Origin of the sequence: Alkalihalobacterium sp. APHAB7 (assembly GCF_048323755.1) — a bacterium.
In the GTDB taxonomy this organism is placed as follows: Bacteria; Bacillota; Bacilli; order Bacillales; family Bacillaceae_F; genus Alkalihalobacterium.
This window is the reverse complement of the sequence record NZ_JBLWFS010000004.1, coordinates 230,686-288,356: the sequence shown is the minus strand read 5'-3', so window position 1 is coordinate 288,356 and position 57,671 is coordinate 230,686. Positions and strand designations below refer to the sequence as shown.

The window sequence follows — 57,671 nt, the reverse complement described above, 5'->3', positions numbered from 1 at the left end:
CTTATTACATTCTTTCCAATAACGATTGGCGCATTTGATGGTCTTCGCTCCACGAGTAAAGATCATATCGATTTATTACGAACAATGGGAGCTAACCGCTGGCAAACTTTTTTTAAAATTCAAGTTCCAACTGCTCTGCCCTATTTCTTCTCTGGCTTAAAAGTAGCTGTTACTTTAAGCGTTATTGGAGCGGCAATCGGTGAATGGTTAGGAGCCAATGCAGGTTTAGGCTATTTTAGCCGCAGGATGATGACGCAATTTGATGGCGCTGGCGTTTTTGCCCCGATTGTCTGGTTATCAATTCTTGGCATTACCTTATTTTTAATCGTTAAAGCACTCGAAACCTATTTACTAAAATGGAGGAAAAAATCATGAAAAAACTATCAATGTTTGTACTTTCTCTTGCAACCGCTTTAAGCCTAGCAGCGTGTGGTGCGGATCAACAACAAGAAGAAAATGATGAAGCAACAGAAGGAGATACAACAGGTACAGTTGAAACAGAAGAATTAACGAGTATTGATATTATGCTTGATTGGTATCCAAATGCTGTCCATTCTTATTTATACGCGGCATTAGAAGAAGGTTACTTTGAAGAGGAAGGATTAGATGTAAAGATTGTTTTCCCTGCTAACCCAACAGACCCTATAAATCTGGCTGCTTCTGGCGGGGTGACTCTAGGGATTACATACCAACCTGACGTCATTATGGCTCGTACAAAAGATGTTCCAGTCGTTTCAGTAGCTGCTATCGTTCGGTCCCCTTTAAACCATATGATGGTCATGGCTGACAGTGACATTGAGTCACCAGCAGATTTAGAAGGCAAAACAGTTGGTTACCCGGGGATTCCTGTTAATGAACCGATTTTAAAAACAATGGTCGAAGCTGATGGCGGTGATTACGACCAAGTAAACATAATGGATGTTGGATTTGAACTAGGTTCTTCGATTGTAAGTGAGCGTGTAGATGCTGTGATCGGTACTTATATTAACCATGAATACCCTGTGTTAAAGCATCAAGGTCATGACATCCGTTATTTCAATCCGATAGATTACGGTGTTCCTTCATATTATGAGTTAGTAATTGTAACCAATGAAGATCATTTAGAAGAAAAACGTGAAGAGATTGAAGCATTCTGGCGTGCAGCTGTAAAAGGTTATGAGAAAATGAAAAACAATCCTGCAGAAAGTTTAGATATTTTATTTGCAAATCAAGACCAAGCCAACTTCCCACTTATTCGCGAAGTTGAAGATCAAAGCTTAGAAATTCTTCTTTCTAAAATGGAAACTGAAAATGAAAGTTTCGGAAGTCAAACAGTAGAATCATGGCAAGAAGTCATTGACTGGTTATTATCTGCTGGACTTATCGAAGATGCCCCTGAAGTAACTACCATTTTTGAAAATATTACTGAATAACGATCCAAAAAGCTGCACTATCGATGTGCAGCTTTTTCATTGTTCAAATATCTTTTAACTAGACTGTTTTCGTATACTTTGTTGCTTTTGCACCGCTTTGAGTGAAGAGCCTTTAACTAAGAACGTCAGGCAGTCCTATAATCGTTCTCTCAACCAAGTGAATAATATTTTTCCACCCTCTTCTTCAGCTTCAAATATAAGAGAATATTTATCTAAATAGTATTCGTACATCCACAATCCTTCCATTTCATTTCGTTCACTAACATCAGGGCTCCCTAATACTTCTTTTAACTTTGCTGCATCTAGCTCATACCCTTCTGTAGAGAGCGCAATGGCTACTAAGCGGTCCGTCTCAGGATTTATAAAAAAGGTAGCGTCATCATAGCGAAAAAACTCTCCCCCTTCATAAAACCCTGTATCCATTGCATCCCCTCTACCAGATAATATAGTCTCTTTAGTAGTCCCTAGTTGGAACTCAATATGATCGAGTTGCCCTTCAAATCCTTTTTCAATCCAGTCACTATTAATCAATTGTTTATCGGCAGCTAAGACCTTACCTACTTCGCTGCTCATTTCAATTGTCTTCTCAATATCGTAACCTCCATTGCTATTAGAGAATTGATGATTTACAAAATCAACCGAAAAAATAATCACAATCAAAAACAAGGTCACAAGTGATAATTTAAATGTAATTTGCTTCATAATCCGTACTCCTCCAATCTTAAAAAGTGAAATAAGCGTTCATTAAATTCCTCTTATTTAGGCTTTATTAAGCCTAATTTTAAGAGGTTAACTACCTAACTTTTTTAAATTCAAGTAAATAACGTTCTATGAAATTTATAGCTTGTCCATCTAACTGTTTGTTTACATGTTTACCCTATCTAATTTAAAAATATGCATAATTTTCATATGGGTTTAACCAGAGAAGAAGTATGGTTTGTAAATTAACAAATTGTGATAGGCACGCAATTATGTATATAATAGGTTTGAAAATAATATAGTTTTTTGAAAGGATTGAAACATAGTGAGTTGGAATGCTGAAGCAACATCTTTATTAGAAGAATTATTAGCACCAGTACCTGTATTTGTAAGACCAATGGCCAAAAAAGGCATAGAAGCAAAGATTAATGAATTAGCAAATGGTGAAGAAGTAACGAAAGACCATGTCATTCGTGGTTATATTTTAGCTTCTCCTGGTCCAATGCAAAAACGTGCTGTAGCTTTATTAAAAAGCAAAGATATTGACTTAACTCCATATGAAGATTTATTAAACTAAAGTATATAATTTAACTAGGGAGAGCGACCTGCTTCTCCCTTTTGTTATAAAGTATCTTTCGCTCTGGTTCATTTATAAGTATATAATTCCTCATTCTAATCGGATTCCCTTCTTCTCATCCAAATTATTACCAGAAACTTTTTTTCTCTATGTTTTTTCTGCAAATTCCCTTACAATAATTAGTATGAATTTTCAAAATAAATATTAAAGGTTGGTTATAATGAAGCAATCTTCTTTTCATAAAGGATGGTTCATGCTCATCCTCATCGTTCTCAGTGTATTAGCTTGCCTTGGCTTTGGCCGTTTTTCATTTGGAGCAATTCTTCCATTTATGAAGGAGGGTTTAATGTTAGATTATCGGGAGACAGGGTTAATCGCTTCATCCATTTTTTTAGGCTATCTAGTTGCAGTCCTTCTTTCTGGTTTTTTTGTCATAAAATTCACAGCTAAAAAGGTCATTGTTGTTTCACTAATTGTCATTGCAATAGGTATGATGATTACAGCAAATGCTCCTTACTTTTTAATAGCCTACATTGGATGCTTTCTAACAGGGCTTGGGACTGGTGGATCCTACGTTCCATCATTAGGTCTTATCAGTCAATGGTTTTCACCTAAAAAAAGAGGAATGGCTATGGGGACAGCTATGGCTGGCTCAGGTATTGGAATGGTATTTAGCGGATTTGTAGTTCCTGCTTTAGTTGTTATCAATATAGATCAGGGCTGGCGCTTAAGCTGGTATTTACTTGCCTTTCTAGTCATTATCATAGCCCTTATTAATTGGATATTCTTAAAAAATAAACCTGAGGATGTCGGACTACACCCCATAGGAGCAACTGACAGTCGGTTATCACAAGTTCAACCATCTGAACCATCAGTTGCTAAACCTAAAAATGTATATCGCAACAAAACACTTTGGTTTATTGGATCGATCTACTTTTTATGGGGAGTAAGTTACTTAATTTTTTCAACATTCCTTGTAGACTACTTAATTACAGACGTACAATTTACGAGTCAACAGGCTGGAAACTTCTTTGCAGCAGCAGGGATCGCTAGCATCATTAGCGGATTTGTATGGGGAAGTATTTCAGATAAAGTTGGGAGAATGGTCGCATTAATGATTGTGTTTTTTACGCAATTCTTTATGTTAATGGGTCTTAGTTTTTCCACAGACAGCTTTTTCATTTTTATGCAAGTTATTATTTACGGTTCAACACTTTGGGGTGTCCCGACCATAATGAATGCAAGTGTAGGTGACTATATTGACGCCAAATACATTCCAGTCGCAATGGGCTTTGTAACGATATTTTTTAGTGCTGGACAGCTCGTTTCTCCAATAGTAACAGGTGTTCTAATCGATTATACTAATTCTTATTTGAGCGCTCACCTTTTATCAGCAATTACATGTTTTATTTGTGGGATTGGTTGCTACGTTCTATTTTATACAGAACGAAAAAAGGCTACTCTTTTAGAACTAGAATTATAATTTTAGATCTCTTTTTTACCTGACTTTAAATACGATTGAGCTACTGAACGAACAGAAGAATTCCATAACGAAATCGAGTGGCACATGGCTTCTTGAACGTTTTCAGCTCCCGCTTCCTCCCAGTAGCTCAACGTTGTTTCTCCGTGAATTTCATTTACAAACTTCTCCCAAAATTGCAGCACCTTCTCAACATCTTCACCTTCAACCGAAATCATATATGACTCTCCAATTTTCGTCATTAACATAAACGACATTAAACCTAGCATACTCTTTCCGTTGCATTGATGACTTTTCGTTTGAAAGTACATCTTGCTGGCAAAACGTTCATTTGCTGTTACAAGTTCTATAACTTTTCTTACGGTAAACCCTTTTGGAAAGACCAATTCTTTTTCAATCTTCATAATACTCCCTCCACATCCGTTATATTGAGAGCAATTATAATAATAAACCAACCGATCTAACTACAATTATGTTACATTTGATAACACGAAAAATGAGACATTCACAAATCTAATTACCTTATAGTAATACTTATGAAGTTTCCACTTTTACCTTTCTTCTAGAGGCAAACCTAGTGCCTTTCTAAATTTTTTCTCTTGGAATCCTAGAATTAACTTCCCATTAATCAATGTTGCTGGTGTACCTATAATCTTTTTTTCTTTTAATTGATCATAATATTCTTTTTCGACGGATACATTTCTTTCTTCATATTCGATCCCCCACTCTTGTAACGCCGTTTTAACCTTCTCGCAATAAGGACAACCTTTACTTGAATACACAATAACTTCCATTTACTACCCCTCCAGTTTTTAAATTGTTTATTTTTATAATCTAATTGGCCTAGAAAAAACTTCATGAGTAAGTAACATTATATTGAAATCCAGGACTTTAATATTGTCTTTTTTATGATATCATGGACAATTGCACGGAAAGTTAGGAAATCAAGAATTAAATCGCACAAATTATTAATCGTAAAAATATGGGTACCAGGTACCTTTAGTTCACTAAAGTACAAAGAGAGGCTGACCTAATGTCAGCCTCTTGATTTGCTAGCTTTCTGTAGTAACTTCTTTACCTTTTGTTTCCTTCTCTACTGTTTCAACATATAAAGAACGACTTGGGTAGGCAATAGATGCTCCTTCTTCTTCTAAAATCTCCATTATCTTTAAATTGATATCTTCTTTTACTTCTAAATACTCGCTCCAAATCGTTGTTTTCGTATAAAAATAAATAAACACATCTAAGCTGCTCTCATTAAATTTATCAAAACGAACCATGATCGTTTCAGGGTGAACCTCTTCATGATTTTCGATTAGTTCATTTATACGGTCGACACATTTACGCATCTGTTGTCTAGTTGTTTGATAAGTTAAACCTAGGTTAAACATAATTCTACGTTTACCCATGTTACTAAAGTTTTCTATTTCTTGATTAGCTAATGTTGAGTTTGGAACTATAATAACGGAATTAGCAAACGTACGAATTTTTGTACTTCTAAAGCCAATGTCTTCAACAACGCCTTCTACTGAAGGTGTCTTAACCCAATCCCCAAGTGAGAATGGTTTTTCTGTTATGATTACGACACCGCCAAAAAGGTTGCCTAATGTACTTTGGGCGGCTAGAGCAACAGCAAGTCCACCAATCCCTAAACCTGCAACTAAGTTGTTAATATTATGTCCCCACGCTTGGGCAACTAGACTTAGGATAACCGCAATAACGACAACTTGGACGACCTTAGAAAAGAACGGTATTAAAATATCATCAAACTCTACATCGAGCTTCTCTTTTAGTTTTTCAAACACTGCTGAACTCTTACTCGATAGCTTAACTAATCCTGAGCCAATAACTAAAATAACAATCGTATTAAAAATACGGTCCACTAATAACTCTGTTCCAATTGGAAGATCATGAGTTTTTATTCCAATATAGATCGGTAAAAAGATAAAAAACGTCCGAAGCGGCTTTTCAAACGCATTTAAAACCGAAATAAAAAATTCATTATTGGTTTTATTAATCAATTTTGAAAGTAAATAGATTACAAGCTTTGATAACCATCGATTGATAAAAACAAAGAAAACGACGATGATAATCGTTGTAATTTCTCGGTATTGCATAAAAAGTGCAATCAGTTGACTCATTAATTCAGGCAACGTATTATTCCCCCAATCAATCTTCCTTCACTTCAGTTCCCTGTGGTAAAACTATAGTAAAAATTGTACCAAAACCTGGCTTACTTTCAACTGTAATTGTGCCACCATGAAGTTCGACAATATGCTTAACAATAGCTAGACCTAAGCCACTGCCACCATTTTTAGATGTTCTCGATTTATCGACCCGATAAAACCTTTCCCAAATAAGAGGTAATTCATTTTCTGGAATACCTTGTCCGTTATCTTCAATTGAGATCTCGAGATGTTGCATCTGTTCATTTTTTTCAATACGTACTTGAATTTCACCATTTGGAGTATAACGAATACTATTTTCAATTAAATTTTTTACTACTTGTTTCATCTTTTCTTTATCAAAAAAAGCAGACCACTCGTTATTCTCTATTTCTAGCTTTAGTCTAATATTTTCCTGCTGGAGTTTCAAATCAAAATCTAGCTTTAAATCATGGAACCAAGAATATAAGTTTACAACATCCTTATGAAGTTGTATATTCCCCTCCTCGTATTTTGCCAACTCAAACAAATCATTTACGAGTACTTCCATGTTTTTAGCTTGCTTGTATATCATTTCTGCTTGCTTTTTACACAATGTATCACTTTCTTCACGGTCCTTTAACAGCGCAGCATACGCTTTAACATATGTTAGTGGGGTTCGTAAATCATGTGAAATATGAGATAGAAACTCTTTTCTTGTATTATTATAACGTTTTAATTGATTTGACATTTGTTGAATATCTTGAGCAAGCCTTCCAACTTCATCATTAGCAGTCGGTTGAATTTCATACTCAAAGTTTCCCTGAGCAATTTGATTTGTAGCTTTACCCATCATTTGTAACGGCTTTGTCAATACCCTTGTTAAATATAAGACAAATAAAAGTCCTATAATAAAAATAATGATACTCATAATAAACACAAGTTGAAGAATATTATTTTTTGTTGTTTCAAATTCTCTCATATCTTGGTCAATAAATAAATAACCTTTGACTCTTTCATTTACGTAGATAGGCTTCATCGACCATATGTGCTGAATAGGATGTTCTCGTATTGAAACATAATCTGTAATGGGTTGTTTGATATTTGGATGCAGGGCTGTTGTATTAATGATTTGTTCAATCCATAAATGGTACACCTCAATTAGATCCGAATCAATCGGCTGCGCCATTACTAAAGGATTTAAATCTTCATCAAAAAGAAGAAAGTTAACTGTATCTTCTTTTTCCATTTTTAATACATGTAATATCGTATCAATCACAAAGTGATTCTCAATACTTTCAGCATGAGCTACTAATCGGTGTTCTAACTGCTTCGTTAGGTGATCTCGATAAAATTCTTTGGACTGAATATAAAACGTAAAGCTCATTGTTAATATTGTCGCTAATAAGCTAATCACTAAGAGCATTGCTAGTTTTGAAGAGAGCTTCATTGGGTCCTCCAATCATCAGGAAAGGTCTTGAACGACTTGATAACCAATTCCCCATACCGTTTCAATTACTTTCTGTGTATATCCCGTTTTCTTTAACTTTTCACGAATGTTTTTTATGTGAGCATCAACATTTCTAGCATCACCATCAAAAGAAAAATCCCATTCCAATTCAACTAATTGCTCACGTGAATAGACTCTACCTGGATGACTGGCTAAGCGAAAAAATAATTGATATTCTTTTTTCGTTAACGGAACAACTCGTCCATTGTGGGATACTTGATATTTTTCTTGGTCAAATAGTAAATCATGAATCTCAAAGGTTTGTTCAGTATTTGTTGATCGTCTGATAACCGATTGAATTCTTGCAACCATTTCCCGTGGCTCGAATGGCTTAACGATGTAATCGTCTGCACCTATATTTAACCCTTTTACGATATCATCTGTATCGCCAAGTGCAGTTAATAAAATGATAGGAATTTCTTTCATTTTCTCCATTTGTTTCATTTCAGACAGTACGGAAATACCATCCATTATCGGCATCATTACATCAAGAAGAACAAGGTCTACACTTTGGGTTTCAAGGATTTTTAATGCTGCTTCCCCGTTTTCTGCTTCGACAGTTTCATAGTCAGTTTGTAAACATATACTAATTAATTCGCGCATATCGCTTTCATCATCTACAATAAGAATGATCTTTTTTTTCATTAATATCCCTCCAATTTTAATTTGTAACCAATGATTTATTTTTGACGTCTAATAATATAGATAAAGGCTGTTTTCGTAAACTTTGTTGCTATTGGATCGTTTTTTGAACATAAATTAGCCCTAATGGACCAATTCATTGGTCCATCTGGCTAATTTATGTTCAAAAGCTTCACGCTAAAGCGTGAAGAACCAAGCCTTTGCTTGGTTACGGTCCAATAGCTTAGAGCAACAATCCTTGAGAAAAAAGCCTAGTTAAAAGGATGTGAAGCGTATGGAACAAGAAGTCGAACAATATTTTAATGATGATATTTTACTTCAAGCAGCTACCGCCTATCAAATCCCTTTCACCTCTTTAATAAAATTAGGAAGCTTTGAAAACTACGTATTTCAAGGTATCAATTCTCACGGTAAAGAGGTCATCTTAAGATTAACCCATAGCAGTCATAGAACTGAAGAACAAGTTGAATCTGAGCTACACTGGTTATCCTACTTACATAAAAATGACGCTCCCGTTTGTGGCTGCTTACCTTCTATTAAAGGAAATTTTGTTGAAACCATCCAATCTGAAGATACTGCTTTTTTCGTAAGCTCATTTGAGAAAGCAATAGGTTGTCCGGTTAAAGTGACTGACTCCTTATTTGATAATACTTTATTTTATAAATGGGGGGAAACGATTGGCCGCTTCCACCGATTGACAGTCAACTATACGCGTCCTGATTTCATTACAAAACGCCCCGACTTAGTCGAAGAGTATAGCAAACAGTTTGCACCTTTTTTACCTAATAATCAGAAGGTGCTATCCAAGGTAAGTGAAGTCTTACAGGCGGTCAAAGGATTACCGAAGTCTCCGGCACGTTATGGGCTGATTCATTCTGATGTTCATTCAGGGAACTTCTTTTATGATGAAGCGACGGGCAAGATTACGGTTTTTGATTTTGATGATTGCTCCTACCACCACTTCATTAGTGATATCGCAATCCCATTATACTATTCTGCTTGGTTGAAATACGATAACCAACATGACAGAAATAGCTTTGGTCATGAATTTCTAATGCACTTTTTAAAAGGTTACCAAACCGAACGTTCTATTCATATAGAAAGTCTTAAGGAAATTTTATTATTTCTTAAATTAAGAGACTGTGAACTTTATGGTGTTTTTCATAAAAAATGGGATACAAATAACTTGAATGACCGTCAAAAAGGTCTATTGAATGAAATTTACCAACGAATAATGAACGATCAGCCCCTTATTCAACTAAATGTAAAGAGGATCATTCAATCCCTATAATTTGTACTTAACAATCATCTCTCAACTATATACTAAAAGTATGTAGAAAATATAAAGAGGTTGACAATTAAGTCAACCTCTTTGTTCTCCTTCGATATTTTCTAGCCTATCATGGACGACATACCCTACATCACCGCCACCTTGATCATCTTGCTGTGTATTTGCCTCATCTATTTCAAATAAGTCCTGAGCCCATTCGCTCCCCATTTCCAAAATCATATGAGATAGCGGTTTATTTTCAGAAGGTGTAACGTTCATTTTTTCAAAGAGATCTTGTCTCATCTCGTCTCCCCGTTTTGGCGTAAGTAAAAGTGCGCTCGTTGCACCGATCATTCCACCAACAAGAGTTCCAATAACAAAACCTGGTCCTAGATTACTTTTTTTACCCACGACACCAACTCCTTATGGCACTTTTGTTTATAAATTGTTATTACTTACCTTTTTTACTTACAGTTAACATACCCGTTTTTAATTTATATATGCCTTTTCAAAAGTGAATGAGAATAAAGTCATATCCACAATTTGGACTTTCTCTTTGAACTAATAGCTTCACATCGTTACAATGGAAGTATCATTTTAGAAAGGGCGTTGATGTAATGATTATAAGAGAAACTGAAGATGCATTTATTATGATTAAACAACATGACCACGCCTTTCTCTCAGGAAGAGTCGTTGAGCACTTCTCACCCGAATTGCTCCAATCCGACCAGTTCATTGAAGATGTAAGTTATGCTGCTTATGAGCATGACCGGAGCTGGATCGGTTTAGACGAAACTCCTATTTGGAATGATCAAGCTCAAGTACCTTACTCGTTTTCAGATTTCCCCCTTATTCCGAAGCTGGCTTTTTACAAGATTGGACTAGATGAAATAGAACAGGTCAATGCTTATGCAAGTTTATTATGTAGTCTCCATTATTGTTCGTTCTTTTCGAAGTCTACTGACGAACGTGCGGTTCAATTTCTGAATAATGAACGGAAGAGACAAATAAAAATCAAACAAGATATAACAAACCTTAATCATGAATTACTTTTAGAACATTTCCGCTTACTGCAACTTTCAGATGATCTATCGTTGTATATTTGTTTAAATGAACCTGGAGTCGAAAAAAACCGAGAACATCCATGGTTTGCTGACGGGTTCGGAAACTCAGAAATTTTTACAGCTAGTAATCATCCATTTTTAGCAAACTGGATCAACCATAATGAAATAAGCTTAAGTTCATTTCCATTTGATGAAGAATTTCATCTAACATTAAAGTACAAGACTGTATTAAAAAGTGCCATACAAGTCATGGGTATTGCAAAAGCATATGAGAATAGTTTATTAGAAGAGCATCGAGTATTCATTCGGAGATAATAAACAAAGTTGCACATAAATTTAAACATGAAAAGAGGATTAGTAATGGAAAACATAGCAGAAAAGTTAGCACAAACACAATTGGATGCCTATAACAGACAGAACCTCGAAGACTTCTTAACTGTTTATAGTGAAGATGTGGAAATTTATGAATTTCCTTCAACGTTAATATACAAGGGAATTGAAAAAATGAGAGAACGTTATGGCCAGTTATTTCAAGCCAACCCAAACCAACACGCTGCCCTTCTTTCACGAATGGTCAATAACAATATGGTCATTGATCATGAACATGTAACAGGTAGAGCAAATGGAGTTGATGTTCATGCCATCGCAATCTACGAAGTGGAAAACGACAAGATTACAAAAGTTTGGTTTATAAAATAATAGAACCAAGCAAAGCGCAAGCGTCCATTTAGCGACGTCTCGCTGTGCACTGGAGCTAGACATCTTTGAATTTTATACTTTCCTATCTCTAAAAAAACATCGTGAAAGAAGAACTTTCACGATGTTTTCTACTGCCTATTTTAATTGGATACCATAAATTTGCCCACCTCGAGAAGCAACGACTAATGTGTCATGGAAAACTGCCGGTGACGCTTCAATATTAGACCCCACATTAATTTTACTAATCAATTCACCTGTTGCGCCTTTTAGTAGATGCAGGTTCCCTACAGAATCAGCCTGTACAATATATGACGTTCCTGACTTACTATAAACATCAACGGGAGATGACCAAGCGTAATTTTCCATTTCCCAGCGCCAAACTTCTTTACCTGTTTGCTTATCTAGAGCAACCATGACACCACTATTCATCGTTTTATAACGGGCAACTGTAAAAATAACGAGGTCTTCAATATCCTTTTTCCCCATAATCGGCGTAGCTAATAAGCCGCCATTCACACCGTCCAGGAAAAATGCTGCATAGTCTTTCTGCCAAACTACCTCTCCTGAAATTCCATTTATTTTTCTAAGCATCGCTTTTCCGTTATGACCTTGTTTATCAACCTCTGTTCCTGTATATAAGTACGGAACTTCATCTTCAATTTCGAGGACAATCGTTGCATCAGTATCATCCGAACGACCTAATGCCCATACTGGTTTATTCTTTGTTAAGTCCATTGCTACAACACTACCGCCATTATCAGCAAAAAAAGCTAGATTTCTATATATGGCTAAAGAATTTTCAATTCCTTGATATTGATTTCCACTGACTTTATATCTTAGCTTTATCGTTTCTGGCTGAATTGAAATTTTTCCATTCTGCCTATCGAAATTCGTATGCAACTTCAAAGAATAGAACAAACCATTTTCTCCACCAACATAAAGCGTATCCGTCATACGGTTAACGACAGCAGAACTATCAAACGCTCCCCAGTTTCTATATGCAAATGGATCGATCCCAGGTATAAAGTGAAGTAATTCTCCATCTATTAAACTATAAATCGAAAATCCTATTTTCCCAGATTGAGGGATGCCGTGCCCAACATAAAGAAGAGGATAACCTCTAGGATCAACAGAAACACTTCCTTTAATTGGGTTACGAACATTTATCGGTTTTCTAGTTGGCTCCCCTGTTTCGAGGTCTAGAAAATAAACCTGACCATCTAAAGAGCCTTGAATGACTTCTACAAATCCTTCTCTTTCCTTAAACGGTTGCGATAAATTCATCACTTGTTTGACGTCATCTTCCCACTGGATCACTACAGGTTGGCCAGTCCAACCAGTACCGCCTCCCCAATTTGGACTTGAAGATGTTTGGAAGTTCCAACTAATATCTAAAAAAGATAGACCTTCACTGACATTGCCGAATGTTGGAGAATCTCTTAAATGATTCCCCCTAAATGTTAAGACACCTTTAATTTCTGAGTAAGTCTCTGGAAAAGTCATTGGCGTTGCTTCGTTATGAAATGTCGTCTTTTGATTGGGCCCCGATAGGTTATAACTAATATTATGGTGATCATAATGGGGTATATCCATTAATACTGGATATTCAAAAGGTTTCTTAAAACGGCTCTCTGAATATATTGCTTTTTCAAGATTCTCTTTTTCCTTCAAAGTATGGGCATTCATACGATGCGTTTCATCCATCAATGCCAGAGTCGCCTCACTTTTTTCATATGTAAGGAAATAGAAGAGAATACATGCTGATAAAACAATAGTGAAAACTGTAAGACTTGAAAAGATCAATTTTTTCATAAACATTTCCTCTACTATTCATTTGTTTTCTTTATTCTATCAGACTTTTATCACAGACTGTCATACTTATTTTTATCATTTTTTTACAGATTTAGACAACTCTAATTTGTAGTGTAGTAAGACCGTGATTTACTTTGGAAACTAGCTTTTTTTAGATTTTCTTTTTTTTCATGCTATATTTATTCAATTAACAAGGCTCTCTTTTCAAAGATTGTTGCTATTTGCTTTTGGATCGTTAGCCAAGCGGATGCTTGGTTCTCCACGCAAAGCGTGAAGGTTTTGAAAATAAAACAACCATTAACAAAAAACACATAAGTTCTCATTTGAGAGTCTCATGTGTTTCACCAGCATTTTTTCAGCTATTGTAAGTTATTATTAATTTTATCGAGTACACGTAAAAAGACATCCAAATCATCTTTCGGTATTCCTTCTGAAATTTGTTCAATCGTTTTTTGTGCTTGCTTGATGAGACCAATTTGCATCTTTTTCCCTTCAGAAGTTAGAAAGATCAGGTTGGTTCTTCCATCAACAGGGTGTTGCACTCGTTTAACTAATCCTCGCTTTACCAGGTTATTTATCAACCTTGATACACTCGGTTGATCTTTACCGGTTAATTTCGCAAGTTGTTGTTGTGTCATTCCATCTTCTTCCCATAAGCGGATCATAATCGACCACTGGTCATGTGTAACAGGATAATCGTTATCTTTAAAATTTTTATTTAATCGATTAATAACGAGTCGACCAGTGTTAGCAATTCTATATCCAATCGATTCTTGCAAAACGTACTTTCGATAGTCCATATTGATCCCCATTCATTCGCTCATTTAATACTTTGATCGTACAATAAGGGCACGTGTTGTTCAAGTTTTACTTCAACGATTTATTATAACAGTTCGACCACTTTATTTAGTAATTGTTGACCCGTTATTACGGCTTCACCGCCACCCTGAGCTAATGCTTCATTTCCACCGCCTTTACCATTCACTAATGGTAACGTCTGTCTAACTATGTTATTCATACTTAATTCACTATCATCTCCACGGCCAAATACGAATTGAAGCTTGTCTTCATTTTCTGCAACTAGGAACACATTAATATCATTTCTTTCAGAAATTAGAAGTCGAACTAGCTTTTGTAACTCTTGAATGGTGCGATTTTGAAAAACTCTCGTTAAAATAGGTATCCCATTTTGAAGGTTAGTCTTCTCCTGAAGTTCCCTAATCTCATACTGTAATAGTTGTTCACGGGTTTCCTCTAACGTTTTTTGAAGGTCTTTTTCATGGTCGAGTAAACGATTGACAGCGGATACCATGTCTTGTTCAGGTGTACTCAGCAACTGAGTTAACTGGCTAACGACTTTATGCTTCGCTCGAAACTGCCTCAATACGCGCTCTCCACACACAAACTGAACTCTAATCTTCTTTTTTTGACGTTCCCAATTTAAGATTTGGATCGCTCTCACTTCTCCTGTTGTTTTCGGATGGGTTCCACCACACCCGTTATAATCCAATTCAGGTATAATGACAAGGCGAATATCATTTTGAATGGTTGGTACTTTCCGTAATGGGTATTGCCTTAACTCCGATTCAGTTACCCATTTTGTTTCAACAGATCTATTTTCAAGAATGACTTGATTAGCTAGAGACTCCACTTCAATAACTTGTTCTTCTGTAAGTTGATCAATATCTAAATCAATCGTGACAAATTCTGTACCTAGATGAAAGCTTACGGTTGACATATTAAACAACTCTTCAAAACAAGCAGATAAAATATGTTGGCCCAAATGTTGCTGCATATGATCAAAACGACGCTGCCAGTTAATGACGCCGAAAACTTCATCACCATCTAAAGGCTTTTTTATGTAATGACGAACTGCCCCATCGATTTCTTCAACATTTATAACAGGTACATCATTTATCGTTCCGACATCATGTGGTTGTCCCCCGCCTGTAGGATAAAATGCAGTTTCAGTTAAGACGGCATATAAGTTTCCTGTCTCATCTTTTTGTTGCTTTATAAGCTGTGCTGTAAATGATTGAAAATACGCATCACGGTAATATAATCGTTCTACCAAACAAAACACTCCTTATGTACTCTCAGCTTGATACACTAAGTTCGATTGGTCCTTATTGTTATTATATATAGAAAACTAGCCGATTGGCGAGCCTTTAAGCGAAGACAGCGGTCTATTGTTACTTTTACTTAATGCCTCAAATTGTTTTACTACGTCGAATGTACTTCTTTGCTGGCAATTTATTGTTTCTTAACGTGCAAAAAAACAGTGTGACCGCATACGAACTACGGCCACACTACTTTGCTTATGACTTATTTGGTTTGTGTAGCAAATTTTGCTTTCGCTTCAATACGACGACGGTGCAGGATTGGCTCTGTATAACCACTTGGTTGCTCAATTCCTTTAAACACAAGCTCGCATGCTGCTTGGAATGCAACCGAGTTATCGAAATCAGGTGCCATTGGACGATACTCTGCATCTCCTGCATTTTGCTCATCCACAACTGCAGCCATACGCTTCATTGTTTCTAATACTTGTTCTTCTGTACAAATGCCGTGGTGAAGCCAGTTCGTCACGTGCTGACTTGAAATGCGTAATGTCGCACGGTCTTCCATTAATCCAACATTATTAATGTCAGGAACTTTCGAACAACCGACGCCGTGCTCTACCCAACGTACAACATAACCTAAAATACCTTGCGCATTATTATCAAGTTCTTTTTGAACTTCTTCAGCACTCCACTGTGGATTAGACTCTACAGGAATTTGTAAAATTTGATCCTGTAAATTTGTTATGCTATTTTTTAACTCATCTTGAATAGAAGTCACTTCAACTTGGTGGTAATGAAGTGCGTGTAATGTTGCAGCAGTCGGTGACGGTACCCATGCAGTATTAGCACCCGCTTTTAGTTGACCACCTTTTTGCGTTAACATTTCTGCCATTAGATCTGGCATTGCCCACATACCTTTACCAATTTGCGCACGTCCTTGTAAACCACACGCAAGACCGACATTTACATTTGACTTCTCATACGATTGTAACCACGTCGATGACTTCATATCGTTTTTACGAATCATTGGACCAGCTTCCATCGATGTATGCATTTCATCCCCTGTACGATCAAGGAAACCTGTATTAATAAAAACAACTCGTTCTTTTACTTCATTAATACAGTTTTTTAAGTTTAGAGATGTACGACGTTCTTCATCCATAACCCCAATTTTTAATGTATGTCGCTCAAGACCAAGTAAATCTTCTACACGGTTGAATAGTTTGTTAGAGAATGCAACTTCTTTAGAACCATGCATTTTTGGTTTAACGATATAAATTGAACCTTTGGTTGAATTAGCTACTTTACTATTTTTTATTAGATCATGCTTTGCTATTAAACTAGTAACCAAGCCATCTAAAATACCTTCTGGAACTTCTTGACCATTCGCATCAAGTACTGCGTTGTTTGTCATTAGATGACCTACGTTACGAACGAACATAAGCGAACGTCCACGCAATGTTAATGTGGCTCCAGAAAGAGCTGTATACGTACGATCTGAATTAAGCTCTCGAGTAACCGTTTGTTTTCCTTTTGCAAATGTGGCAGATAAGTTACCTTTCATTAGTCCTAACCAGTTACGATACACTTCAACTTTATCTTCTGCATCTACTGCAGCTACAGAGTCTTCACAATCCATAATCGTTGTAAGTGCCGATTCCATTAGGACATCTTTTACACCTGCTTGATCAGACTTACCAATTGGATGATCACGATCAATTTGGATTTCAAAGTGCAAACCATTATTCTTTAATAAAATAGTTGATGGATCTTCAGGATGTCCCTGATAACCTACTAACTTTGTCTGATCTTGAAGTTCAGATGTTTTTCCACCACTATGTAAAACAACTAATTTATTATTCTTAATTGAATAATTCTCAACATCTTTATGAGATGCATCTACTAATGGTGCTGATTGGTCAAGAAAGTCTTTAGCAAATGAAATAACTTTTTCACCACGAACTGGGTTATATCCCTTTCCTTTCTCAGCGCCATTTTCTTCAGAAATAACATCGGTTCCATATAGTGCATCATATAGGCTGCCCCAACGTGCATTTGCTGCATTTAATGCATATCTTGCATTATTAACTGGTACAACTAGTTGTGGCCCCGCTTGAAGAGCGATTTCATCATCAACGTTTTGCGTTGTAATCTCGAAATCTCCTACTTCAGTTTCAAGATAGCCGATCTCTAGTAAAAATGATTTATATGCATCAAACGAAAAGTCTTTATTTTCTTTATGCCATGTACTAATTGCTGATTGTAATTCCTCACGGCGTCCTAATAACTCCTTGTTTTCTGGAGCTAATTCAGTAATTAACGTTTCTAAATTTGACCAAAATTGCTCACTAGTAATCCCACTTCCTGGAAGCGCTTCAGAGTTAATAAAGTCATAAAGCACTGAAGCTACTTGAAGATTTCCTACTTTTAAATAGTCTTTCATATTTATTGCCTCCTTCATATGATCACATTGTACATTTAGTCCAACAGCTTTCAACTGTTATATAACATTATGAACTTATTATATAACATACAGACCAAAAAAGAAACAATTCTGAAAAAACTAAGCGAGAAATTTTAAAATGTAGGTTTTCATAAATGTACGTAAGAAAACGGGTGTTGGGGTGACTAGGCATTGCTCCAATACAGAAACATTGAGACACCCCAATATGGAAAAATAGCAACATCTAATGGCCTTTAGAACCTTATCTCCATTTATATGGTAATACTACATTCTAAAATTACCTTTAGGAGCTTGCGTTCATTATTAAAAACAAACACACTCGAAAACCCGTTTAAGCCCAACTCATCGACTACTGATTTTAAGCCTTCTTTTTAAGCGTTGTTACGACCTCGTACCTTCTACTTTAGAAGACTAATAATTCTAGTTATTCATTAAGAAAACCGTCTTTTGTTAAGACGGTTTTTCTTTGAGTTAATGGCTTTTTCTATTCTTTTTCTTTTAAAATTTGTTGTCGAAACTCTTTAATTGCCCTGCGGTATTCTTTTACTTGTTCCTTAGAAATCTCGTTATGACCGTACCTTACTTGTTCGTAGGTTGAAGTTATGACCTTTTTAATATCTTTATCTACGTCAATTGGATGAAACCATTCTTCAATCGTTTGTCCCGGTTTTCTTTCCATTCCTTTTTTGGCAAGAATTCTGTCTAAATCAAATAGCATTCGTCTAATTTCGTTTTTGGGCTTTTTTCGTCGCCAAAATCGGTTAGATGGGTTATTACCTTCTAATTTTAAACTGTCAACTACCAAAGTGTTCGAACCCTCTTGCACTATTGGTCGTAACTTTTTCTTAACGATTATAGAAATGACCCAAACGACAAGTCCAATCCCAACAAGTGCTATAACGATATTTCCAATAATTGAAGCTAAATCATAAATAGGAAACTCTCTTATTTCCTCTAGAGGATCTGCCATTTCACTACTTCCTGCTTCTCCTTCTTGTTCGATCATATTAGGATCATAAAAGCTTAATAAATAAAAAAATGGGTAGGCAATCAAATAGAACAAATAGGCAATAGCTCGAATGATAAAAGATAAAATGATGTTTAATACAGGGAATACAAGCCATCCTAAAGCAGCTACCCCTCCTAAAAGCAGTAGAACTCCAATCTGCCAGTACCCCCGCCCAGTCGTGTTTCTATCTGTTCCTTTACTTTCAAAAGAGAACTTAAATAACTTAATTGAAACCACTAAGAGAAATTGAATGACAATGATTAGGATAAAAACATCTCTATTTTCCAACGAAAAAAAGTGTAAGAAATAAAGTAATCCAATGACAAACGTACTTAAAAAGATATTCCATGACTCACTCGTTTCTTCTACGACGGAAAGAACTCGCCAAAATATATAGGTCGCTAGTAAAAAAGCCAATATATAATGAAACCCGAAGACAATTGCTAGTATGGAAACAAGCGGAATACAAAGTATCCCTAACTTTTTATTTTTTGTTTTGAACAACACAAGTATGTAAGTAACAACAGCTATTGTCATAAAGACAGCATAAGTCAACGGCGGATATTCACCGTGAATGATGTAGAGGGGTAGTATAATTAAATAAAGCAATAGAACTTCTATACTAAAATGAAGAAAAGGAATGAGTTTACGTTCCTTGAGCTTCATCTAGTTCACCCCCAATAGATAAAACTTGACCAGCTTCTTTATGAGATTGGACACGATAAATCGTCGCTCCCGCTAGTTCCCACTGTTTGAATTTGAGTTTTAATGCTTGATGTATAGCTCCAAAGTGAAGATAAAACATTTCATTTTTCGTATTCGATTGAATATAGTTAAGCATTTCTTGACAATCAGTAAGTACTGTACTCCTACTCACTCTTGCTAATAATTCAAGCGCTTTTAAGAGATGATCTTTTCCTGTTCCGGTCGGTAAATGAATAAATGGTCCGCTTGGCCCTCTCATATTAATAAACAACTCAAATGAGATTTGATTTTTAATGGCAAATTGACAAGTATAAGCCACATGACTTAGCACTTGTTCTAGGTTTCCAACCGTTTGATGCTTAATTTCTGTACTTTGAATATTAACTATAATGCACCATTTCGAAATTGTCGTTCTTTCAAATACCTTCGTTTGCAATGATTGGGACCTAGCAGTAGCTTTCCAATTGATTCGGTTAAATGGATCGCCTGAAGTGTAGTCTCGAGTCCCCATGGCCATCATCATATCTTCATGGAGCGAATGATTTCTCGGATGTTCTCCTTGATTATGTTGCAGTATTTGCTGCAGACCACGTACCGGAATTAACGTTGGGTAAACGATAAGTTCTCCCCTGAAATTACCTCGATACCCTAGTCGAATTTTCCCTAGATGCATCATATCTGAGATTGTATATTCAATTGTTCTTAACTGAATAATTCCTCGTTTACGTGCTTTAACATTCGTACGATGGATGACTTTTTGCTGACCTAAAACAACGACTGGAAACGAATAGACTCCTTGCTTATTCGTTGGTTGATCCACCATTGTTATCGCATCATCCGGATCATAAAGAAAAAGGGTTAACTCACCTTGAGTGATTGGCATTTTTGTAATGTTTTCTATCGGAATTTTAAGAGTTCCTTCGTCTTCTGGAAACATCCGAACAGTAACTTTTTCACCAGGTATGGATAGATTATTACTGATATATTTCAAATAATAATGGTTAAGTAGCAGGAGCATGATAAAAAGCAAAAAAACACCAAATAGGATAGCTGATTTAGTATAAATCAAAATGACAAATAAGATTGGTAAGGACCATAACAAGTAATTATATAGCTTAGGAACGATATATTGCTCGGTCCAACTCATGATGGATCAGATCCTGCTTCTACAGGAACTTCGACTTTAGCTAATATCTCTTCTAGTGCATCTTGTTTCGTTTTTCGCATAGAACCTTCTATCGAAAGAACTAGTCGATGAGAGAGAACATATCGAGCCATTTCTTTGACGTCTTGTGGTGTCACATAATGGCGATCAGATACATAGGCTTTGGCTTGAGATGCACGCATTAAAGCGATTGTTCCACGCGGACTGACCCCAACTTCAACATATGGTGAACTTCTCGTTTCCTTAACGATATTTAAAATATACATTTCAACTTCGTCTGTCATCTTGACTTTTTTAATGTTTTGCTGCATTTCCTTAATTTCATCTAATGTTAAAACGACCTCTAGTGAATCAATGGGTTCATTCTCACGATACATTTTCAGCATTTTCTGTTCTTCTTGCAAATTTGGATAGCCTACCTTTATCTGAAGTAAAAAGCGATCCATTTGGGCTTCTGGTAGGGCGAACGTTCCTTGTTGAGAGTCAATCGGATTTTGGGTAGCTATTACTATAAAAGGTGAAGGTAATTGAAGGGTTTCTCCATCAATGGTTACTTGCCTTTCTTCCATTACTTCAAGTAAGCTCGATTGTGTTCTCGGCGTCGCACGATTAATTTCATCAGCTAATAAAATATTTGTCATAACAGGACCAGGCCTTAATTCAAAAGCTTGTTCTTTTGGATTAAAAAATTGGATTCCTGTCACATCACTAGGTAACACGTCTGGTGTAAATTGGATACGTCGGAATGTGGCATCAAGGCACCTAGCCATCGACTTCGCTAACATCGTTTTTCCTGTACCAGGAACATCTTCTAGAAGTACATGCCCTCGGCTTAATAAAGCAATGACCATTAATTCAGTCATCTGTTCCTTCCCTACTAAAACTTTACCGATCGAGACTTTGAGTTCTTTTATTTTTTCAGTGTTATTCATAATTCCTCCTTAGTTAAAACACTACAAAGCTTCCTTCTATTAGAAAAGTGGTGATGACTCCATCATTTCCATCTAGCTAATTTTATACTATTCCTACGTTCTACAGTGTTCTATAGTTTCAATTTTTTAATCTTTTCGACATCATTTGAAAACATTCTTATTATATTCTTCCCAATTTTGTAATGATTACAGTCCTATATTCCCCTACTTATCAAGTGCCTTCAGTAAAGAAAAACGATGCGTCTATTGAAACACATCGTTTTTTACATTGAATATTTTCATTCTATTTTTTTTACTTTCGAATAACAAGTTTTCTAAATGACCCTCTAATTAAGTTCTCCTAATTTCTTTCTACTTTCTCGATCAATCAACTAATCGACTAGATTTTGATTTTTCATACGTTTTTTGGATCCTTGCAGCCAGCTTCGGTTTTAACAAGAAACCGATTGTCAGTGCGAGTAACCAGAACCCACCTAGTATTAATAGATTTTTCCAAACAAGCAAGGCAATTGCACCACCTACGGCTTCACGTAATAGATTTATAGCATAGGAAAACGGCATGAATGGATGTATCATTTGGAAAAACGGTGGGGCTACTTCAATTGGAAAAGTCCCTCCTCCACTTGATAGCTGTAACACAAGAAGAACGATTGCTAATGCTTTTCCGATATTTCCAAGAATGGAGGCAAGTGTATAAACCATTGTCATAAAAACGACCGCTATAATTACGGAGAATAAGATTAACAACCATGGATGAGCAGCATAAATGCCCAGTATTGTTAAGTTCCCGATGCTAACAATTAGTCCTTGTAACACACCAACAATTAAAAATAAAAACATTCTTCCAAAGTAAATCTGACGCAATGTATACTCTTCTCGTCGATCTGCTGCGTGCAAATTTACGCTAATTAAATTCGATAATAATAGCGCCCCGACCCAAAGACTTAACGTTGTATAAAATGGAGCGTTCGCTGATCCGTAGTTAGGGATCGGGAACAACTCGTGTTCAATTAAATGTACAGGACTAGCAAAAAACTCACTTTCATCATCTAAATCATTTCGAAGCAACATGATCATTTCATTGATCCGATCATCCTTTTCAATTATACGAAGTCGATCTGCGGCCTCACTAATGTTATCTTCAACTTCAGGAAGTTGCGTGCGACCGAATTCAGCGAGTTCACCTATTGACCGCTGAATATGTGGTAAGTGCTCTGCAATAGAATGGGCAACCCTTAAATAGTCTTTCTCTACGCCTGGCAGGTCTTCCCTAATTAACCTTGACATGCGATTTACATTCTTTTCAAGGTCGGGTAAATCATTTCGAACAAAATGACCTAAAGTTTCTATAACATCAATGACCAACGGTAAATCACTTTGAATTTTTTCCGTTAATTCATTTATTGTTTGTTCTACTTCAGGTAACCTATCAATCAACTGAGCGATATTTTCTTCTCCTTCAATCGCTATTATTTCAGCATGGATTAAAACCTCTTCAACAGACTTGAGATCAGCGTATACTTCATCCAACGAATGACTAGTATCATGCAATTTAGTTTCTATGCTACTTATTGCATGTTCAATACTATCAGCTCCTGGCCCATTTAGTGAGTAATGGAGTTCTGTGGATACACGCTCTACTTCTTGTACACGTTCTCTAGTGTCTGTAATTTTAACTGTTCCAATGCTTTCTCCTGCTTCCATTCTCTCAATAACTATTTGAACATCTTTTTGAAGTGACTCAAGCGCTTCTTTCGTTCGTGTTAATTGATCGATAACAGTAAGAATCCCGTCATCTTGTGAAGACTCATATACAAAGGTGTACATCTTAATACTGTTTTCTAGTAGTCGAATATGAGAATTTAACTCATCGTTTAGTTCCTTTAATCTTTCTAGTACTTGTTCTTCTGCTTGTTCGTCTTCAAGCATAGCTAATGCTTGGTCAATAGAAGCCGCCGTTTGGCTGAAGAATAGTACCTGATGGACTAGTGTATCTATTACAAACATAGAAGATTTTTGTGCCTCATCCATGAATTTCTCAAGTGCAATCATATATTCTTCGATAGACTCTGCTCTTTGTTCAACGCTAGGAACTATCTTTTGTGCATTTTTAATAGTTTCTTGCGCTAACCGCGCTGCTTCTAATGCTTCATCTAAATATTCCGCTATATTAGAATAATGAGCATTAATACTATCTAATTCATTTACTGCATTTTCAATTTCTGGAATAGCTGCTTCTAACTGAAGTATTCCTTCTCCTAAATTGTAAATTTGAGGAAATTCATTTTCTATTCGAACAATGTGTTCCGCTCCCTCTCTAATTTGAGGAATGAACTCTTCTAATGCTAACAATTGATCGACATGCTCCTCAACCTTATACCAATTATCATCGATATCAATTATCCACTGAGCAAATTCGTTCACTTCAGGAAAACGTTGCTCTAAATCATAGATCACTTGTTTAACCCTTCGCAGTGTTGGAAGTTCTTCTTCTAACCTCAAACCCAACCTGTCAAACTCTTGAAATAATGTTTTTGATGTTTCAGAAACAAACTGATCATTGATTTCTTTTACGATCGTGGACGCTCCAGCTGATGTCATCTTTGGAGCAATTGCATTAATTTTTTCATTGACATGATAATAGACTTGAGCCTGAATTGGCTCTCCTGTAAGAACATGAGCTAGATCTTCTGAGAAATGAGGGTCGATAAAAATACTTGCATAGTAGTCCCCGTATTCAACCCCTTTTTCTGCTTCTTTTCGTGAAACAAACGCCCAGCCTAAATTGTCGTTGTCCTTTAAATTTTTAACTAATTCTTCTCCTATATTAATAGCTTCACCGTCAATCTCAGTTCCTTGATCCTCATTGACAACTGCTACCTGTACTCCTTGGGTATTTGCATAGGGATCCCAAGCTGCCCCTAAGTTAAACCATGCATATAGCGACGGTAAGATGGCTAATCCAATTAAAAGAATGCCGACAAGCGGGACCCGCTTAATATTTAAAAGATCTTGCTTAAAAATATTCCATATATTCCCCATTACTTCCTCCTTTATTGCTACGTCTCAAACACTCTTTAATCCTCATTTAAACAAAAGACAATTCTGGATCTAACCCTAATTTCACTTAATAGTTCCTTAAAACGCCCTCATTATAAAATATCAGTATGAACTGTCTATGAACTGATTGGTCACTATGGGTTGTACAAGTGACTATTAATGATGTATAACCTAAACCAAAATTAATGATATGAATATTATGTATAGTGAACAGTCTACCGATTACTTTAAATGACAATGAGTCTCTTAGAATACAACGTGCCTTGACAAGATAAGAGATAAAAATAAGGGAATTAACTCAGATTTTCAGGCTATTCCCTGATAAATTTGTAGACTTACTCCATGTTATGATGTATCCAAGGGATTAAATCTAATATAGAGACTAGACTACTGTACTAGGCAACAAGAAAAAGCTTCACAGAACGTAAATAGAGAATGGAGCGTTATATTCAACTACTGTCTTTTAACAAACCTAGCGTCACACCTGTTACCTAGTACAAAAAGAAAATACATAGAAATATTTTGAAATTATAGAATACACCTCATCTTCACTTTCAATTTTGAGGTGATAACAAGCTGGATTTTGAGATCTAGCGATAAAGGAGGAGATAAGTATGTTAAAAGAAACTATTTTAGTTTGTATTAGTCATCCAATTCATGCAGAAAAATTAATTCAACGAGGAAAGGCATTAGCTAAAGCATTTAATGGGGAATGTCTAGTCCTTTCTGTTGATACGAAAGCTTATGACGAACTTAATTTTAATCAATTACAAACAAAATACCTTTTTGAAAGCTTGGCAAAAAAATATGAGGTGAAATTAATTACTAGAAATACAGACGCTAAGAATATCGCCACTGCTATTGCGGAAACTGCACTTGAAAAGAATGTTACACAAATTGTAATTGGTCAATCTATACAAACGAAAGTCCAACTATGGACAAACGAACCTATTATTAATAATTTATTAAAAAAAATCACCGGAATAGATATTCATATTGTAGAAGTAAACAGGGATTTTTATTATGAGAGCGACTCATACGAAAGAGGAAATCATGCTCACTTAATAGAGGAAGACGGGCACTACATACTATCTTTTGATAGTTTAACTAATGATCATTTGAAAGGTATTTTCTTTAAAGAACACTCTACTGATTTCTCAAACGGATTCTTTGTAATTGCAGAACCTACTGAACTAAAAGTTATTCGTATACACGAGGGAATTGCGCAAAGAGAGGAAGTACTTGCCAATACAAAAATCTAATTGTCCTACATACAACCAGCTTAGGTTTTATACAAACCTAAGCTGGTTGTTGTTTATTAACTTCAAAACTTTAAAATCTATTACCTATTAATAACTTCGCCTCTTACACCACGGATAAGTTCAATCCTAGCTCCTTCATTATATAGATTGCCATAGATTTGACCTCTTATGGATGCTACTGAGAATTTTTTCAATGTAACATCTCCTGTGACCTTTGCAGCTAGATCTAGTTTAGCTCCAGGTAACACAATTACATTTCCATTGACTTCGCCCATCAGCAGCGTATCCGTTTCAATAACGACTGTTCCTGTTTGATTGACCGTAGATAAATTCATAAAAAGCCCCCTCGATAGTCCCTTACTTTACTAGCTAACTTTTAATTTCTTTTTTAGTTAATTGCACTGTATGTCATTAACGCAACGTATTGCGTGTCTACCTCTACCTGGTATAAACTTCCTCAAATTTTATCCTTAATGTAATAATACTTTTGAAACTATTTTATTATTATCAGGAGAAATCCTGAATTTACTAATAAAACTCCCTTAACTATTTGTTATAAAAATCAGGTAAATGATGGGTATTCATGGAGATAGCGACGAAAGCAGACTATCGCACTTTTATAGAAAAATGCTTACTGTTGATAAAAACCTATGAGCAATAATAAAAATGACGACCTAGATAGAAAATCGTCATTTTTATAAGGAAATAAATAAAATTCTTTTGTTTTCTCAGCCTACTTGTTAATTAATAGGAAGAGATTTTTTTTGCAAACAAATCTAATTTGGCATAATCCAGATGATTTCTTGAATTCTAACAAAAAAAGATGAATCATTAGTTGATAACACAATGTGATCAGGCTTCACATCTGTTAAATTTCCGCGAATGCTCCCACGACTTGTTTCTACTACAAGCTCTTTCCCCTTCACGGATTGTAAAACTTGAACGACATATGGATCATAAAGCGTAACCATTTGTTGTTGCACAGTTTGATGGCTTTGATGCTGGTGAAGATTTCTCGTATAGTCTACCCCATTGTAATACATTGCTTTCCCTCCCAATTGTTTAAACAATGTATCATATGCCTAGAGCCAGTTTTGTTGTGGGCTAATATCCATGACATAACATGATGAATAAAAGTCATCTAAAAAAGGCCTAGAATTAGACCTTTTCAAACCATAAGCATAAATTAGGATTAAGCTACCCGAAACCCTATAGACTATCTCTATAAAAAAGCAATAAGTTCTTCCAACAATAATTCAGGTACTTCTTCAGGAATAAAATGACCACATGGTAGCGATTTTCCATGTACATTGTTGGCAAACTTTTTCCACTCTTCTAAAGGCTCAAAGCATTTATCGACAACACCATTCTCTCCCCACAGCACTAATGTCTCACATTCTATCTTTCGATTGCTTGCAAGGTCTTCTCGTTCATGAGCAAGGTCTATACTTGCTCCTGCCCGGTAGTCTTCACACATCGCATGAATTGCATTAGGTAATTGGAAACACCGGAGATATTCTTCGTAGGCTTCCATGCTGAAAGGTGACTCACTAATTGATTGATATCGTGCCAGCTTAATTAAATTTGTCTCCAAGAAATAAGAAGGATTTTGAGAGATTAACTCTTCTGGGTACGGAGCGTCTTGAATTAAGAAAAACCAATGATAATAATATCGTGCAAAGACCATATCCGTTTTTTCGTACATGAGAAGGGTTGGGACCACATCTAGTGCGACAAACTTTTTTACTCGTTCGGGGTGATCTAAAGCTAGACGATACCCTACCCTTGCTCCACGGTCATGACCGACTAAATAAAATTCTTCAAAGCCTAACTCTCTCATCACTTCGACTTGATCCTCAGCCATTACTCGTTTCGAATAATTACGATGATCTGAATTCCCCTCAGGCTTACTACTATCACCATATCCACGAAGGTCAGTCGCCACCACAGTAAATCGCTCAGCTAATTGATCGATCACTTTATGCCACATCACGTGCGTTTGAGGATAACCGTGTAACAATAAGAGCGGTGGACCTGAGCCCCCTTTTACTCCATTAATCGTAGCACCATTCGTATGTACCTTAAATTTCTCGTATTGTTTTAGCATAACAACCTCCTAGATTAAAATTTGCACATAATACAATTATTGAATTTTCTGACATTAAATTCAACAAGTACTTGTACACAAATAACAACAATCTTAGACAAGTTATGTAATTATTCTAGAACAGCTTCGAACACCAGTTATGATTACAGTATACTTATAGTTTTTCCTCTACAGTTCACCCATCACTGCTTTTGCTTACTGCCTCCTCCTAGTTTTTTCCTCTAGCGCACACCATTCAGGGTTTTTGCCTCCTGCTTTCTTCCAAAACGAACACAACTATTTTTATTAAAATAAAAGGTTGTTTTCGTAAACTTTGTTGCTTTTGGACCAATTTTCTTTTCAAAAGCTTCACGCTATGCGTGAAGAGCCAAATAAAAAGAACAAGCCTAAACTTGTTCATTCTAATTACATATGCTTTTACTGGGCAACATACTCACATGATGTTTTTAGCGTTGCCAACTATGAACCTTAGAAATTAAACTTCAATAATTAGCCCAATCAACCAAAAGAAGAAAGCCCCTTTTTCGTAAGTTTAATAATAAGTTCTGCCATTTCCTTTGGTGTTTTATCCATTCCGTTTTTTAACCATTCTTGGATCACATTGATGCTGCCGCTTATGGCAAACAACGTCAAGTAATCAGAAAGTTTCGTACCAACTTCATGAGTAGACATCATATTTTTTACTGTCACCTCATGTGCCAGCATCATCACTCTTTTTTGAAACGTACTATTACCATGCTCACTAAATAGTGTAAGAAAGCTATCGCTATTGGTTGCTACATACTCTAATAACTTTTCTGTCATCTTAAGTGCTTCTTCGTCTTCATTGTAATTATAACTCGTTAGGGTCTCAGTCATATCCTGAATGATTTCTTCTTCTATTTGATGAAGAAGGTCATATTGATCTGAGTAATGTGAATAAAAAGTGGACCGATTGATGTCTGCCACTTCACATAATTCCTTAATGGTTATGGAGGATATTGCCTTCTCCTTTAACATTTGCATTAGACTTTCCTTTAGTACCATTCGGGTATATTTTTTACGTCTATCCATTTTTGATGTCAACATAAAAACCCACTTTCTCTTTTTTAATTATCCAACAGAATTATAAAATCTGTTGTTAAATAGACGTATGAAAGAAAACTGTTTGTTGTAAAAACAACACACTGTCGTTAAAATTGTATAGTAGTATCATTGATGATGCAAGAAGGAGATGGTTATGATCAACATTGCAGCACGAATCATTAAACATAGAGTACTAGTTGTGATCACTTTTATGATCATTACTGTCATCTGTGCTTTTGCACAGTTTTTTGTGTCTGTAAACTACAATATGGTAGATTACTTGCCGGATGACGCTCAATCTACAAAAGCGTTAGAAATTATGGAACAAGAATTTACGGGTTCCATGCCAAATACACGAGTAATGGTAAACGATGTGACAGTACAGGAGGCACTTCAATATAAAGAGAAGCTTGCAGCAATTGACGGAGTTTCTGATGTAACATGGTTGGATAATGTCGTTGACTTAAAAACACCTTTAGAGATGGTGGATCAGGAAACAGTAGAAACTTACTATAAAGATGGTAAGGCCCTGTACTCCTTAAGCATTCGCAATGGAGATGAAGTTGAAGTTACGGATGCTATCTATGAGCTAATAGGTGAAAATAATGCTATGGCAGGAGAGGCATTAGATACAGCAACTTCTCAAAATATGGCTGCATCTGAATCCATTTATGCTGCAGCATTACTAGTTCCGATCATTATTCTAATTTTAGTCTTATCTACTACTTCATGGGTTGAGCCGCTGTTTTTTCTTACAGCCATTGGAGTGTCTGTCCTTATCAACCTAGGAACAAACATTTTTATTGGTGAAGTCTCCTTCGTGACACAATCGGTTGCACCAATTTTACAGCTTGCCGTGTCGCTCGATTATGCCATTTTCCTCCTTCATAGTTTTTCAGACTATAGGAAGAAAACAGACAATCCGGAAGAGGCCATGCAACTTGCAATCAAAAAATCGTTTCCTGCTATTTCAGCTAGTGCAGCCACAACATTTTTCGGATTTACTGCACTTACATTGATGAACTTTGAGATTGGTTCCGATTTGGGCCTAAACCTTGTCAAAGGGATCGTTTTAAGTTTTATCAGTGTTATGGTATTTTTACCTGCGTTAACGATCTGTTTTTATAAGTGGATTGATAAAACACAACACAGACCGTTCTTCCCTAGTTTTAGAAAAATTGGAACGAGTGTAGTAAAAATAAGAATCCTTAGCTTGGTGCTTGTGTTCTCTGTCTTACTACCAAGCTTCTTAGCACAAAGTAATACTAATTTTACGTACGGTCTTGGGGAACAACCAGAAACAACACGTGCTGGAAATGATTATATCCTTATTGAAGAGGCTTTTGGCAAGTTCACCCCTATTGTGTTGCTCGTGCCAAAAGGGGATATAGCAAAAGAAGTAGAAATGGTCGAAGAGTTAAAAGCTATTAACCATGTAACGAATGTGATTTCTTACGTAAACACAGTAAGTCCTGTTATACCACCAGAGTATTTAGATGACTCGATAACCAATGAATTTTATTCTGAGAACTATAGCCGGATTATTATTAATACAGATACCCATACAGAGGGGGACGTTGCCTTCGCTGTTGTAGATGCAATTCAAAGTACAGCCGCTTCATATTATGGTGACGAATCCTATTCTCTAGGTGAAAGTGTGACATTGTATGATATAAAAAATACAGTACTAAAAGATAACACGGTTGTAAATGTCGTTACTGTTGTCGCCATTGCATTAGTTCTCATTGTTACATTTAGATCTATATCGATACCAGTGGTTCTGTTACTTACGATTCAGTCTGCGGTATGGATCAATTTATCGGTTCCTTATTTCACAGATACATCGTTAGTTTTTGTCGGATACCTTATTATTAGTACTGTGCAGCTCGCCGCTACTGTTGATTACGCCATACTACTAACAGAAGCTTATAAGGAGCATCGAAAGCAAATGCCTGCAGTTGCTGCAATTAAGAAAACATTGGAGGAGAAAACGTTCTCTATTGCAATCTCTGCTTCCATTTTGAGCAGCGTAGGATTTATCCTATGGATTACGTCTACCAATCCTATTGTATCAGCAATTGGGTTACTTCTTGGCCGAGGGGCATTTTTAGCCTTTATCATGGTTGTTTGTTTCCTTCCTGCAATGCTCTTGGTTTTTGATAAGGTGATAAAGAAAACTAGTTATAATGCAAAATTTTACGAGGAGAAATGATGATGAGAAAAAATCGACTATTACTTGTTTTTATGGCAACAGTGCTTATCTTTCCGTCATTTCTTGTGAATGCTACGACAAATGATCGTTCTAAAGAAAACAATGACGCTCTCGTTTTAGCTGATGGGAAGATCACCTCTAAGGATGAAGTCGTTTATGCTACATTAAGTCCCACAGGAGAGACGGAAGAAATTTATGTTGTAAATATTTTAGATGTTGCCAAAGCTGGAGCCATTTTCGATTATGGCACTTATTCTAACGTTAAAAATTTAACGGATTTATCGGAAATCCAGCAAGTGAACAATACCGTTCATATTGAGGCACCAGAAGGAAAATTTTATTATCAAGGAAATTTACAAAACGTAGAATTACCGTGGGAAATTGAAGTTTCCTATTCATTAAATGGCAGTAAAATTACCCCGGAGATCCTTCCCGGACAAGATGGACAATTACAAATTCACATCAGTACGTCAGCAAACGAAAAAGTAAACTCTGTATTTTATGAAAACTATTTATTACAGATATCCATTGAGCTGGATTTAACGAAATTCAGTAATATTGAAGCGCCTGACGGAACGATTTCAAATGTAGGTAAAAATCAGCAGGTCACTTTTACAGTATTGCCTGAACAATTGGGGGACCTGTTCGTTGAAGCACAAGTTTCAGATTTTGAAATGCAAGGGATTGAGATTGCAGCCGTTCCTTCTTCCATGTCAATTGAGGTACCGGAAACAAATATGACGGATGACATGCAGTCACTTAGTGATGCTATTCAGAAGTTAAACGATGGGGTTCGGGAATTCCGATCTGGTATAGCGGAGTTAAATGACGGTGTGTATAGTCTAAGGAATGGTTCTGGAAAATTTCAAGAAGGTATTGGAGAACTAAATCAGTCCTCTCCAAAGCTAATTGAGGCGTCAACAACGATCCACAACTCTCTTTCTATGATTAGCAAGTCTATTAGCGAGAATTCTCAAGATATGGATTTAGGCGAATTACAACAATTGCCAAAAGGGCTTTCGCAAATAGCTGGTGGACTTCTTCAAACGGCTGATGGACTTTCTCTTCTTAATGAAAATTATTCCGTTGCTTATTCAACATTAGGTGAAGCTATGAATAAAATACCTGATTATTCCATTTCGGAAGAGGAAATATTGGCCCTCTATGCGAGTGGAGCAGACAGTGCTACTATCGATAAACTTGTAGAAACCTATTCGGCTGCACTAACCGCAAAGGGTACGTACAATGCGGTAAAAGCGGGTTTTGATGCAGTAAATACTACATTAAGTGAGATAAGCACTGGAGTAAAAGAGATGGGTACCACCCTTGCAACAATATCTAAGGATCTCTCCTTATCTTTAGAGTCAATGGAAATGATTGATTCCTTTGTACAATTGGAAAAAGGAATGAAGGAACTATCCGCTGGTTACGGTGAATTCCATTCCGGATTAGTTGACTATACAAACGGTGTTTCACAATTATCTAATTCCTACAGCTCCATTCATTCTGGCCTCGTTGATTTATCAAAAGGAACAGGAGAACTAAAAACAGGTGCGGCTGAGTTACAAGAAGGTACAAATAAATTATACGAATCAACCAGTAATTTGCCAGAGCAAATGCAAGAAGAAATTGATCAAATGATTGCGGATTACGATAAATCTGATTTTGATGCAATATCGTTTATTTCCCCAAAAAACACAAAAATTAACTCGGTTCAATTTGTCATGAAAACAGAAAAAATTGAAAAAGACGAAGTTGATAGTTCCCCTATTGAAGAAGAGGACGAAATGAACTTCTGGTCGCGCCTATGGGCATTGTTTAAATAAATGATAACTAGTAAAAGTACCTGTTTCCCACTGACTTCTTAAGAAGTGGAGACGGGTCTTTTTTTATAGTCTATCTATAAAAGGTGTTTTCATTAGTAATGACACTCATATAACATCAGATTGTATCCATGTATAACGCCCATTCTTGGAGGTCAACCTAACTTCAGGTCAAATACACTAAGTTGAAAAAATTCATCAATTCCCCTCAAGGGTAAATTTAGATCTCAAATTTAGGAGTGGACAGCGTGGATAATGTTTTTGACTATGAAGATATTCAATTAATTCCGGCAAAAAGCGTGGTAAAAAGCCGAACGGAATGTGATACATCCATAACCTTTGGTAACCGTACTTTCAAATTACCTGTAGTACCTGCCAATATGCAGACCATTATTGACGAGAGGATTGCGATTTATTTAGCGGAAAATGGGTATTTTTATATCATGCACCGTTTTCAACCTGAAAAACGTATAGATTTTATTAAAGATATGAAATCTCGGAATTTATACGCATCTATAAGTATAGGCGTCAAAGAGGATGAATATCATTTCGTACAACAGCTAGCTGACGAACAGATAGCACCTGAATACATTACAATTGATATTGCACATGGTCATTCTAATGCTGTCATTGAGATGATCCAACATATCAAAAAGCTGATACCTGAAAGCTTTGTCATTGCTGGAAACGTCGGTACACCTGAAGCTGTAAGAGAGCTAGAACATGCTGGTGCAGATGCAACCAAAGTAGGCATCGGCCCCGGTAAAGTTTGTATTACGAAAATTAAAACTGGGTTTGGGACAGGTGGTTGGCAATTAGCTGCCTTACGTTGGTGTGCAAAAGCTGCCACTAAGCCAGTAATCGCTGATGGCGGAATTCGTACGCATGGTGATATTGCTAAGTCCATTCGCTTTGGAGCTTCGATGGTGATGATTGGCTCACTCTTTGCCGGCCATGAAGAATCCCCAGGAGAAACAATGGAAATTGAAGGAAAGCTATGTAAAGAATATTTTGGATCAGCCTCAGAGTTCCAAAAAGGCGAAAAGAAAAATGTAGAAGGAAAAAAAATGTACGTTGAACATAAAGGTTCTCTAGAAGGTACGTTAAAAGAAATGGAAGAAGATCTTCAGTCTTCTATCTCTTATGCAGGTGGAAACAAATTAGACGCCATTCGCCATGTCGATTACGTGGTTGTAAAAAATTCTATCTTTAATGGGGATAAAATTTATTAAAAAATAAAATAGTGCTTATTTTCCATTTCAAGACACCTTAAATTTAACCATTTATGTCTATAATAAAATAAATAGGTGTTTTCACTTGACTAGCAAACATTTCTTATATAATAATATTTACTGTATTAGAATTATTATAGATAACTTTTCTTATCCCGTTAATAATTCTTAAAATCTTATATCAAATTTTAGGAGGAAGATTAATTATGTCATTAATCGGAACTGAAGTTAAACCATTTAACGCAAAAGCATTTAAAGATGGAGAGTTTATCGATGTAACTAACGAAAGCATTAAAGGTAAATGGAGCGTATTCTGCTTCTACCCAGCAGACTTTACATTCGTATGTCCTACAGAGCTTGAAGACCTTCAAAACGAATATGCTACTTTAAAAGAGCTTGGTGCAGAAGTATACTCTGTTTCAACAGATACTCATTTTACACATAAAGGCTGGCACGACAGCTCAGAAACAATCGGAAAAATTACTTATGCAATGATTGGTGACCCTTCTCAAACCATCTCTCGTAACTTTGACGTTTTAGATGAAGAGTCTGGTCTTGCAGATCGTGGTACTTTCATCATCGATCCAGACGGTGTAATCCAAACAGTTGAAATCAATGCTGGTGGTATCGGTCGTGATGCAAGTATTCTTGTTAACAAAATTAAAGCAGCACAATACGTTCGCAACAATCCAGGTGAAGTTTGCCCGGCAAAATGGCAAGAAGGCGGAGAAACGCTTAAGCCTAGCCTAGACCTTGTTGGTAAAATCTAAGGAGTGTCATAAATGGTACTAGATGCTGAAATTAAGTCACAGTTAAATCAATACCTACAACTAATGGAAGGCGACGTTTTGCTTAAAGTTAGTTTAGGGTCTGATAAAGTATCAAATGAGATGGAAGCACTAGTCAACGAACTTACTTCTATGTCATCTAAAATCAGTGTCCGAAAAACAGAATTAGAGAGAACACCAAGCTTCAGCATCAATCGTGTGGGCCAAGAAACAGGCGTCACATTTGCAGGTGTACCTCTAGGACACGAATTTACTTCATTAGTGCTGGCACTTCTACAAGTTAGCGGAAGAGCACCAAAGGTTGACCAAAGTGTTATTGAGCAAGTGAAAAACGTAAGTGGTGAATACCACTTTGAAACGTATGTCAGCCTAAGCTGCCATAACTGCCCTGACGTTGTACAAGCTCTTAACATGATGAGTGTACTCAACCCTGGCATTACTCACACGATGATTGATGGTGCAGCATTCAAAGATGAAGTTGAAAACAAAAATGTCATGTCTGTTCCAGCTGTTTTCTTAAACGGTGAATTCTTTGGCGGCGGTCGTATGACACTCGAAGAAATTCTTGCGAAAATGGGCAGTGGTCCAGATGCATCTGAATTTTCAAATAAGGATCCATATGATGTACTTGTTGTTGGTGGCGGTCCAGCGGGTGCTAGCGCGGCAATTTATGCAGCTCGTAAAGGTATTCGTACAGGTATCGTTGCTGAACGTTTCGGTGGACAAGTTTTAGATACGATGAGTATTGAAAACTTTATCAGTGTAAAACATACCGAGGGACCTAAGCTTGTAGCAAGTCTGGAAGAGCACGTGAAAGAATATGGTATTGATATCATGAATTTACAGCGTGCTAAAGGATTAGAGAAAAAGGATCTCTTTGAACTAGAACTAGAAAACGGTGCGGTTCTAAAGAGTAAGACTGTCATTATTTCAACCGGTGCTCGTTGGCGTAATGTTGGCGTTCCTGGTGAACAAGAATTCAAAAACAAGGGTGTAGCCTACTGCCCTCATTGTGATGGTCCATTGTTCGAAGGAAAAGATGTAGCGGTTATTGGTGGCGGTAACTCTGGTATTGAGGCAGCGATTGATCTCGCAGGTATTGTCAATCATGTAACAGTCCTTGAGTTTAACCCAGAGTTAAAAGCAGACGCGGTTTTACAAGATCGTCTAAACAGTCTTCCTAACGTAACGGTCTTAACGAACGTTCAAACGAAGGAAATTACAGGTACAGACAGTGTCAACGGTATTACTTACATGGACCGTGAGACAGAAGAAGAAAACCATGTTGAATTACAAGGTATTTTTGTTCAAATCGGACTTGTACCAAATACCGATTGGTTAGAAGGCATGATTGAACGTAACCGCATCGGTGAAATCGTCACTGATAAGCATGGAGCTACAACATTACCAGGTTTATTTGCAGCTGGTGATTGCACAGATAATCCATACAACCAGATCATCATTTCGATGGGATCAGGTGCTAATGCCGCTTTAGGTGCGTTTGATTATTTAATTCGAAATTAATTAAAAAGTCGCTTAACTACTTTAATGGTAGTTAAACGACTTTTTTTTGAAACAGTTAGTATATTAAATACTTTATTAACTATAATCTAACCCTTCGATAAAAGACTTTCCTCTCATAGGTACCCTTTATAAATTAATCTTACTATTTCCGATCTGATAACGCTCTTCTGTTAACGGATTGCGGTGGTTGTTCCATCCAACCCTGATCAATCATAATATTAGCCCCATCTTCTGCGAAAAAGATAACCTCATGCATGAGTCGGTTGTAATGCACTCCAAGGTCGCGTCGTGGGCTAGTACCTAGACTAGTCCCGTAATGGCTAACAGAGGCTGCTGTAAGTGCTGCTATATGAAACATGATGAGTTTATCGGAAAAAGTCCGGGTAGTAGAGGATGTAGGTAAAGTATCCCAAGTCATAGGAGCGGGAAGTTCATTTTCGCTTAAAATCGATCCAAACACCTCAATCTGCTTTGAAGCAATTTGAACTCCCCTAATTAAATACCTTACGACTTCTTCATTTTCTGAAACTTGGCTAAAAGCAGTAATTAACGATTTGCCAAGTTGATTTCTTTCAATGTTAAAGAATAAGTTCATGATCTCAATACATGTTAAAGGCCTACGATCCCCTAACCATCCGGTCAAGAAGCTTTCCTTTTTGACATAATCTACTTTAGTCGGGCCTTCCATTTGAGGTGGTCTTAAGAATAATCCTTTCTCCTGCATGACATCTGCACATTTATTAAATAGTTGTGTGGTCGTTTCAGTACATTTAGTAAAAAATTTTCGAATATCCATACGTGCAGAATTGGCAAGGGCAAGTGTGTACGAATTTCCACCAATCTTTGCCATACTAAGGGCATAATATAAACAAAAGGTGTCTGAGAATAATTGTGGAGCAGATAGATCCACATCATCTTGTAAATTAAATCCATGTGGGACTGCAAAATTTTCTTGTTTAAATAAAAATTCGATATCATGCACATGTTGTTCCGAAAAATTTAAAGCTAATTGAATGGTTTCTTTGATTTCCTGGTCTTTGATATGCTGTAAAAAATGATTTAATACACAGATGGCCATGCTATCATTCATATATGTAGTCCAAAGGTCAGCGATTTCTGATGTGGAGAGTTTAATATTTCGCAATTTCTTTACCTCCAATTTTATTATGAGTTTAATTTAACCCAAATATAATTAGATTATTTTATAATTGCGGTTTTCTTAAGGGAGTATTCTATTTGTTGATAATAAATAATTTAAGACCGTAAAGAGCAAACTATATTCAGGAGGCGATTAAATGCTAATTATAAAGTTTGTTTTAAAATCACTATTTCGTAATTTGTTTCAACTGAATCGACAAGTACGTTTAAACTTAGGTAGTCTTTTATTCCTCCTGAGATTTACACCAACTAGATACTAAATAGTTTCAAATAGTAAGTGATAAATACTGGTTTATATTTCCATTTTATTTGGGACCAGTATTTTTTTGTTTCAAAGATCATTGCAAAATAAACTCTTCCACAAAGGGTCCTTATTGAAAATTGATTATTGTAAATACTATTATTGCAAATACTATCTCTACATAAAATAATTGTATTAAACTAACAAGCAGAAGAATTTATCTAGGTGTTCCTTCCTAATATATCCCCTCAAATTCATCTAACTTTTCCAGTCAACTTTATATTCATATTTCCACCTATTGCCTTTATCTACAAACAACGGGAATATGATGGACAACATTCTGTCTCTGATCCAAGCGGAAACAGGTGTCATTTCTTTTTTATTGTCTCCTGTTCTTCTACCTTCAGCTATAATCTTTTCAACACGAGGCCTGCGTTCCTGAACAAACAGCTCAAATATATTCTCCAAAGAATCTGACTCTTCAAATAGCAGCTTAGCCAGGTAACTGGCATCCTCAAGAGCAAGGGAAGCACCTTGTCCGGAGTTCGGACTGACTGCATGTGCAGCATCCCCAATGAGCACTGCCCTTCTGTTATTATGCCAGGAAGGCAGAGATTGGATGTCATGAACATTCCCTCTTATTAACTTTGGTGTTTTCTTAATAAGCTCCTCCACCGGACCGTTCCACCCTTTGCATATTTCTAAAAGCTCATTCCTTACTTCTTGATTAGCAACTTCCCCTAGCTCTTCTTTTGTAAGTTCTTGTTCCTTAACGATGTTATACCACCAACCTATTATGGCATCTTTCCTGGAGAAATTTCCGTAACCGAAAAATCCTTTCATTCCAAAAATCATGTACAATTTATGATCCTCTTCATCTATTAAAGGTACTTCTGTCTGTGGAACGAAACCTGCAATCCATTGCATGCCAGTAAAATCTGGTTTTGGAGCATCCGGCAGAATAATTTCCCTCGTCTTAGAACGGATGCCGTCTGCTCCAATAACGATATCCCCTTCTGCCGTACTCCCGTCTGCAAACTCCGCAGCAGCCTGTTTTCCCGAACCATCTGTAATATTTACAAGCTTTTTATTATAGTGGATAACAATACCCTTCCGCTCAACCTCCTCCACCAGAACTTTATGCAAAGCAGATCGGGAAATATTAACTGCAGGCTGAGCATATTTTTCCGTTAGCCCTCGATTAATCTTCCCAAGTATTTTTCCTTTTTGATTTAAAAAACGCATTTCAGTTGCAATTGTTCCGTGTTCTATGACTTTATCAGCTAGACCGAGAGACGCTAGCACATTCATACCATTCGGTGCTAGCTGCAGACCTCCCCCGATGTCATCACGTTTTGGATATGCCTCATAGATGGCGGACGTTATACCTGCTCTTTTTAAAAATAAGGCCATTGCAGTCCCAGCAATTCCACCACCAATGATTATTGCGTTTCTGCTCATTCTTCCTCTCCCCCTTCTGCAACCTCGTTTTCAGTTTCAACTGATCCTATTTTCCACAGCAGTAAATAAGAAATAATTCCATGAGACAGTAGCCCTAATCCGAGACCCGAAACAGTTCCCATCAAGGGACCTAAAATAAAATATCCATTTATAATCCCAAAACCTCCACCAAATGCAATTCCTAATATTAAAAATCCACCATAAAAAAGACCTGCTATATCGTTTAAATTAGTCAATTCGTATCTCCCCTTTCCATTTTATCTAACACTGTTAGTTTAAATCTAACAGTGTTAGTCTATAATGATATGATATACTTGTCAAGTGAAGGAGGAGTTGCTGTGCCTGCTAAAAACGAAAAATCAGAACCTAAAAAAATAAATAAATCAGTAATTGTCAAGGTTGCATTCAATGTACTGCTGGAAGAAGGGTTGAAAAAAATATCCATCAGAAAAATAGCTGAGCGGTTAGAAATAAAGGGCTCTTCTATCTATTGGCATGTTAAAAATAAGAATGAGCTTTTGGAGCTGCTAGCAGAAGAAATATGTAAAGAAATCTGTTTACCAGATGAGGAACTGGCTCTGGAAGAGCAAATTCTCCAAATTTCATACGAATTCAGGAGGGTATTATTAAAATACCGAGATTCAGCATATGTACTTGTGGAAACAGCACCGACAACTCCTTACCGGCTGGAGTTAATCAAAAAAATCGGTGGACTTCTTCACCAGTTGGGCCTTGAAAGTGAAGATATTTTTTCAGCATCATGGATGCTTAATAATTACATAACTTCCTTTGTTTTAGAGGAATACCGTTTTAATGACATTCCAATGGACGACCCGGATTCACTAACTTTTTTGGAACATCTGCCGTTTGACCCCTCCGCTATGAAAATGGAAAATGAATTTCAATTTGGATTAGAGGTACTGCTCGAAGGATTTAAAAGTAAAATTAAATGAGAGCCCCTCTTCCGTCCTAATAAAATTAGCGCTTTCCCCTGTTCCTAAGGGAATGCGCTCAAGCCTTGAACTGCAACTAATATTAAAATGCTCCTGATCCACCTCCACCGTCAGTAAACCCACCTGTGCTTCCACTTGTACCAATGCTCTGCTCGGCACTCTGGAAATTTGCTGTAACAGCGGCAATGATTAACCATGTTGGATCAAAGCCATAGGCTGTACTGGATTGCCATTCTTTTGTTTTGACTGTTTTCGCATAAATTGTTGCTATTTTGACCAGATTTCCTAAAAAGTTAAGTTACGGCGTGAATAGCTTAAAATCCCAACTGTAATAAAAATCATTGCTATTACAGTTAATCCTAGTGCATTAATCCAGTCTATATTTCCTGCTTCACCCACAGTCGTATAAGAAAATGGAGAAATACTTTGAACTATCTCTGGTAAACCAAGCATTGTACCGAACATAGGACCCGAGATTATACTAAATAGTACAGCAGCAAGTGATACTGCAATTGCACCTTTTGGGAGAATTCCTATCAAAAGAATTGTAAAAGCTCCAATGGTGAGTATTGCAGGAGCTTGATAAAATGTGACTTCCAGCATTGTCAGAAACATAGCATCACCAGTAGACACTTTTGCTGTGGTACCGGCACCTAATGCTAAAAAGATTAAAATGCCCCATAACCCTAAACCAACACAAATAAACTGACTCATCAATAAATGGACTCTACTCACTCCGGTTGCGAGGACTCCTTCCATAAAACCGTCTACTTCATCATGACGTAACCTTAACAAACCCAATACAAAATACACTGCCACAAATGTAGCTAAAAATCCCACAAATGACGCCATTATGGAACTAACTAAATCTGGGTTTCCACCAAACATTTCTAGCAGTTGGTCGTTGTTTAATCCTGATACCATATCTCGTATTTCATTGCCAATTCCACCAATTACCATTCCGAAGATAAACATTGCAACAACCCAACTAAGAATTACCCTGCGCTGAAGCCTCCACATTAATCCAATTGGACTTAATAGCATTCTAGAAGCAAAGGCAGGTCCCTTTTTGGCAGGAAATAAACCCATTCCAACATCCCTTTTTGTAACAAGATAGATTGCAATAAAGACAGTCGCAATAAACAATAAGTAAAATAACCAAAGAATCCACCAATTATTTTCATGGAATGCATATACTTGACCAAGCCAGCCCCACGGTGACAACCACACTAACCAATGACTTTCAACAGCAAAGGTATTTCTATTAAACTCCCCTAGCACATCACCGATGGAGCTGATCAGAAAGACTAGTCCAAAGGTGATAGTAACCATGCCAGTTGCACCACTAGAAGTTTGAGATAGCTGAACGGCGATAGAAGTGATACCAGCAAAGGCAATCCCTATTCCAGCAAATACAAACCCAATTAATAGAGATCCTTCCATATCAAAATTATTAAATAACATCGCTGAAGCAATCGTAATTCCTACTAATATATTAAATATAACAGTGACAATTAATCCTGATGCTAAACTAGCATATTTACCTACAGCAGTGGAACTAATCATCTCCGTTCGTCCTGTTTCCTCATTCTGTCTAGTGTGACGTATAACAGTTTGCATACTTACTAATACAATGATAATACCAATTAAAATAGAACTTCTCATCAACATTGCAGATTCTACACTGATCCCAGCTGCAGGTATATCAAATAGTCGAATAGCAGGACTTTCTGCTCTAGCGACTACCTGTTTCATCACTTCTTCTTGCGTAGGCATTAGATCATTCATAGCAATACCCACCGACGTAACTAAGGTCATAATCACTGCTAGCCAAGCAAATAATCTTAGCCGGTCCCGCTTAAAGGCAAGAAAAGTTAAAATGCCTGTTCCTTTTATTTCATTTCTCATTCTTTCACCCCCTGTCACCTTGCTGAGTACTACTTATTTCATTACCGTAATGCCGCATAAAAAGATCTTCCAGTGAAGGTGGTTTGCTTGTTAATGTCTTTATTTCAAATGGAAGAAGGTGGCGCAACACAGAGTCAAGATTTTGACTATCGACTTGAAACTGTGCTTTCTTCCCTTTCACAGATACTTCAAAAACATTCTGTAAATCCTGTAAACCGACAATTTCGCGTTCTGTCTCTACAGTAATTTCATTCCGGGTGAAGTGGCGCAATTCTCCTAAAGTACCCGTCTCCACCACATTTCCTTTCTTTATAATGCTAACTCTGTCACAAAGTCTCTCTACCTCAGAAAGAATATGACTGGAAAGAAGAATTGTTTTCCCGGTAGCTTTCGCTTCTGCAACGCAATCTTGAAAAACCATCTCCATTAGAGGATCCAAGCCCGATGTCGGTTCATCTAAAATAAATAAGTCCACATCCGATGAAAAGGCAGAAATAAGTGCTACTTTTTGTCTATTACCTTTTGAATAGGTTCTACATTTTTTCGTGGGATCAAGATCAAAACGCTCAATTAGCTCTGTCCTGCGTTTCGTATTCATACTCCCTCTTAAGTTGCCAAATAAGTCAATGACCTCTCCACCAGATAAGTTTGGCCATAAATGTACATCCCCTGGGACATATGCTAAACGCTTGTGAAGGTCAACTGCATCTTTCCAGGGATCTTTACCGAATAGTTTCGCTTCCCCGCCAGTTTTCCGTAATAATCCAAGAATAATGCGAATCGTAGTCGATTTACCTGCCCCATTAGGTCCAATAAACCCTAATACTTCCCCTTGATTTAATTTTAAATTCACTCCATCCAAAGCAACAAATTTTCCAAACTTCTTTGTTATATCTTTTAATTCCATTACAGACATTTTCCTATCTCCTTCTATTTATAAAAGCAGTCTTTTAACACCATTAAGCAGTGATCAATCTTTTCTATCGTCTCATCCAGATTATAATTCTCAATTGATATATCCTTTGCCTTATTCCTCTCTTTTTCAATAACACCTTCCATTGTCCAAGTAATCACTTGTAAGGCTTTGTCCACTTCTAGATCTCCTTTAAACTTGGATGCATCAATGTTTTTAAAAAAATCATTTACATTAGCAGGATTAAAATTCTCTTTTCTACCTTGCAGTTCAACTACTACTTCTTCTGCTTCTTCAAAATAAGCGGACATGATAAAATTTATGATTTCAGGAAATTGACGCATCAGGTTAAACTTTAATAAGGCCATATTCCGCCATATTTTTATAACGTCCGTTTCCGTATATTCAATTCCTGCATAAAACTCATCATTTGCTATTTCCACAGCTCTATCAAATAAATATAAATACAACTCTTTTTTATTTCTAAAGTAATGAAAGAGAAGCCCCTTTGAAATACCAGAATCTTTTACAATTTCATTCGTAGAAGCCTTTTTATATCCTTTATGTGCAAACTCTCTCATAGCAGCATTTATTATCTTTCTTTGTTTAAATAGATCGATATCAAAAAATTTAGAGTTAATTATCATCAAGCCCCTTCTTATTTGATTATCACCGGCTATACAAAGATATAATGGTTGACCACTTTGTACAAGGTAGCTATTTAATTTATAGTCTTCATCTTAAAAGAGTATACAAATTTAATGTAGTCAAAATGTGGTCAAACGAGTTTGAAGAGGAAATTGTGGTCAATTAGATGAACTGTAATTACAACAACCTCCCTTGCGTAGCAAGGGGGGTTGTTGTTTTATTTGAACTTCTGGTTCTTGTAAAATAAGACAGTAAAGACTATTTGCAAACATATTGCAAACCTTTAGTGGAGTAAAGTGAGAATCAATAAAATGGTAATTCATTAAACTAAGTTGTAAACGATAATTGTGATGAAAATTAAAAACTAAACTCACTTATAATTTTAATGAAATATACTTAACATAAAAAACCGCGTGGATATTTATTATAATCCACGCGGTTTAAATTTATATTGTTTTCTTAAAATAACTTGAAGTTCATTCTTTCACAGAGTTAGTAAAAGTAGAGGTTGTTTAAATTCGTATTATCGTTGTACTATGCAGCAACCTACTTCATATTTAGGTCACTAACTTTATCCACTAATAATCATCAAACATTTATATCAGGTTTTAGTAAGTATAAATAGAATATAGAGTCTACTTTTTGGGCTGATTAAGTGCTTGGTAAGCTACCTGATACTTTCCTCCATCCGCAACTTCTGAATGGTACAAGGCCTTGAGGGCATTGTTTTTTTCAAGACCATGCTCAGCTTTCAGTTCTTTAAAACGTGTATGCAGTTCTTTATTTTCCTTAATTAGTTGTTGCATTTGCGATTTTATATACTTCAAGATATTTATCTCCTTTCTGAATCTCTGAGTTTAGCCTAATTTTTCAAGAGAAATAATCTGTTTAAAAAGATCCCTAAATTGCTCCCGGTCTTCTGTTGTGAAAGGCTTTGGTCCCTTTGTTCGCTGTCCACTTTTTCTAGCCATTGCACTTAAATAACGTGTTTGTAATAATTGGTCGATATTATCATTTGTATATCTAAATCCTTTTTGATGGAGGACGATAACTCCTTTTGCTAAACCAAGCGACGCAAGACCATAATCTTGCGTCACAATAATATCTCCTTTTTCCACTAACTTCACAATCCGATAATCTGCAGCATCTGCTCCAGAATCAACATAAATGGTTTCCACTCCTGATGGCTGTTTTGCATTAGAAAAGTGAGAAAAACTTGTAACAAGGATAACCGGAATTTCAAAATTCCTTGCTTCAGAAATAATAATATCTTTCACCGGACAAGCATCTGCATCCACAAAAATTTTCATCTTTCTCCTCCTGTTAAGAAGTTAGACTTACTAATTAACTTAATCTTTTTCAACTATAAAAGGGACTGGTGACTTTTGTTTAAAAATAAACAATATATCTTCCTTTTTCTGTATTTTTATATCCTCATATTATACTTTATAGAATTGTGTTGGCAAATGGTAGTTGGATGTAAATGCCCACATTTGCTAAATCATCTGCTTTTATAAAAAATTAATAAAGTTTCTAGGGCTTAGAACTAATATACTTGATTAGAGTAGTTGTTTATTGCACAGTATAACGTCTACTATGCTTTAAAGACCTAAGATTTTCTCATTCAACATTTCTGCTCCTGATTTTAATATTAATTTTCATTTAATTAATATAAACTGATATAAAAATTTAATGTGGTCAAAATGTGGTCAAAGCTAATTTGAGGAGTTAATTGTGGTCAATTAGAGGAACTGCAAAAACAACAAAACCCCTTGCTACGCAAGGGGTTGAACAATTATATGTATGGTGACCCGTGGGGGGCTCGAACCCTCGACCTCCACCCTGTCAAGGTGGCGCTCTCCCAGCTGAGCTAACGGATCATGAGTCATAATTATTAGCGACAAAATAAATATACTACATATGTGCTGTGATGTCAACTCCTTAATCAATCGTCCTTTCTAATAATAAATTCCTTTTTTCTTTGTCACCCTCTCTCCCCACTTTCCTTTCATGATCCTCTATAGCAACTATTAAAATAAAATCTATAAATAATACTGTTGGAAACCGTTAATTTGGGGCTCATCAGGAACTGAAAGGTTGAAGAGATTTATCCTGAAATGAACGAGAAAATGTATTTCCTCATATAATTTAGGGTATTTTTTCAGAAATAAGCCCAAAATCAACAATACTCTTTAACAGCGCTAATATAAAAATAATTTTACTATCACTGTAAAATTATCATAGATAACAGCCAGAAAAAGGTATATTATTAATAAAAAGGTAAGTACTTTTCCCTTTTCAGCAAGGAGGAACAGCATGTGGGTATCGAGGAACTTCTACTCAATTTTTTATTTATTATAGTTACTATTTTTTTCTATCAATTTTTCTTAGTTGAAAGACTTCAACAATTTAAAGTTAGCGTACAACCGCTTCTTATTGGTGTCATTTTCAGTATCCCTGCTTTTTTTTGTATGCTGTTTCCATTTTTAATAGGGAACCATCTATTTTTTATTGATATGCGAGCTGTTCCTTTAATACTTAGTTACCTTTATGGCGGCTTACCTGCTGGAATTGTGACGAGTATCCTAATTATTCTTTCTCGTTTATTTCTCGGTATTAACTATGGCCTGTTCGCATTTTTTATTATCGAATGTATTATTTTTATTACTATGATCTACCTTCTTCCATTCTATCGTAAAGGAAGCTTTAAACAGAGATTAATATATGGAACGATTTTTTCATCTATATTTGCGATGATTATCGTTACTTCAGGGTTATTCCTTTTACATATTCTTGATTCTGTAGACATCGCTGAGATTTTTCATTATTATACACTAGCTATCTTGTTTATTACCTTTACTATTTGGGGAGCTATTTATTTTATAGAAAACCATCAACGTCATATGATCTTAAAAAGTGAGATGGAAGGTATGGAACAAATGAAATTAGTCAGTGAACTCGCCGCGTCCATTGCTCATGAAATCCGAAATCCAATGACGGTGGTACGAGGTTTTATTCAAATGTTCCAAAGTGATGAAAAAGTAGATCCCAAAAACAAAAATTACTATGATATTATGCTTAAAGAGTTAGATCGTGCCCAATTTATTATTACTGATTACCTCTCTTTAGCTAAACCTCAAAAAGAACAAGAGGAAACTATTTACATTAATCAGGTCGCTAGTGCAGCAATTGAAGTTATTACTCCATTTGCTAATTTGAATTCTATTTTTGTAGATAGCAAATTCCAAGACGAGCCCGTAATCTATGGGAATGTAGGCAAGCTTCAGCAATGTCTAATTAATATGTTTAAAAATGCTATTGAAGCCATGCCTAATGGCGGGACACTATATGTTTCTACCTCTGTTAACAAAGACACAGCGGTTATCGAGATAACCGATACAGGCATCGGAATGACAAAAGAAGAGTTAAATCGTCTCGGAAAGCCTTTTTATACGACAAAGTCTAAGGGAACAGGGCTTGGAATGATGGTTTGTTTCAGCATTATTTCTAATATGGAGGGTTCCATTCTTGTTGATAGCAACGTAGGTTCAGGCACTACTTTTCAAATCGTAGTTCCTTTATATGACAATTAATAGTACTGGTTCTTCAAAACAACCAATTAAAGCGCTGACATTTATTTGTCAGGCTTTTTTTACGTTAGTAAATTATCAATCAGCGAGTTTTCTTTATCTTTTCTGCTCGTATTTATTTTTATCACAACACTTCACTAGTCATAGTACAACACTTTCACCGATATGATATAAAATAGATGTTCTTCGATTGAAGATCGCAATAGAAGTTAGGAGTGATTCAATGGCGAGAAGTATTTGGGGTGTAGATTCAGCTGCGGCCGTAACTCCTGCCTTATATGATTGTGTCCTTGAAAACTTTGGTAAGCCTGCATATTGGGGCAGATACTTAACGACCATACCGAATGTAAGTGATGGTTTAACTACAGAAGAAGTCCAAAGGTTAAGAGGAAACGGAATTAGAGTCATGCCCATTTACAATGAATTTTTAGAAGCAGTTGGCTACCGTACGGGAGAAATTACAGCTGCTAATGCAATATTCCATGCCAGAAGACTTGGCTTTCCTACCGGTGTTCGAATTTTCGCTAATATTGAAAATTTTTTCGATGTCGATGAAGCATGGATCCGCGGTTGGGTAGACGCCTTTTATCCAAGTGGTTATAAACCTGGTTTTTATCACGATCCTGTTGAAGGACCTTTTAGTGAGGCGTATTGTACCGCTGTTGCCAATAGTGAACGAGTGAAAGTCCAGTCTGTTCTATGGAGTGCAGAACCAGAACCTGGAACGACGACGAAACAAAATCGTCCCCAACGTTTTACGCCTGCTAAACCACCGTGTGAAGCTAATGTATGGGCATGGCAATACGGCCGCGATGCCGAAGAATGTCCCATTGATACTGTCTTATCTGATCGACGTTTGTATGATGATATGTGGTAATTACATTCCTATATTAATGCACGAACCAACATGATGTGTACCAACTCTAAAAAAACAAGAAGAAGGCTGACTTTCGTTTCGAAGGACTTGTCGCACTTGGAAAAATTCATTTATTCGAATAGTCAGCCTGTTGCAATTATCAATCTTTAGAATTCTTTGGAAATAATATTTGTCCTTCTTTTTTACCTTGTATAATTGTTTTTAGTATGACCGTTGACAGCTCATTAGGTAGGTAAGGTTTTGTTAGATAATGCTCTACTCCCAGAGATATACCTTTTTCTTTTTCATCAAGTGCCGATGAAATGATAATTGGAATGTTCTCTGTATCGCGTTTATCCTTCATTGCTTGTATAACGGCCCAACCGTCTATGCTATGCTCGAGCATTATGTCAATAACGACAAGTTCCGGTTTTTCTTTTGTAATGAACTGAACTGCTTCTTGTCCATCTTTGACGTGAACAACTGCAAACCCTGTCTCTTCTAGCTGCTCTTTTAACAAAAGCGCTAAACTATTATCATCTTCTAATATAACGATAAGTGGTTTATTATTCTCTTGAATTTTATGAAATTCTTGTCGGGGTAACTCACACTGATATAGCGGAAATGACACTGTAAATGTACTTCCTTCACCTTCCACGGATTGAACGGTTATATCTCCGCCATGAGCATTTGCTATTTCTTTTGAAATGGCAAGCCCTAAACCCGTACCACCAATCTTTCGACTAATTGTGTTATCCACGCGGTAAAATTTTTGAAACAGGTTATTTATTTCTGATTGTGATATACCAAGTCCGTAATCTTTGACATCGATATAAATGTGTTCATAATCATTTCTAAATCGTACTTCTACATTACCGCCCTCTGGTGAAAACTTTACTGCATTACTTATTAAGTTAGTAAACAATTGAATAACCTTTTCTTCATCAGCGTAAATCATTAAAGTCTTTTCTTCCTCTTCAATTATAAACTTCCGACTACTATGCTGTTCTTGAAAAACACTAGCCACATTATTTACTAGCTGAACCATATCAAATAATTGTTTTTCATACGTTTGCTTCCCTGATTCCATTCGTTGTAAATCTAAAAAGTCATTAATTAAGTTTGTTAGTCTTTTGGCTTCTTTATGGATCGTCTGCAAATATTTCTTTTGTCGTTCGGGCTTCAAATCTTTCGTTACCATAAGTTCTGTAAATCCTAGTACACTAGCTAGCGGTGTTCTTAATTCATGGCTCACCGTACTTACCAATTCTGACTTCATTACATCTATTTCATGCTCAACCGTTATATCTCGGTGTACAAACAATGTTCCTATCTTTTCCTGGTTTCGGTAAATAGGTTCCGCATACATTTCTATTACTTTTTGCTTTGGTTCATTAATCATATATCGGATTACTTTGTTTTCTAATGTTTGATTTACTAATGACATCTTGACAAACTCAATGAGTTCTTTTTCTTTATTTACAACGTGAAATAAAGAACTTGTCCAATCTTCAAGAGGTTTTGACAAAACGTGTTTCCCCTCCGCTGAACATTGGAAGATCTCACATAGCTTTTGATTGACTTGAAGAAGTTTCCCGTTCTTATCAACCAGTTGAATTCCTTCATTTACATTATCAATAATATCTTGATTGAGCTTTTGATTTCGCTCTACAGCTTCAAACATTTTTAGTTTTTCAATCGAGAGTGCAGCTTGACTCATTAACGAAATAAAATCTTCTTGATCTTTTTGGGTAAACTCATACCCTACTTTTGTTACGATGTATATGGCTAATAGTTCCCCTTCACTTGATAAGACTGGAACATATAAATCATAGCTAAATCCATTATGATGATGATAGCTGTCTTCACTTGGAGCAATGCTGCGTTTAGACGGATGAATCTCTTTTGTTTCTTTAAGGCGTACAGCAACGCCTTGATCAATATGACGAATAAACTGTTCTGCACCTTGTTGTGAGACACCTATGGAATAAAAGTCATACCTTGAATTCATTAATACAAACATTGATTTATCAGTATTAAACAACTTGTCTAATTCTGTTACGATCATTTTCAGTAATACGTCTTTATCCAGTGTTCCAGTTAATGAAGAGACAAACCTATGATATAGATCTAACTTTTTTTCACTTGCTTGAGTATCTGCCAACAATTCCTTCAACTGATTTTGTTGGTCTGATAATACTTCTTGCTGGGCTAAAAGCTCTTCATTTTGTGCTGTTAACTCTTCCTCTTTGGCTTGGATATTGCGTACCATAGACTCAAATGATCTTGAGAGAGTTCCTATTTCATCAAGACGATCGCTTTGTACAAATGTGACTTCTCTTCCTGCCGAAACATCTTCTGACACGACTGATAATTGATGAAGAGGCAAGCCAATATCTTTTACAATTTTTCGCACTGCAATAGAAATTAATAGAATAACAAATAAAATATACCCGAAAAATACCCAATTAATCTGATGCATCTTCGTTAAAAATTGCGCTTCTAACTGGTTTAATTCCTTTTTATATTGATGCACAAAACTACCCATCAAACCCATCGTTTGATTAATTAATGCGGTTGTTCCATTTTCAGCTATTTCTCTTATTCCTTCATAATTATCCGCTTCAACATGCTGCCTCACGATTGGAATGACATTGTTTATATAATGATCAACAAATGAATGGAGTTCTATAATTAACTCCTGTTCCTCTCTCGAAAGATTATGCTGTTCTAATTGGACAATTTCATATAATAATTTATCTCGTTCTTGAAAAATCGCTTGGTATTCTTTCATATTTTGGATAGATGCAAAACCTCTACCATGAAACAACATTAATTGTAAGTGTTCTTCTATACTTTCAATCACTTCTTTTTTACTATTTAACTCTTCTTTTTCTCGAAAATATTCATCTTGCACCTGTTGAGTTAGTATGTTTATTAGTAATCCACCTGTTAGAATTAATACTAAAACAATAATAGCTATAGCTGTAAACCTCCGAGAAAGACTCTTCTTTAATTTACTGATCATCTAAGATTTCCCCTACTAAATCAACTAGTTTTAATGGACTAAATGGCTTAGCTAAAAAATAATCAGCCCCGGCCTGCCGAGCCATTTCCTCATCCTTTTGCTGGCTTTTTGCAGTAAGCATAAGGAATTGCAATTCATGCTTATCATCCATTTCCCTTACTTTTTTGATCACTTCTACGCCACTATATTCTGGCATCATATAATCAATAATAATTAAGTCGTATTCGTTTTCTTGTATAAAATTTAAGGCTTCTTGTCCATCTTGAACTTCCTGAATCTGATAGCCCTCATCTTCTAAAGTATCGACGATTAACATTCTTAAAACATCTTCATCATCGACAACTAACAATTTCTTCGTCAATTTCCTCACCTCATGTTTTTAGCTTGAAATCCCTTTACGCGTCATATCTCCCCAATCTTTTTTCTTTCTTAGAATATGGATAAAACCTTCTAGTCTCCAGAAAACTGTTATTGGCCTGTACCAAAAAGCTTCTGTTAGTGCATAAAAAAATAAACGAACAACATCCATGACTTCTGGATATTTTCTCAAACTCCATTCTTCCAACAAAACAGCGCTCATTGACAACAATGATCCGTATAAAAACGCCAACGTAAATAACAACAATGCCAATTCGATATTTAACACTCCAAATACTAAGCCCAAAATAACGATAAGATACCCTAAGAACTCAACGATTGGTCCTAGCAGTTCAACAAACAAAAAATAAGGCAATGATATGAAGCCGACTTTACCGTATTTCGGTCGAAAAAGCATTTTTTTATGCAACCATAGAGACTCAAATAGCCCTTGATGCCAACGTCTCCTTTGACGTCTTAATACAGCTAGATCTTCTGGAGCTTCTGTCCAACAGACAGGATCTGGCACATAGACTATTCGTTCGTTACTTTTTTCTTCTTTAATCAAGCGATGCAGGCGAACGACCAATTCCATATCTTCACCTACAGTATTTGTTAAATACCCCCCTGCTTTAATAACTGACTCTTTATGAAAGACACCGAAGGCTCCAGAAACGATAAGTAAAAGATTGTGTCGACTGAGACCGACTCTCCCCATAAGAAATGCCCGAAGATATTCAATCACTTGCATGATAACGAGTGGCCTCTTAGATAAGCCGACACTCATTAACTCCCCTCGCTCAATTTTACAACCATTGGCGATACGAATACTTCCTCCTGTTGCAATGACTTCTTGGTTTGAGTCAATAATAGGTTTCATGACCTTTAAGAATGCATCACGCTCTAATACTGAGTCTCCATCTAATGAACATACATAAGGATAGTGTGAAAGGTTCATTCCGGCATTTAAAGCATCGGCTTTTCCTCCATTCTTCTTATCAATTAATAATAGGTTGTCGTGCAGTTTAGATTGATAAATCGCACGGATTTCTTCTGTTTTTAACCTTGATCTCACAACTAACTCTACTTTTTTCATTTGAAATCGCTCGATCATTACTTGCAGCGTTTTATCTTTTGAGCCATCATTTACGACAATCACTTCATATTCAGGATAGTTCATGCTTAGTAGGGAACGAATGCTGTTGTAGATCCCAATTTCTTCATTATAAGCAGGCACAATTACTGAAATGGGTTTCGTATCTGCTGATTGAAGAATATCTTCATACGTTTCTTTTTGATTTAACCCAAACCCTTTTCGTAATTGTTTAGCTGATATAATTAACATAACCACATAAAAAGAGATGACAAAAAACATATAAGCTAAAACGAAAAAGGCAACGATTGTAAGGACAGTTGATAATATAATTTCCCAATCACTCATTTACCGTACCTCCAATCCATTGCTTCGCCATATCTCTTGCGAAAGGGTCTTCACTCGTTTCCAGTACATGCGACAAAATCATCTCTCCATCCTCGTAAGTTGCGAGAGCCTCGCCTGCTCCATTTCGTACCCACCAATTTTCATCTGATAATAACCTGACTAAAGTAGGTTTATCACGATCTTTTTTTAAAGCCGACGCTAGTTTTGTAAATAATAACCTTTCTTGAAATATAGTTGAAGCCGCAAATTGTTGTACTAAGTTGTAATCTGAAACTAGACCAATTTGCGCTAACCCTTTTAAAGCTTTGAGTCGAATTTCTAAGTTACTATCCCTTAAGCATTTTTCTAAAAACGAAACAAACCGAATATCACGCTTTTCACCCATGAGTTCAATGGTTGCCGTTTTTAAAGGAGTAGATATTACAGCAAAAGCGTTAATAAACTGTGAAAACTCTTCTTCATCGTACCGTCTGAGAATTTCTTTATATAAAAAGTAAGGCAAATCATGTTTTTCATACAGTAGAAAGCTGCTTAGACGTTGTGATTGCAATGATCCAAGGGTTCTAAGGATTTGATATTGCTCTTCTATTTCATCAACACCGAGTTGGTATTTGTTCCATAATTCATCTACAAACCGGATTAAATGGAAATCTTCAATACGGTAAAGAGCATTCATTCGTAAACTCCAGCGTCGATGATTTAATTTACTACGAATATAAGCTTCTAAGTATTTATTTGAAATATGAACAACACGTTTTTTCACTTCATCATCACTAGCAACTTCAATATATTCTTCAAGCAGCTCCTCAATAACTTCGTATGAGTCGTTGTCTTTCAAACCTCTAGAGATTTGTAGATCATCTCCACTTTCTAGGTAAGAATAAATTTCTGCTTTCAATTTTTGTTTAATCTGCTTTTTTCTCAATCCTGTTTTATGATCTCGTAATTTTCGAAGGATTAGATAAAAGAATAGTACAAATAGAAGAATAAGTAACACGACATTAATTAAAATGATTGTGAAGATATCAACCGTAATCAACTCTATACCATCCTTAACAGTAGGCGCCTAACCCTAGCTTTCAGTTCAGCAACACTAAATGGCTTTGTTAAATAATCATCAGCACCTAATTCTAGTGCTTTCACAATATCTCGTTCGGTCTTTCTTCCTGTCAGCATTAAGACCATAACGTTCTTTTCATTGGAATGCTGACGGATTTTTTGTAACACTTCTAATCCATCCATCCTTGGCAGGACGCCATCTAATATAATTAAAAATTTCCCGTTTTGCTTATGCCAGTCTGATTGCAAGAAAGATTCTCCTTCACGGTAAGCTTGGATGTCAATCATATAATCTAATAAGCTTAATTTGTTAAGTTGCTGGGTAACAACATCACGAACAATTTCATCATCATCAATGACTCCAATTCGGACTATTTTCTCAACTGATTGGGCTTTATGTTGTGCATTATAAACCGCTACACCATTACGTCCTTTTTCCTTTATTTGATAAAGTGCTTGGTCTGCTTGATTTATATACTCTTCAGCCGTTAATTTGTCATCGGCAATTTCTGTGATACCAGCTGAAAAAGTTACTTGAAAACGTTCATCATTAGACCAAAATGACTGCTTCGAAAAACCTTTTAGTAACCTTTGCGTTACTATTTTCGCTTGGTCTTTTTTAGTTTGGGGTAATAGTAAAATAAATTCTTCCCCCCCATACCTAATAAAAAAATCAGCATGTCGTTTATTTTCCTTCATAAACATAGATAAACTTCGTAACACTTCATCACCAGTAATATGACCATATGTGTCGTTTATTTTCTTGAAATGATCTAAGTCAATGAGAACAATACTAAAAGGAACTTTACTTCGTTTATATTCTTGGAGCTGTCGGTCCATCTCCATAGTAAAAAACTTTCGATTAAACGTTTCCGTTAATTCATCTATTAATATGGCATTGTGAATCAATTCTTTTTGATACATTCGATTTTTTACTCGAGCAAGGAATTCATTTATCTCAATCGGTTTTTCAATAAAATCACTTGCTCCTCTTTCATATGCTTTTATCCGTATTTCCCTGTTAGGATCTGTTCCTATTAAAATAACAGGGGTGAAAGAATGATAAGATTTATTAACAATCAATTGAAGTAAATCAAGACCACTCCGGTCAGGTAAGTGAACACCTAAGATAACACAATCGGGCTTTTGATCGTAATATATCTTTAATGCTTTTTCAGCAGTTAAAGCAGGTAAAACAAGATAACCTTGCTTTTCAAGTTCTTTTTTTAGTGAAGTTACCATATCAATGTCGTCATCTACAAGAAGGATTAAAGAAGAGTCTTGTTCATGGCTATTAGTTGTTGCCGCATATACTTCTTCAGCTTGTGTTTTGGAAGTGTTTAACAGTGGAAATAAATCCTGCATCAACATCCCCCATTCCTCACATGTCCAAACCTTTCCATCCGTTTCATCTAATTGCTCAAGAATTATTTCAGCTTCATTCGTTATCTCAAAGAGTTCTATTGATGCAGCCGTTCCTTTTAATGAGTGAAAAAAACGATATAACTCTTTATTCTCTACATAAGATTTTGTTTTCCATCGACTAATTGTGTCTATACTGCGTTGTAATAATAATTGTTGATATTTATTCATGCCCTTTTCCTCCGATACGAATGAAACATATTGATACATAAAAGATAAGTGCAAACCAATCCAATAGCTTTTTAAATTACAATTCCCTTTAATTAATAATTCAAAACCACAAAAAGGCACAAACACAAATCGGTACCTGGCACCTTTAGTTAACTAAAGGTGCCAGGTACCGACTTTTTGTTACATTTTACTTTAGTGACCTGAAGACATGCCACCAATTTTGTTCATTAAGTTTGTACTATCTTTATTTAATCCGATAAACTTAACATCAATATTATTTTGTTCGAACTTATATTTGATTTTATCAATAGCTCCGACTGCTGAGTCGTCCCATAAGTGAGATTGACTTAAATCAATAATAACTTCTGTCATATTTTCTTTATAGTCAAATGCAGCAACGAAGTCAGTCACAGAAGCAAAGAAAATTTGTCCTTGCACATAGTACGTTTTCTTTTGATTAATGACTTCTGCTGAAACATTAACTTTCGAAATTTTTCCTGCGAAGAAAATTGCACTTAGGAGTACCCCTGCGAATACACCGATTGCTAGGTTATGAGTAATGACAACTGTTCCAACTGTAACGACCATAACAGCTGCATCTGTTCTCGGTACTTTATGAAGCGTTCGTACAGAGTTCCAATCAAACGTACTAATCGAAACCATAATCATGACGCCGACAAGAGCCGCCATTGGTATTTGTACTACAAGGTTTCCTAAAGCTACAATTAGGATCATAAGGAATACACCGGCAACTAATGCTGATAATCTACCACGACCACCTGATTTAACGTTGATCACGGATTGACCAATCATCGCACAACCAGCCATTCCACCGAAAAATCCTGTTACGATATTTGCAATACCTTGTCCACGACTCTCTTTATTTTTATCACTTTCTGTATCTGTCATATCATCTACAATTTGAGCGGTTAATAAAGACTCTAGAAGACCTACAATAGCTAACGCTAACGCATATGGGAAAATAATCATTAATGTTTCTAACGTTAACGGAATTTGCGGAATTAAAAACATCGGAAGAGCTTGAGTCAATTCACCCATGTCCCCTACCGTTCTAACACCTGTTCCTGTTAAGATAACGAAAGTAGTAATGACAATAATAGCTATTAATGTAGAAGGAACTACCTTTGTAAACCTTGGCAACACATAAATAATTACTAATGTTGCAACAACTAGTGCATACATCATCCAAGTTGCTCCCACAAATTGTTCTAACTGCGCCATAAAAATTAAGATCGCCAAAGCATTAACGAAACCTATCATTACAGAACGGGGAATAAACTTCATATAGCGAGCTAATTTAAATACACCAAAAAATATTTGAATAATACCTGTTAAAATCGTAGCTGCTAATAAGTATTGAAGCCCATGCTCCGCAACAAGTGTAACCATTAATAATGCCATTGCTCCTGTAGCTGCGGAAATCATCCCTGGTCGTCCACCGACAAACGCAATGACAACAGCGATACAGAAAGAAGCATACAACCCAACCATTGGGTCCACACCAGCGATAATGGAGAACGCAATCGCTTCTGGGATCAACGCGAGGGCAACTACTATCCCTGCTAGCACATCTCCTCTCACATTACCAAACCATTCATTTTTTATTGTCTCGATATTCATCTTGCACCTCTATCTTTAAATTGTTGATTTTCCTTCCTTAGAAAATCAGGTTCCGCACATAACGAAGTGCATTGTATCACGATTTTTAAAATACTCAAACATCC

49 protein-coding genes and 1 tRNA gene (1 of these 50 running past the window's edge) are annotated in these 57,671 nt (G+C 36.2%); 16 read left to right on the top strand and 34 right to left on the bottom strand.

The annotated features are described in order from the left end of the window. Together ACNSTQ_RS06895 and ACNSTQ_RS06890 are read left to right on the top strand one after the other, a co-directional pair. On the top strand, window positions 1–375 hold the end of the coding sequence (locus ACNSTQ_RS06895; protein WP_418199116.1) for an ABC transporter permease. Its footprint begins 378 nt before the window's first position; the window shows 375 of its 753 coding nt (coding positions 379–753); the start codon falls outside the window, past its left edge; it ends in the stop codon at window positions 373–375. Continuing rightward, window positions 372–1,412: an ABC transporter substrate-binding protein gene (locus ACNSTQ_RS06890; protein WP_418199115.1), complete on the top strand. Its 1,041-nt coding sequence runs from the start codon at window positions 372–374 to the stop codon at window positions 1,410–1,412. The genes ACNSTQ_RS06895 and ACNSTQ_RS06890 overlap by 4 nt, the downstream gene beginning before the upstream one ends. Before the next feature lie 135 nt (window positions 1,413–1,547). Here the strand turns inward: ACNSTQ_RS06890 and ACNSTQ_RS06885 are convergent, their stop codons facing one another. Continuing rightward, window positions 1,548–2,114: a hypothetical protein gene (locus ACNSTQ_RS06885; RefSeq protein ID WP_418199114.1), complete on the bottom strand. Its 567-nt coding sequence runs from the start codon at window positions 2,112–2,114 to the stop codon at window positions 1,548–1,550. 322 nt (window positions 2,115–2,436) lie between these two features. Here ACNSTQ_RS06885 and ACNSTQ_RS06880 point away from each other — a divergent pair, with 322 nt between their 5' ends. Further along, entirely contained in the window at window positions 2,437–2,688 is a 252-nt protein-coding gene (locus ACNSTQ_RS06880) for a DUF2621 family protein (RefSeq protein WP_418199113.1), read from the top strand. A gap of 220 nt (window positions 2,689–2,908) precedes the next feature. Next, the gene (locus tag ACNSTQ_RS06875) at window positions 2,909–4,171 is read left to right on the top strand and encodes an MFS transporter (protein ID WP_418199112.1); all 1,263 of its coding nucleotides are present in this window, start codon (window positions 2,909–2,911) and stop codon (window positions 4,169–4,171) included. A 2-nt stretch (window positions 4,172–4,173) separates the two neighbouring features. On the opposite strand, the gene ACNSTQ_RS06870 is transcribed toward ACNSTQ_RS06875, so the two are convergent. The 5 genes from ACNSTQ_RS06870 to ACNSTQ_RS06850 form a co-directional block, all read right to left on the bottom strand. Then, window positions 4,174–4,572, bottom strand: coding sequence for an HPr family phosphocarrier protein (locus tag ACNSTQ_RS06870; RefSeq protein ID WP_418199111.1), 399 nt, complete (start codon window positions 4,570–4,572; stop codon window positions 4,174–4,176). A gap of 147 nt (window positions 4,573–4,719) precedes the next feature. Continuing rightward, complete coding sequence (locus tag ACNSTQ_RS06865) at window positions 4,720–4,962, bottom strand: glutaredoxin family protein (RefSeq protein WP_418199110.1); 243 nt, start codon at window positions 4,960–4,962, stop codon at window positions 4,720–4,722. A gap of 258 nt (window positions 4,963–5,220) precedes the next feature. After that, entirely contained in the window at window positions 5,221–6,321 is a 1,101-nt protein-coding gene (locus ACNSTQ_RS06860; protein WP_418199109.1) for a mechanosensitive ion channel family protein, read from the bottom strand. 16 nt (window positions 6,322–6,337) lie between these two features. Then, entirely contained in the window at window positions 6,338–7,762 is a 1,425-nt protein-coding gene (locus ACNSTQ_RS06855) for a sensor histidine kinase (protein WP_418199108.1), read from the bottom strand. 15 nt (window positions 7,763–7,777) lie between these two features. Next, window positions 7,778–8,467, bottom strand: a complete 690-nt coding sequence (locus tag ACNSTQ_RS06850) for a response regulator transcription factor (RefSeq protein ID WP_418199107.1) — start codon at window positions 8,465–8,467, stop codon at window positions 7,778–7,780. A 271-nt stretch (window positions 8,468–8,738) separates the two neighbouring features. Here ACNSTQ_RS06850 and ACNSTQ_RS06845 point away from each other — a divergent pair, with 271 nt between their 5' ends. Further along, window positions 8,739–9,755 (top strand): phosphotransferase enzyme family protein, encoded by a 1,017-nt coding sequence (locus ACNSTQ_RS06845; protein ID WP_418199106.1) that lies wholly within the window; start codon window positions 8,739–8,741, stop codon window positions 9,753–9,755. Between the two features lie 72 nt (window positions 9,756–9,827). Here ACNSTQ_RS06845 and ACNSTQ_RS06840 read toward each other — a convergent pair whose 3' ends face one another. Then, window positions 9,828–10,145: a YtxH domain-containing protein gene (locus ACNSTQ_RS06840; protein ID WP_418199105.1), complete on the bottom strand. Its 318-nt coding sequence runs from the start codon at window positions 10,143–10,145 to the stop codon at window positions 9,828–9,830. 206 nt (window positions 10,146–10,351) lie between these two features. Between ACNSTQ_RS06840 and ACNSTQ_RS06835 the strand changes: the two genes are divergently transcribed. Both ACNSTQ_RS06835 and ACNSTQ_RS06830 read left to right on the top strand, forming a co-directional pair. Further along, on the top strand, window positions 10,352–11,113 hold the full coding sequence (locus ACNSTQ_RS06835) for a DUF3891 family protein (RefSeq protein ID WP_418199104.1): 762 nt from the start codon (window positions 10,352–10,354) through the stop codon (window positions 11,111–11,113). Window positions 11,114–11,158: 45 nt separating this feature from the next. After that, window positions 11,159–11,497, top strand: a complete 339-nt coding sequence (locus ACNSTQ_RS06830; protein ID WP_418199103.1) for a nuclear transport factor 2 family protein — start codon at window positions 11,159–11,161, stop codon at window positions 11,495–11,497. Window positions 11,498–11,632: 135 nt separating this feature from the next. On the opposite strand, the gene ACNSTQ_RS06825 is transcribed toward ACNSTQ_RS06830, so the two are convergent. The 8 genes from ACNSTQ_RS06825 to ACNSTQ_RS06790 all read right to left on the bottom strand — a co-directional run bounded on the left by ACNSTQ_RS06825 (window position 11,633) and on the right by ACNSTQ_RS06790 (window position 24,689). Beyond that, window positions 11,633–13,309: a PQQ-binding-like beta-propeller repeat protein gene (locus ACNSTQ_RS06825; protein ID WP_418199102.1), complete on the bottom strand. Its 1,677-nt coding sequence runs from the start codon at window positions 13,307–13,309 to the stop codon at window positions 11,633–11,635. Window positions 13,310–13,668: 359 nt separating this feature from the next. After that, window positions 13,669–14,109: a MarR family winged helix-turn-helix transcriptional regulator gene (locus ACNSTQ_RS06820; RefSeq protein ID WP_418199101.1), complete on the bottom strand. Its 441-nt coding sequence runs from the start codon at window positions 14,107–14,109 to the stop codon at window positions 13,669–13,671. A gap of 83 nt (window positions 14,110–14,192) precedes the next feature. Continuing rightward, window positions 14,193–15,383 carry an alanyl-tRNA editing protein gene (locus ACNSTQ_RS06815; protein WP_418199100.1) on the bottom strand — a complete coding sequence of 397 codons (1,191 nt, stop codon included), beginning with the start codon at window positions 15,381–15,383 and terminating at the stop codon, window positions 14,193–14,195. A 251-nt stretch (window positions 15,384–15,634) separates the two neighbouring features. Further along, the gene (locus ACNSTQ_RS06810; protein ID WP_418199099.1) at window positions 15,635–17,815 is read right to left on the bottom strand and encodes a malate synthase G; all 2,181 of its coding nucleotides are present in this window, start codon (window positions 17,813–17,815) and stop codon (window positions 15,635–15,637) included. A gap of 505 nt (window positions 17,816–18,320) precedes the next feature. Further along, the gene (locus ACNSTQ_RS06805; RefSeq protein WP_418199098.1) at window positions 18,321–19,511 is read right to left on the bottom strand and encodes a DUF4129 domain-containing protein; all 1,191 of its coding nucleotides are present in this window, start codon (window positions 19,509–19,511) and stop codon (window positions 18,321–18,323) included. After that, complete coding sequence (locus ACNSTQ_RS06800) at window positions 19,492–20,697, bottom strand: DUF58 domain-containing protein (RefSeq protein WP_418199097.1); 1,206 nt, start codon at window positions 20,695–20,697, stop codon at window positions 19,492–19,494. The genes ACNSTQ_RS06805 and ACNSTQ_RS06800 overlap by 20 nt, the downstream gene beginning before the upstream one ends. Further along, window positions 20,694–21,647, bottom strand: a complete 954-nt coding sequence (locus ACNSTQ_RS06795; protein WP_418199096.1) for an AAA family ATPase — start codon at window positions 21,645–21,647, stop codon at window positions 20,694–20,696. Before ACNSTQ_RS06795 ends, ACNSTQ_RS06800 begins: the two co-directional genes overlap by 4 nt. Before the next feature lie 363 nt (window positions 21,648–22,010). After that, entirely contained in the window at window positions 22,011–24,689 is a 2,679-nt protein-coding gene (locus tag ACNSTQ_RS06790; RefSeq protein ID WP_418199095.1) for a YhgE/Pip family protein, read from the bottom strand. A gap of 632 nt (window positions 24,690–25,321) precedes the next feature. Between ACNSTQ_RS06790 and ACNSTQ_RS06785 the strand changes: the two genes are divergently transcribed. Beyond that, complete coding sequence (locus ACNSTQ_RS06785; protein WP_418199094.1) at window positions 25,322–25,969, top strand: histidine kinase; 648 nt, start codon at window positions 25,322–25,324, stop codon at window positions 25,967–25,969. A gap of 80 nt (window positions 25,970–26,049) precedes the next feature. Here ACNSTQ_RS06785 and ACNSTQ_RS06780 read toward each other — a convergent pair whose 3' ends face one another. From ACNSTQ_RS06780 to ACNSTQ_RS06765, 4 genes are all read right to left on the bottom strand, one after another. Next, window positions 26,050–26,304, bottom strand: coding sequence for a hypothetical protein (locus ACNSTQ_RS06780; protein ID WP_418199093.1), 255 nt, complete (start codon window positions 26,302–26,304; stop codon window positions 26,050–26,052). A 441-nt stretch (window positions 26,305–26,745) separates the two neighbouring features. Then, window positions 26,746–26,940, bottom strand: a complete 195-nt coding sequence (locus ACNSTQ_RS06775) for a YuzF family protein (RefSeq protein WP_418199125.1) — start codon at window positions 26,938–26,940, stop codon at window positions 26,746–26,748. A gap of 251 nt (window positions 26,941–27,191) precedes the next feature. Beyond that, window positions 27,192–28,076 (bottom strand): alpha/beta fold hydrolase, encoded by an 885-nt coding sequence (locus tag ACNSTQ_RS06770; protein WP_418199092.1) that lies wholly within the window; start codon window positions 28,074–28,076, stop codon window positions 27,192–27,194. Between the two features lie 498 nt (window positions 28,077–28,574). Further along, window positions 28,575–29,144, bottom strand: coding sequence for a TetR/AcrR family transcriptional regulator (locus ACNSTQ_RS06765; RefSeq protein WP_418199091.1), 570 nt, complete (start codon window positions 29,142–29,144; stop codon window positions 28,575–28,577). Window positions 29,145–29,295: 151 nt separating this feature from the next. Between ACNSTQ_RS06765 and ACNSTQ_RS06760 the strand changes: the two genes are divergently transcribed. The 5 genes from ACNSTQ_RS06760 to ahpF all read left to right on the top strand — a co-directional run bounded on the left by ACNSTQ_RS06760 (window position 29,296) and on the right by ahpF (window position 36,720). Next, window positions 29,296–31,353, top strand: a complete 2,058-nt coding sequence (locus ACNSTQ_RS06760) for an efflux RND transporter permease subunit (RefSeq protein ID WP_418199090.1) — start codon at window positions 29,296–29,298, stop codon at window positions 31,351–31,353. Window positions 31,354–31,355: 2 nt separating this feature from the next. Then, window positions 31,356–33,179, top strand: coding sequence for a YhgE/Pip domain-containing protein (locus tag ACNSTQ_RS06755; protein WP_418199089.1), 1,824 nt, complete (start codon window positions 31,356–31,358; stop codon window positions 33,177–33,179). Window positions 33,180–33,424: 245 nt separating this feature from the next. Beyond that, a complete protein-coding gene (guaC, locus tag ACNSTQ_RS06750; RefSeq protein WP_418199088.1) occupies window positions 33,425–34,408 on the top strand; it encodes a GMP reductase in 984 nt (327 codons plus the stop codon). A gap of 206 nt (window positions 34,409–34,614) precedes the next feature. Continuing rightward, window positions 34,615–35,178 (top strand): alkyl hydroperoxide reductase subunit C, encoded by a 564-nt coding sequence (gene ahpC / locus ACNSTQ_RS06745; protein WP_418199087.1) that lies wholly within the window; start codon window positions 34,615–34,617, stop codon window positions 35,176–35,178. A gap of 12 nt (window positions 35,179–35,190) precedes the next feature. Next, window positions 35,191–36,720, top strand: a complete 1,530-nt coding sequence (gene ahpF, locus ACNSTQ_RS06740; RefSeq protein WP_418199086.1) for an alkyl hydroperoxide reductase subunit F — start codon at window positions 35,191–35,193, stop codon at window positions 36,718–36,720. 142 nt (window positions 36,721–36,862) lie between these two features. On the opposite strand, the gene ACNSTQ_RS06735 is transcribed toward ahpF, so the two are convergent. The 3 genes from ACNSTQ_RS06735 to ACNSTQ_RS06725 all read right to left on the bottom strand — a co-directional run bounded on the left by ACNSTQ_RS06735 (window position 36,863) and on the right by ACNSTQ_RS06725 (window position 39,816). Further along, on the bottom strand, window positions 36,863–37,864 hold the full coding sequence (locus tag ACNSTQ_RS06735; RefSeq protein WP_418199085.1) for a DUF3231 family protein: 1,002 nt from the start codon (window positions 37,862–37,864) through the stop codon (window positions 36,863–36,865). A gap of 513 nt (window positions 37,865–38,377) precedes the next feature. Further along, complete coding sequence (locus ACNSTQ_RS06730) at window positions 38,378–39,580, bottom strand: FAD-dependent oxidoreductase (protein ID WP_418199084.1); 1,203 nt, start codon at window positions 39,578–39,580, stop codon at window positions 38,378–38,380. Further along, window positions 39,577–39,816, bottom strand: coding sequence for a hypothetical protein (locus ACNSTQ_RS06725; protein WP_418199083.1), 240 nt, complete (start codon window positions 39,814–39,816; stop codon window positions 39,577–39,579). The genes ACNSTQ_RS06730 and ACNSTQ_RS06725 overlap by 4 nt, the downstream gene beginning before the upstream one ends. Before the next feature lie 102 nt (window positions 39,817–39,918). Here ACNSTQ_RS06725 and ACNSTQ_RS06720 point away from each other — a divergent pair, with 102 nt between their 5' ends. Beyond that, window positions 39,919–40,533, top strand: coding sequence for a TetR/AcrR family transcriptional regulator (locus tag ACNSTQ_RS06720; protein ID WP_418199082.1), 615 nt, complete (start codon window positions 39,919–39,921; stop codon window positions 40,531–40,533). 285 nt (window positions 40,534–40,818) lie between these two features. On the opposite strand, the gene ACNSTQ_RS06715 is transcribed toward ACNSTQ_RS06720, so the two are convergent. The 6 genes from ACNSTQ_RS06715 to ACNSTQ_RS06690 all read right to left on the bottom strand — a co-directional run bounded on the left by ACNSTQ_RS06715 (window position 40,819) and on the right by ACNSTQ_RS06690 (window position 45,882). Next, on the bottom strand, window positions 40,819–42,441 hold the full coding sequence (locus tag ACNSTQ_RS06715; RefSeq protein ID WP_418199081.1) for an ABC transporter permease: 1,623 nt from the start codon (window positions 42,439–42,441) through the stop codon (window positions 40,819–40,821). A gap of 4 nt (window positions 42,442–42,445) precedes the next feature. Beyond that, window positions 42,446–43,357: an ATP-binding cassette domain-containing protein gene (locus ACNSTQ_RS06710; protein ID WP_418199080.1), complete on the bottom strand. Its 912-nt coding sequence runs from the start codon at window positions 43,355–43,357 to the stop codon at window positions 42,446–42,448. 14 nt (window positions 43,358–43,371) lie between these two features. Then, entirely contained in the window at window positions 43,372–44,001 is a 630-nt protein-coding gene (locus ACNSTQ_RS06705; protein WP_418199079.1) for a TetR/AcrR family transcriptional regulator, read from the bottom strand. Between the two features lie 636 nt (window positions 44,002–44,637). After that, a complete protein-coding gene (locus ACNSTQ_RS06700) occupies window positions 44,638–44,829 on the bottom strand; it encodes a hypothetical protein (protein WP_418199078.1) in 192 nt (63 codons plus the stop codon). A 30-nt stretch (window positions 44,830–44,859) separates the two neighbouring features. Beyond that, a complete protein-coding gene (locus tag ACNSTQ_RS06695; RefSeq protein WP_418199077.1) occupies window positions 44,860–45,312 on the bottom strand; it encodes a YaiI/YqxD family protein in 453 nt (150 codons plus the stop codon). 494 nt (window positions 45,313–45,806) lie between these two features. Then, window positions 45,807–45,882 (bottom strand) — tRNA-Val (locus ACNSTQ_RS06690). 438 nt (window positions 45,883–46,320) lie between these two features. Between ACNSTQ_RS06690 and ACNSTQ_RS06685 the strand changes: the two genes are divergently transcribed. Further along, entirely contained in the window at window positions 46,321–47,595 is a 1,275-nt protein-coding gene (locus tag ACNSTQ_RS06685; protein WP_418199076.1) for an ATP-binding protein, read from the top strand. Window positions 47,596–47,815: 220 nt separating this feature from the next. Beyond that, window positions 47,816–48,469: a glycoside hydrolase domain-containing protein gene (locus ACNSTQ_RS06680; RefSeq protein ID WP_418199075.1), complete on the top strand. Its 654-nt coding sequence runs from the start codon at window positions 47,816–47,818 to the stop codon at window positions 48,467–48,469. 139 nt (window positions 48,470–48,608) lie between these two features. Here ACNSTQ_RS06680 and ACNSTQ_RS06675 read toward each other — a convergent pair whose 3' ends face one another. The 6 genes from ACNSTQ_RS06675 to ACNSTQ_RS06650 form a co-directional block, all read right to left on the bottom strand. After that, window positions 48,609–51,476, bottom strand: coding sequence for an ATP-binding protein (locus ACNSTQ_RS06675; RefSeq protein ID WP_418199074.1), 2,868 nt, complete (start codon window positions 51,474–51,476; stop codon window positions 48,609–48,611). Then, window positions 51,466–51,837: a response regulator gene (locus tag ACNSTQ_RS06670; RefSeq protein ID WP_418199073.1), complete on the bottom strand. Its 372-nt coding sequence runs from the start codon at window positions 51,835–51,837 to the stop codon at window positions 51,466–51,468. The genes ACNSTQ_RS06675 and ACNSTQ_RS06670 overlap by 11 nt, the downstream gene beginning before the upstream one ends. Before the next feature lie 18 nt (window positions 51,838–51,855). Beyond that, the gene (locus ACNSTQ_RS06665) at window positions 51,856–53,274 is read right to left on the bottom strand and encodes a glycosyltransferase family 2 protein (protein ID WP_418199072.1); all 1,419 of its coding nucleotides are present in this window, start codon (window positions 53,272–53,274) and stop codon (window positions 51,856–51,858) included. Continuing rightward, window positions 53,267–54,313, bottom strand: coding sequence for a HEAT repeat domain-containing protein (locus ACNSTQ_RS06660; protein WP_418199071.1), 1,047 nt, complete (start codon window positions 54,311–54,313; stop codon window positions 53,267–53,269). Before ACNSTQ_RS06660 ends, ACNSTQ_RS06665 begins: the two co-directional genes overlap by 8 nt. A gap of 2 nt (window positions 54,314–54,315) precedes the next feature. Further along, entirely contained in the window at window positions 54,316–55,926 is a 1,611-nt protein-coding gene (locus tag ACNSTQ_RS06655; RefSeq protein ID WP_418199070.1) for a diguanylate cyclase, read from the bottom strand. A gap of 192 nt (window positions 55,927–56,118) precedes the next feature. After that, window positions 56,119–57,567, bottom strand: coding sequence for a SulP family inorganic anion transporter (locus ACNSTQ_RS06650; protein WP_418199069.1), 1,449 nt, complete (start codon window positions 57,565–57,567; stop codon window positions 56,119–56,121). Window positions 57,568–57,671: the final 104 nt, after the last annotated feature.

Excerpts from the sequence above, each read along its gene's own strand:
- ACNSTQ_RS06890 (WP_418199115.1), top strand. The coding sequence starts at position 372 with ATGAAAAAACTATCAATGTTTGTACTTTCTCTTGCAACCGCTTTAAGC.
- ACNSTQ_RS06885 (WP_418199114.1), bottom strand. The coding sequence starts at position 2,114 with ATGAAGCAAATTACATTTAAATTATCACTTGTGACCTTGTTTTTGATT.
- ACNSTQ_RS06875 (WP_418199112.1), top strand. The coding sequence starts at position 2,909 with ATGAAGCAATCTTCTTTTCATAAAGGATGGTTCATGCTCATCCTCATC.
- ACNSTQ_RS06870 (WP_418199111.1), bottom strand. The coding sequence starts at position 4,572 with ATGAAGATTGAAAAAGAATTGGTCTTTCCAAAAGGGTTTACCGTAAGA.
- ACNSTQ_RS06865 (WP_418199110.1), bottom strand. The coding sequence starts at position 4,962 with ATGGAAGTTATTGTGTATTCAAGTAAAGGTTGTCCTTATTGCGAGAAG.
- ACNSTQ_RS06855 (WP_418199108.1), bottom strand. The coding sequence starts at position 7,762 with ATGAAGCTCTCTTCAAAACTAGCAATGCTCTTAGTGATTAGCTTATTA.
- ACNSTQ_RS06850 (WP_418199107.1), bottom strand. The coding sequence starts at position 8,467 with ATGAAAAAAAAGATCATTCTTATTGTAGATGATGAAAGCGATATGCGC.
- ACNSTQ_RS06845 (WP_418199106.1), top strand. The coding sequence starts at position 8,739 with ATGGAACAAGAAGTCGAACAATATTTTAATGATGATATTTTACTTCAA.
- ACNSTQ_RS06835 (WP_418199104.1), top strand. The coding sequence starts at position 10,352 with ATGATTATAAGAGAAACTGAAGATGCATTTATTATGATTAAACAACAT.
- ACNSTQ_RS06830 (WP_418199103.1), top strand. The coding sequence starts at position 11,159 with ATGGAAAACATAGCAGAAAAGTTAGCACAAACACAATTGGATGCCTAT.
- ACNSTQ_RS06825 (WP_418199102.1), bottom strand. The coding sequence starts at position 13,309 with ATGAAAAAATTGATCTTTTCAAGTCTTACAGTTTTCACTATTGTTTTA.
- ACNSTQ_RS06820 (WP_418199101.1), bottom strand. The coding sequence starts at position 14,109 with ATGGACTATCGAAAGTACGTTTTGCAAGAATCGATTGGATATAGAATT.
- ACNSTQ_RS06810 (WP_418199099.1), bottom strand. The coding sequence starts at position 17,815 with ATGAAAGACTATTTAAAAGTAGGAAATCTTCAAGTAGCTTCAGTGCTT.
- ACNSTQ_RS06805 (WP_418199098.1), bottom strand. The coding sequence starts at position 19,511 with ATGAAGCTCAAGGAACGTAAACTCATTCCTTTTCTTCATTTTAGTATA.
- ACNSTQ_RS06800 (WP_418199097.1), bottom strand. The coding sequence starts at position 20,697 with ATGAGTTGGACCGAGCAATATATCGTTCCTAAGCTATATAATTACTTG.
- ACNSTQ_RS06795 (WP_418199096.1), bottom strand. The coding sequence starts at position 21,647 with ATGAATAACACTGAAAAAATAAAAGAACTCAAAGTCTCGATCGGTAAA.
- ACNSTQ_RS06790 (WP_418199095.1), bottom strand. The coding sequence starts at position 24,689 with ATGGGGAATATATGGAATATTTTTAAGCAAGATCTTTTAAATATTAAG.
- ACNSTQ_RS06785 (WP_418199094.1), top strand. The coding sequence starts at position 25,322 with ATGTTAAAAGAAACTATTTTAGTTTGTATTAGTCATCCAATTCATGCA.
- ACNSTQ_RS06780 (WP_418199093.1), bottom strand. The coding sequence starts at position 26,304 with ATGAATTTATCTACGGTCAATCAAACAGGAACAGTCGTTATTGAAACG.
- ACNSTQ_RS06775 (WP_418199125.1), bottom strand. The coding sequence starts at position 26,940 with ATGGTTACGCTTTATGATCCATATGTCGTTCAAGTTTTACAATCCGTG.
- ACNSTQ_RS06770 (WP_418199092.1), bottom strand. The coding sequence starts at position 28,076 with ATGCTAAAACAATACGAGAAATTTAAGGTACATACGAATGGTGCTACG.
- ACNSTQ_RS06765 (WP_418199091.1), bottom strand. The coding sequence starts at position 29,144 with ATGTTGACATCAAAAATGGATAGACGTAAAAAATATACCCGAATGGTA.
- ACNSTQ_RS06760 (WP_418199090.1), top strand. The coding sequence starts at position 29,296 with ATGATCAACATTGCAGCACGAATCATTAAACATAGAGTACTAGTTGTG.
- ACNSTQ_RS06755 (WP_418199089.1), top strand. The coding sequence starts at position 31,356 with ATGAGAAAAAATCGACTATTACTTGTTTTTATGGCAACAGTGCTTATC.
- ahpC (WP_418199087.1), top strand. The coding sequence starts at position 34,615 with ATGTCATTAATCGGAACTGAAGTTAAACCATTTAACGCAAAAGCATTT.
- ahpF (WP_418199086.1), top strand. The coding sequence starts at position 35,191 with ATGGTACTAGATGCTGAAATTAAGTCACAGTTAAATCAATACCTACAA.
- ACNSTQ_RS06730 (WP_418199084.1), bottom strand. The coding sequence starts at position 39,580 with ATGAGCAGAAACGCAATAATCATTGGTGGTGGAATTGCTGGGACTGCA.
- ACNSTQ_RS06715 (WP_418199081.1), bottom strand. The coding sequence starts at position 42,441 with ATGAGAAATGAAATAAAAGGAACAGGCATTTTAACTTTTCTTGCCTTT.
- ACNSTQ_RS06710 (WP_418199080.1), bottom strand. The coding sequence starts at position 43,357 with ATGTCTGTAATGGAATTAAAAGATATAACAAAGAAGTTTGGAAAATTT.
- ACNSTQ_RS06705 (WP_418199079.1), bottom strand. The coding sequence starts at position 44,001 with ATGATAATTAACTCTAAATTTTTTGATATCGATCTATTTAAACAAAGA.
- ACNSTQ_RS06695 (WP_418199077.1), bottom strand. The coding sequence starts at position 45,312 with ATGAAAATTTTTGTGGATGCAGATGCTTGTCCGGTGAAAGATATTATT.
- ACNSTQ_RS06680 (WP_418199075.1), top strand. The coding sequence starts at position 47,816 with ATGGCGAGAAGTATTTGGGGTGTAGATTCAGCTGCGGCCGTAACTCCT.
- ACNSTQ_RS06675 (WP_418199074.1), bottom strand. The coding sequence starts at position 51,476 with ATGATCAGTAAATTAAAGAAGAGTCTTTCTCGGAGGTTTACAGCTATA.
- ACNSTQ_RS06665 (WP_418199072.1), bottom strand. The coding sequence starts at position 53,274 with ATGAGTGATTGGGAAATTATATTATCAACTGTCCTTACAATCGTTGCC.
- ACNSTQ_RS06655 (WP_418199070.1), bottom strand. The coding sequence starts at position 55,926 with ATGAATAAATATCAACAATTATTATTACAACGCAGTATAGACACAATT.
- ACNSTQ_RS06650 (WP_418199069.1), bottom strand. The coding sequence starts at position 57,567 with ATGAATATCGAGACAATAAAAAATGAATGGTTTGGTAATGTGAGAGGA.